The organism is Coprobacter fastidiosus (assembly GCF_982245605.1).
Genome location: NZ_CEVCIF010000021.1, coordinates 1 through 57671 on the forward strand (window position 1 = coordinate 1; position 57671 = coordinate 57671).

Sequence of the window (57671 nt, forward strand, 5' to 3'; positions counted from 1 at the left end):
AGACTGTAAATCTGCTGTCTTACGACTTCGGTGGTTCGAATCCATCTTCGCCCACCTTTTTTAGGTTGTATAAATGCGGGAATAGCTCAGTTGATAGAGCATTAGCCTTCCAAGCTGAGGGTCGCGGGTTTGAGTCCCGTTTCCCGCTCACAAGAAAGCCGGTCGGAATATTTCGACCGGCTTTCTTTATATTACATTTGTGCAAATCTGATTTGATAGAAGTATTTTCGGCTGATGGATATTAAGGTACAAAAAAAAGACGATTCGAAGAATCGTCTTTCGTTTTTTTTAATCTTGATTATATTGCTTATTCAGCAGGATGAATAGCTCCGGTCGGACAAGCGTCAGCACAAGTTCCGCAATCTGCGCAAATTGATGGGTCGATTTTGTAGATATCGCCTTCAGAGATAGCTTCTACCGGACATTCGCTGATGCAAGTTCCGCAAGCAATACAATCGTCACTAATAACGTAAGCCATTGTTTCTAAGTTTTAATTGATGAATTAGTACTAATTATGTTCTGCAAAAGTAGTAGTTTTATCGGTTCATTCAAATAAAAAAGGACTTTTTTGTTTTGGCGTTTACTGACAGGTATTGCCAAAATGTTATCTTTGCAGGCAATAAGAGGAACTTTTCACCGTTTAATGTATGTATTAAAGGAGACGCGATTGAGAAAGACGATACTTTTGTTTTTGATGTCATTAATGGCTGTTTCAGGTATTGCACAGAAACGTAAATTGGAAAGATTGCCTTATATTGACCAGCGGAGAATACATTTCGGATTCTCGGTGGGATTACATACGCAAGATTTAGGATTTACTCATACCGGATATACGACTGAAGCGGGAGAAACTTGGTATGCCGAAGTCCCCTCTTTCTCTCCCGGTTTTAATGTCGGGCTGGTTAGCGACCTTTATCTTTGTAAATATCTTAACCTTCGCTTCTGTCCCACCATGTATTTTGGAAATAAGACGGTCGAATTTCGGGAAGATCATACAGATGAACGTCGTACTGTAGATTTGAAGTCGAATTATATTATGATTCCGATAGATATAAAATATAGTGCGAAACGTCTGAATAATTATTGCCCTTATATTACTGCAGGAGTTGCTGGGGCTTTTGATATTTCAAAAAAGAAAAATGAACTGTTGAAGCTTAAGACTTATGATACTTATTTGCAAGTAGGATTGGGGTGTGATATTTATTTGCCTTTTTTTAAATTGATTCCGGAACTTAAATTTTGTTTCGGTCTTGGCGATATTTTGCAGCATAAGCGTCCTGATCTGCGCGATCCTTTGGATTATAAATATACACAAGCGATTAAGCGGGCATCTTCTAATATGGTCGTGCTTACATTCTATTTCGAATAAAGTCTGTTTTTGCTTGTTTTCAATCGGAAATAGCATTTTTCTATGCTTAGGACTCAACACTGTGTTAAATATGTAGATTTAACATTTCTCTTCTTGTATAATCGGACAATATGTTATAAATTTGCATCATAAATATCGCGGGGTGGAGCAGTGGTAGCTCGTTGGGCTCATAACCCAAAGGTCGTCAGTTCGAGTCTGGCTCCCGCAACTAAGTTTAAGAGCGCTAAGTGGTTGGCGTTCTTTTTTTGTTTTATTGGGGGCGGTTTGTCCTGATTTTTAAGGCAGAAAATATTGGGACTAAAAAAATATCCGGACTTTAAAGTCCGGATATTTTTTTAGTCGTATAATGGAAATACGAAAATTCAAGAGTTTAGAATCGAGGTCGGGCTTCTTTTACTACCATCGTGCGATTGTCATACTGTGCACCATTAAGTTCTTTAATTGTGTTTGCTGCTTGCATGTCATCTGGCATTTCTGCAAAAGCAAAACCTTTGGAACGACCGGTTTCGCGATCTTTAATTAATTTTACAGAGTTAACTGTACCATACTCTTCCAAAACTTGGATTAAATCTGACTCCTTAACATTATAGCTAAGGTTACCAATGTAAATATTCATAAGAATGAAATAAAAATAAATAATAAAAAATTGAAACAACGAGGTTTGGGGAAAGATCTTGACCGACGATAAAAAAATACTCAACGGTTTGCGTTTGAGAAAATCCTCATAGAAGAGTAAGAGCGATATAAACTCTCTTTGTTTGTATTGCAAATAACGATATAATAATCGATATATCTACTATGTTATCTTTATTTTCTTCGTAATTTAAATATTTAGCTTTTTATTTTACGCATTTTACCATTCCAATTTAGAGCCCTGTCTAAGAGAAAATGTTATCAGGCCATTGTTTTCTTCCAGTCTGTTTTCCGGTTTTCACTCGTTAGATAGCAGGCCATCATTCTCGTAAAATCGAAAAAATATCCTCAATCGAAATTCTCAAACGTAGACTGAGCAAAATTTAGACGACAGACCTGAATATAGTTTGTATATCGTCACTATTAATATTAAAAGACTTTGAAGCGGGTTGTATATATAGATATATTTTTATAGTAAAGAATACATTTATGGCTTTTGTGTTTCTTTTTTATATTAATAGTATAACAATATGTTGTTTTAATTGTAGAATTATTATCTCAGAATATGTTTAATAACATATTTTATACTTGATAATTTTTTATAAACATTTGATTTGTAATAAAATATGTGATTTTGTGTGTTTTGTGTGTGCGCACACATATTTGTTATTTAAAATTTATGCCATATATTTGTCCGTGAAATTGAGCCTAAGTCTGTTTTATGCCGATTGATTAGACTGTCCAAATAAACGTTCGTTTATTCGGACTTTTTTTTATTCACTAAATTTCTTCCTTAATTTTTACACAAATTTTTGTTATCAATACATTTATCGAATATCCAACACTACATATTTAAGACTTTTCATTCCGTTTAGTAAAACGAACATTTGTTTGGACAAAAGATGGAGTTTGTAAATAAAAGAAGATATCTATTACCATGTCTATCTGAGTGTTTAAATTTTTTTACTAAACTAATACATAACATGAAAAGTGGAACAGAGCGAATAGTCCGTATTGTCGGATGCCTAATGGCTTTTTTCAATTTCTTATTGCTGGTGCAGCCAATAAATGCGCAGACTTCCGGTAAAGTAAGTGTGAAAGGTGTTGTTCTGGACGAGGCAGGGGAAACATTGCCCGGTGCTACCGTCACAGAAAAAGGGACAAAAAATGTTGCAGCGACCGATTTGGATGGTAAGTTTACGATTAAAGTATCGAAAAGCGGTGCTACTTTGATCGTTTCGTATGTCGGGTATGTAACTAAAGAGGTTACATCAAAGCCGGATATGAAAGTTATTTTGTCCGAAAATTCTAAAAATCTCGATGAAGTAGTCGTTGTCGGATACGGAACGATGAAAAAACGAGATGTAACAGGTGCTATCAGTTCTATATCCAGTAAAGATATAGAGCAGAAGATGGCGACGAATGTGTTTGAGGCTTTACAAGGACAGACTGCCGGAATTCAGATTATTTCCGGTTCTGGCCAACCCGGGGAAACTTCTTCAATTAAAATACGTGGAACATCTACATTCTCTGCCGATGGAGTAAAACCCCTTTATATTGTGGATGGTATTCCTTTGGATGATATTGATGGAATCAACCCAACGGATATTGCATCTATGGAAATTTTGAAAGATGCAGCTTCGGCAGCTATTTACGGTTCTCGTTCTGCTAATGGTGTGATTATCATTACAACTAAGCAAGGAGAAGCGGGTAAGCCCCGTATTGATGTGAAGTACAATCATTCATGGGGAACATTGTCTCATAAGTTGGCTCAGGCAAACCGTGCTGATCGTCGTTATTATGATAATGCTCGTCGTCAGTATTTTTTAGATAATAATATCGGTAATGCAGATGAGAGTATCCAAATGATTCAAGACTCGTTGAATGTATTTTTTAATGTAGATAATGACTATCAGGATATGATTTTGCAAACTGCACAGAAGGATCAGGTTGATATTAGTGTGGGCGGTGGCAGCGACAAAATCAAATATTTTATCAATACCGGTTATTTTAATGAAAGAGGTATAGTTCCTAATACGGCATTTCAGCGGTTGACAACTCGTATTAATTCTGATTACAAACCGGTAAAATGGATGAATATGGGTAGCCGCATCGCTCTTACTTACTCTAAAAAAGAGGGTATAAACGAGAATGCATTATTAAATGCAATGTTGAGTCGTCGTCCTTATTTCTCGACATACTACCCTGATGGCTCGCTTGTGGGAGTGTTTAACGGACAGAAAAATCCGATTGCGCAAGTCGAGTATACAACAGATTTTACAGACGCATATAAAGGGAATTTTTATCAGTTCTTTGAATTTGACATTTATAAAGGTTTGAAGTTCCGTACGAATATCAATGCCAATTTCTCGCTTAGCAAACGGAAGAAATTATATCCCAGTATTATTACGGATGAGTGGCAAAAAAGTAATGAAGGCGGTTCTTATAACTATTTAGGCTGGAACTGGATGAATGAAGATTATTTCAGTTATAGCCACAAATGGGGAGACCATAATTTTTCTGCAATGGCGGGTTTTAGTGCTCAGCGTTGGTCAAATCAAAATGAAATTCTTGTAGGGACTAATTCTTCTACCGATTATATTTATACGATGAACGCTTTTGCGTCTAATTTGACACAAACTTCTACCGGTACATGGCAGACGAGCCATTCTTTAGCTTCTTTGTTTGCTCGTATAACTTATGATTATAAAGGACGTTATTTATTGACGGCAAATGTGCGCCGAGATGGATCTTCTCGTTTTGCTGAGAATAATAAATGGGGGAATTTCCCGTCTGCATCTGTCGGTTGGCGTATTTCTGATGAGAAGTTCATGCAATTTGCCAAACCTGCACTCGATGATGCGAAGATTCGTGTAAGTTATGGTGTAACCGGAAATGAGTCTATCGGAAATTACGATTACGTATATACTTATTCTCCGAGCACTATTTATGACGGTGTCGGAGGCGTTTCTGCAACTCGTATCGGTAAAGACAATCTGAAATGGGAAGAGACAAAACAGTTTGATATCGGTCTTGACCTTTCTTTCTGGAATAGCCGTCTTACCGCTACATTTGATTACTATGACAAATATACTTCAGGATTGTTGGCAGATTATGAACTTCCGAAGGAGTCGGGTTTTTCAACGATGAAAACCAATGTGGGCGAGGTCAGCAACCGAGGATTCGAAGTCGCTATTGCCGGAGATATTATCCGCACAAAAAATTTCCGATGGAATGCTTCGTTTAATATTTCACGAAACATAAATCAGATAGAGCGTCTTTCTGAAGGTAAAGCTTATTTGGAAGGAGATTTATGGTGGATGCAAGAAGGAGGACGTATCGGAGACTTCTATGGATATAAATATATCAATGTCTTCCAATATGATGAGTCTAATGCTTTTGCCGAAGGATCATGGCAACAGCTTACACCAGTTTTTGAAAATGGTGTATTTCAAAATAAATATTTATTGAATGGAACGGAATATACCGGTAAAGTCTTGCAGAAAACTTTACCGAACGGAAAACCTTTCCGCGGAGGAGATATTAACTGGGAAGAACCGGAAGGCAGTCGTGATGGAATTATCGATGATAATGACCGTATGATTATCGGCAATGCGCTTCCTGATGTTACAGGAGGTCTCAGCACTCAGTTTACGTATAAGGATTGGAGCTTATTTATTTCTTTTTATTACTCTTTGGGTGGAGAGATTTACAACTTCGGTGAGCATAACCGGAATATGTTTAAATATACCGGAACGACACCTTCTCCGGATGTAATTTATAATACATGGTTGAAACAGGGAGATATCGCCCTTTATCCGAGACCTTATAATGATGAATATGATAATGCCCGTTATGCTAACTCTTTCTATGTCGAAGATGGTTCTTTCATCCGATTACAGAATGTACGGTTAAGTTATAACCTACCGAAAAATTGGTGTCGGAAGTGTGGTGTAAAAGGTATAAATCTGTATGCTTTTGTAAATAACGCTCTTACTTGGACTAAATATTCGGGATTTGATCCGGAGTTTTCGACAAGCGATCCGTTACAAATCGGTCGGGATAATTATCGTTACCCGAAAAAAAGAGAATATGGTGTAGGTATGTCTGTTAATTTTTAATCGAAACTACTATGAATAGGATAAAGTTATTTTTTGGAGTTGCCGCACTTGCTTTTTCGTTGAGTTCTTGCGAGGCATTTCTTGAGGAAGAGCCGATAAGTGAAATACCGGTAGAAGAGATGTGGCAAACTTCACGGGATGTAAAAGCCGGAGTAAATGAAATTTACGGACTTTTCCGTACGACTATGCGGAAGAATTATTTTTACTGGGGAGAGTTCCGTTCAGACAATATGTCTCCCGGTTCTTCTTCTGCAGCAGATCAACAAAGGGTAATCGATAACTTAATAACGACGAGTCATGAATGTGCCAAGTGGACAGATTTATATAAAATGATCAATCAGGCGAATTTGGCGATTAAGTATATTCCGACAGTCGATATGCCTTCTATCGCTACCCGTAACGATTATTTAGGACAGGCCTATGCTATGAGAGCTCTCGGCTATTTTTACGCTATTCGCGTTTGGGGAGACGTACCTTTGTTTACTGAGCCGAACGAAAAGTATAGTACTGATCTGTATAAAGAGCGTACCGATAAAAATTATATCCTTAGGAATGTGATTCTTGAAGACCTTAAAAAGGCTGAAGAATTAATGGATAAAACGAATAATAAGGAACGGAAACGTATCTCTATTTATGGCGTTTGGGCTATTATGGCAGATGTGTATATGTGGCTTGAGGAGTATAATTTGGCAGATCAGACTATCGATAAGATGTCTGGAGACGCTACGTTTATGAAACTTGAAACAAGTATTGAGAATTGGCGGAAAATGTTTGTGGAAGAGCTGAACGGAAAACCTTCGGATGATACTCCTGAGAATGATGAATACACGACTAAAGAGCTCATCTTTGTTGTTCATTTTGATATGGACGAAGTGGGATCGAGCGGATATAGTTATATGTATCAATGGTTTACTGGATCGGGAAACCGTGCCGCCGTTTTATCGGATGCTATTCTTGAAAAATTTTCTGATGATGATTTAAGAAAAGCATATACAACTCAGTATTATCAAAATGGATGGGAGCTCAATAAATTTATCGGAGGGACAATCAGTACGACTTTAAATAAGACATGTGAAGTGGCTTATCCTATTTACCGCTATTCAGATATGATTTTGTTACAGGCCGAAGCGCGTGCCCGTATGGGAAAATGGGAAGAAGCGTTGGATTTGGTAAAACAGATTCGCGACCGTGCCGGGTTGACAACTGCTACGTCTATGGATTTTGCTTCGGAGGACGATATTATCAATTATATTTTGGATGAACGTCAAATAGAGTTGGTCGGAGAAGGACGCCGTTGGTTCGATTTGTTGCGTACGAAAAAGTGGAAAGAAGTCATGGAGCCTATTAATGGAATGAACCAAGATGGAAATGAACTTTTCCCGATACACTATTCCCATATCAATGAGAATCCGAAATTAACACAGAATCCGTATTACGGTAAGTAAAAATAACCACATCTAAAATATAGAATCATGTTGAAGAATTTATTAAATAAGATAGCGGTTCTACTGGTCATTATCGGTACGATGAATAGTTGTGACATGCCGTTGCAGAAAAATTACGACTATGAAAGTTCTGTTCTTGATCCGCATGTGAATATGACTGCATGGGAGTATATTAATTCTCGTCCGGATATATTTTCAACCTATATCGAAGCAATAGAATATACCGGAATGAAAGATTATTTTACTCAGACTGATACCGAATATACTTTTTTGGCATTGAACAACACTGCCATGAAAAATTTTATGGCAGATCGTTTTCCGGGAATATCATCTATTTCTGATTGTGATATGGAAAGCGTAAAAAAATTATTGCAGTATCATATTATTGAAGGAAGTTATAGCGCTTATGGAGATTTGCCCGTAGAAGCAATCCATGTTCTTACTTTGCTAAGAGGAGAAGAAGGTCTTATGACTATCCTGGTACGGAAAAATCCATGGCAAGCAGATGCGGGTAAAGTGATTATCAATGATACGGGGACAAATGGAAATTCTCCGATGAGAGCAGCTATCACCAGCAATATTATGCCTGTAAACGGTGTAATTCATGTCTTTGACTCATATTGCTATTATAAAAAATAGTTTATCATAAGTAGTAACGCTTAATATATAAACGTATGTTAAAAAAAATATTATCAATATTGTTTCTTACAGCTTGCATTTTACCGTTTTCGAGCTGTAAAGATGACGAAGAGACCTTAGATCCGTCATTGAGCCAACCGGTTATTAAGTTCGCTTATGATGATCTTCAGGCCGATATGAATGAAGTGGATAATTTGCCGGTAGTCGCTGTTATCCGTTCTGAGCTTGGACTGAAAAAAGTTATAATGCAAATCGAGACGGAAACAGGGATGATCGATTATAAAACGGTAACGACGTTCTTTAATGAGAAGGCATATAGCCTGTCTGAGAACCTGAACTATCAGGAAGATTATAAAGCTTTTGTCGTTACTGCGATCGATAAACTGAACCGGGAAGCCAAAGCGACTTTGGAGTTAGGAGTTACGGGAATAAAAGAAGGTCCGTCGATAGTCTTTGATCCTGAATCGATTACTTATGATGAGTTGGTTGGCGGGGATATGCCGAAAACGCATTTCACGGTAACCTCTGTCGCCGGATTGAAGAAGATCGAGATGTATCTTGTGTCGGAAAGCGGACAAATGCAATATGGTTTCCCGATCGAGTTTGATAATGCTGAGACCGAATATGTTTTTGATGAGCAGATTATGTATATGGAAGGGGACAAAGGTTTTAAAGTAAAAGCTACCGATGTTTACGGACAAGTGAAAATTGTTACGATGACGGTAAATTATCTGACACCAGCACCTCCGACTATTACGTTGAAAGAAGATACTGTATTTGCGGATAAGGATGAAACGAAAGCGATTACATTGCGTATGGAATCTCAACGCGGTATCCGCAATGTGAAAATTTATCGTATAGAAGATTCGCAAGAGGTGCTTGCCGCTACGAAAGATTTTGCAGACTCTCCTCTTTCGGTTACCGAATCTTTGGATGTATTATTGACGAATGCAACATCTAAGCTGAAAATTGTGGCTACCGATGTTGTGGATAAGACATCGGAGGCGACAATGACGGCGATTGTCAATATGGATTTTGTCGCTAATCTTTCTGTCGGCAGCCAGATATTGGCTAATGGAAATGCGAATTATCCGGATGTATATGCCTTGATCTCATTGAAAGATATGAAGACTTATTCGGTAGATTATGCACTTGAAAGTTCGGACAACGCTTCAAATGTAGATATCAAATTTTATGCTTATGGCGGACAAGGGGTATTGCGTATGTATGCAATAGATGGAGGTAATGATACGAAATGTTCTGAATTTAAGGGAAAGAACGGATCGGTAGCAGATATGGAGGTTCAAAACAAAACTCGTTTGTTGGCAGTTCCCGGATTTGATTTCGATAATGCCACGGCAGAGTCTATATCGAATGCTATTTCTGCGTCTAATATAACATCGAACAAAATCAATCCGTTTGTTGTCGGAGATATAATTGCATTTAAAACGGCAGATACCTCTACTGCAGGAGGCGGCCGTATCGGTGTAATGAAAATCTTGAGCGATACGCAGGTTGTGTCGAATAATCCGACGGCCCGTATCATAACTGTATCGATCAAGCTTCCGAAAAAATAAATCTTGAATGAAAATATGCGGTATGGCATTTTTATATGCTATACCGTGTATTCTCTTTTTTCGTAATCCTAATCAAGAATGTATAACTTCTGTTCAAATAGTGTTTTATGAAAAGATTGTTGACTTTATTTCTGCTGACGGTTTTACTTTTTCCCGTTTATTCGCAAAAAAAGGTATATGCCGATTATCACGGAATCCGCCGTACCCGTCTCTATGACGGTGAATTCGGAGAATGGAAGTATGCTTCGAAAATGACTTACAGCCCGGAAAAGTCAGGCGTTACTCAATTAACGTATAATCCTGATCTGATTTTGGCGAATGGACAGCATAATATCGCGGCCTATGAATATCCTTTGGTGGGTATGCAATCGCAATACGATCCGGATAATATCGAATATCAAGTATTAAGTGCTAAAACTGCCGGGATTGACGGATTTTTTGTGGAATGGGGTTATATAGACCATACATCGAACACTCTTTTGCAAAAAATTCAGGAGGTTGCGAAAAAGTATGATTTTGAAGTGGGCGTTAATATTTGTGATGGATGGTTGATGGAAAAGGGATGGCATGCCGGTACACGAGAAGAGAACGTAGAGTATTTTATTACCTGTATGCAATATCTTATAGATAATGTGTTTACCGGTTCGACAGCACCGATTGTCAATGGTAAACCTGTATTTTATTTGTTTCATGACGGATTTACCGCCGAAGAGTTTAAAACGATTCGTGAATATACTTATACGTATCCGGATGATTATCCGGTAAGCGGTACGGATAAATTTCCGAATGTAATTATGCGTACGACACTTAACCCGTCTTTGACGAACGATGTATATACTCCTAAAAGTCCGTTGACACAAGCCGGTTCTGAATGGGTGAATGAAAATAAAGTCGTGCCTACACCTTGGATGCCTGAACGCATACGTACCGGTTATCATCTGACTCCTAAATTTCACCGATATGCTTCTGCTGATGATTGTGAAATATTTTTGAATGCTTTTGCTACGACGGTATGGCGTTCGGGATATCCCGTCAAATCGGGATTTGTAGCTCCCGGAATGAATAACTACGGGTGTGGAGGATGGTCAACGACCGGAAAACTTTCTTATATTCCGAGAGATGATGGAGATACCTATGAGAGAATGTGGGAATTGAATCTGAAATATAAGAATATGTTAAACATGATTTATATCGGATCATGGAATGATTATACCGAAGGGCATGAAATCGAACCGACTGTCGAGAACGGAGATCGTGATTTGCGTATGACGCTTAAATATGCGACACAGTTTAAAGGTGAAACCTCCTATGATGAATCGGGTATAACCCTGCCGCTCGAACTATTTAAGTTACGTAAGAAAGCTGAGTTTTTTACTCTTTGCGGCATAGACGGTTCTGCTTATACTTCTGATCTTGATAAGATAGCCATGTCTATATCCGATGGAGATTACGCCGATGCAGAATCGGAGATTGAGGATATGAAAGACCGGTTTGCTCAGTTGGAAGCAGGGATAACTTCAGAGAGTTATCATATCGATGCAGCCGGTTTGACGATTACAGGCTCATTGAATGATGACGGTGAATATGTATTGTCTAATAGCCGTACCGGAGTAACGATAAAAGACAATGATCTTAAAGGTAAATTGGCTGCCCAGAATTATGAGGGATATATGAATTTCGAATATTGGGATGACACATGGGGTAAGAATATCAATATCGTATCCGGAACATATAAAGAACCCCGAGATATGTTCAAAACGATAGCACAACTTAAGCATGAAGGACTGGGTGCATGGAAAACTGCGAAAATACGCTTATATAAAGAGAATGTAAAATATGGAGCAGAATCGGGAAATAGCGATATTTCGTTTTATGGAGACGATTCGAAGGTTTCTAAGATCAGAAATCTGTCATTTGATTTTACCGTTTATTCGACAACATCGGGAGCTGTTTCAAAATCGGTATCCGAAACATCTGTACGGCTTTTTATGTCCGGGAAAAAACTGAATATTCTTAATGCAGGGGAAAATGCCCGTTTGCAGATATATAATGCTGCTGGGGGAAGTTCGGTTTGTGATATGCTTGTGACAAAAGTGGTTGAAACAGTAGATCTTACAAGTTTGTCTTCGGGAGTGTATATTGCGGTTATTGTTTCGGACAGCCAGTATTCCTCATGTAAGTTTATCCGTTAACCGATAAAATATCCGGATCATGAAAAAAAGGCTACTATATAGATTAATGCCGCTTCTGTCTTTGTTTCTATTAAGTTATCCGACGATAGCGAAGAATACGGGGAACGGCAAAAAAGTATATGCCGATTATCATGGAGTACGTTATACCCGAAATCATGACGGGATGTTAGGTCGTTGGACTATGTATGCCGATACCCGAAAATCTCATACGGGGATAAATTCCTTGTGTTATAATGCAGATAATTTATCGGGAGATAAAGAGCCGTATATGAATGAAATTGCATCGGTTCATTATCCGATTCTCGGCATACAGTCCGATTTGGATGAAGACTATATCGAGTATCAAATTCTGAGTGCAAAGACTGCCGGGATCGACGGCTTTTTTATCGAGTGGGGATTTATGGGGCATGAGAATGATGTCTTGTTAAAAGCCATGCAAAAAGTCGCGGCTCGATACGATTTTGAAATCGGGGTGAATTGGTGTGATGGTTGGCTGTATTATGATTGGATAACCAAACGTTATCCTGAAATTAATACTCGCAAAAAAAAGACCGAACATTATGTACGTTGTTACCAATACCTTATCGATAGTGTTTTTACTGGAGTTACAGCCCCGATAGTAAAAGGATATCCGGTATTTTATCTATTTGGTCCTGGTGCGACTGTTGAAGAGTATAAATGGGCTTATGAAAGAGTCAGAATTCCTGTAGGAATGAATGCTCCGGTAGTCTTACGTCGGTGGGCAGATTGGGGAAGATTGGAAAATAACCGTTATATTCCGGTTACTCATAGCGAAGAAATTGATGAATGGATCGGTTTGGGAGCAGTTCCTACAGCATGGTTGCCTGCCCGTGTTCGTATAATGGATGCGGCTCATCCTTATTGGGATAATTATGCGGAAACGGAAGATTTGATCGAATTTATGAAACCATTTCGTGATTCGATCTGGAACAATCCGAATCCTGTTTTCAGAATCAAGTCGGGATTCGTGATGCCCGGTATGGATAATCGGGGATGTGCAGGATGGGGACGAGGGCATTTCTTTTATATTCCGAGAGATCGAGGAGAGACATATCGTAAAATGTGGCGATTCAATATAGCGAACAAGGATAGTCTGGACATGGTTTTTATTGCGTCATGGAGCGATTTTACGGAAGGTCATGAAATTGCTCCGACACGTGAAAATGGAATACGTGAACTGGAAACTACATTGTATTATTCCTCTTTATTTAAAGAAAAGATTGTAGATAAAAGGGGATTGCTTTTGCCGGAACGGTTGTTTTATCTTCGAAAACAGTTTGCCTTATTGAAAGATTCAGGCATAGACATCGATAAAAAGCAAGTACGAATGTTAAATGATGCGGCTAAGTATATTTCCAAAGAAAAATATAAAAAGGCGGACGGACTATTGAGAGCTTGTACGGATTATGTCTTGAAAATGTCTTCTCGTTTGATGAAGGAAAATTTAAACCTTTCGGAAAAAGATCTTTTACGGGACTCACTCGATAAACAGGGATATGATGTCGGCAAAAGTTTGAAACTTTATTTGCCGAAGGATTTGCATCATAAGCTTTTAAAATATAATTATGAGGGATATATATGTTTTGAATATTTAGATGAAGGAGATGATTTCATTCGGATATATTCCGAAACAAATAGGATACCTAAGGATAAATATAGTGTTGTAGGAAGTATTCGCAAAAATAAGACCGGTCAATGGAAACCTGTTCGAATACGTCTTTATAAGGGAAATATCTTTTATAAAGAGAATAATCCGGCATTTTATATTAAAGGACGGGGGCATGTTCGAAATATTATGTTACAATATCAGATGATGCATTATGAAAATGATTGACCGAATTTGTATTCTTCTTGTTTTTCTGTTGTCCGGATGTTCTGTCTCGGAAACAGGTATAATATCTTTTCGGGAAGATAACGTTGATTATCGGGTCGAATTCTTTTCACCGCGGATAGTCCGGATATTATCATATCCGTCGGGAGATACTTTGGTTACGAAAAGACTTGTTGTAGATACCTCCTTACCTCGTTATACCGGTTATACTGTAAAAGATAATTCTTCTGAGTACCGTTTTGTTACTCCTGAACTTATCATTCTTTTTGATAAAAAAGAGAAAGCCTTTGAATTTAGAGAGGTCGGTACGGACAGACTTTTATTGCGTGAGAAGAATAATGGGGAGGCTCGAACGTTCCGCAGAGATACTGTTGCCGAAGAACCTTGCTTGCACGTAACGCAACGCTTTGTCCCGACAGAGAAAGAAGGTCTGTATGGTTTAGGTCAATATCAAACAGGTGTCATGAATTATCGCGGTGATACCGCTCTTTTGTTACAGGCAAATATGGACATAGTGAATCCATTTCTTATCTCTACTAATCGATACGGGATATTATGGGATAATTATTCTGAAACCCGTTTTAGAGATAATGAACAGGGATACAGTTTCGATTCGGAAGTCGGAGATGCCTCAGATTATTATTTTGTTTATGGGGAAAATATGGATGAGGTAATCGCCGGTTATCGAACTCTTACCGGGAGAGTCCCGATGTTCGGTAAATGGGTTTTCGGTTTTTGGCAATCTAAAGAACGTTATCGTTCGTTCTCAGAATTAGAAAATGTCGTGAAACGCTATCGGGAAGATAGTATCCCTCTTGATAATATTGTACAAGATTGGGAATATTGGGGTGATAAGACCCATTGGAACGGCCTGATGTTCGATACGTTGAATTTTAGCCGACCTAAAGAGACGATTGCCCGATTGCAGAATGATTATCACGTTCATTTTACGTTATCCGTATGGCCTGGTTTTGGAAAAGAAACATCTGTTTATAGAGACCTTGATTCTATACACGCTTTGTTTGATGAACCTACTTGGGCAGGTTATAAAGTATTTGATGCTTACAATCCTTATGCTCGGGAAATATTCTGGAATCATTTGAAACGAGGGCTATATGATCAAGGTGTTGACGGATGGTGGATGGATGCGACAGAACCTTCCTTCAGAGATGGGTTTACCCAGTTGAAGCAGGCCGAGAAAACAAAATCTGCCGGAAATACGTATATCGGTTCATTTCATAGGTATTTGAATGTATATTCGTTAGAATTGTTACGTTTTTTACACGATAAACTTCGTACCGAAAATGATGAAAAACGGGTGTTTATACTTACCCGGTCAGCGTTTGCTTCTCAGCAACGATATGCGACGGCGGTGTGGTCGGGAGACGTATCTGCATCATGGGAGAATTTTCGCAAGCAGATTGCTGCGGGAATAAATCTTTCTATGTCGGGTATTCCTTATTGGACATCGGATATTGGAGGTTTTTTTGTAACCGAAAGAGATGCTTGTTTCCCGAAAGGATTGGATGATCCGGCCTATAAAGAATTGTATCTTAGGTGGTTTCAGTTCGGGTGTTTTTCTCCGTTATTTCGGGCGCATGGTACGAATGTACCAAGAGAAATATGGCAATTCGGAGAACCCGGTTCTGTATATTATGATACACAGTTGAAATATATCCGTTTGCGATATAAATTGTTACCTTATATTTATTCCGTCTCTCGGCAGGTAACAGAGCGTCATGGCTCTGTTATGAAAGGGTTGTGTATGGACTTTGTTTCCGATACATCTACATACGATATTGCCGATGCGTATATGTTCGGTCCGTCGTTGCTGGTTAGCCCTGTCGTGACTCCCGGTGCACGGGAGAAGAGTACATATCTGCCCGGACATTCCGGAACGTATTGGTATGACTTTTATTCCGGTGAGGCATATCGTGGAGGATGTATGCAAAAAACTTCGTCACCATTAGATGTCATTCCTCTTTTTGTGCGGGGCGGGTCGATATTGCCTATGACCGATGTGAAACAATATGTTTCGGAATGTCCTGACCTGAAAGTAGAACTCCGTATATATACAGGGGCTGATGCCTCTTTCGAATGGTATGATGATGAGGGTGACTCATATCGATATGAAAACGGGGAGTTTGCTATATGTCCTGTCTTGTGGGATGAATCGGATAAAAGTGTAACATTGGGAGATCGTATAGGAAAGTATCGGAATATGACTGAAAATCAACGAGTAATTGTAAAAGTTTATTTCCCGGAACAATCTACCCCGATAGAAAGAGAAATTTTTTATACAGGAGAAAAAATAAAAATCGATTTTAAATAACGCGTAATTATGAGAAAGAACTTAGTATTTGTTTTTCTAATAGCATTGTTCGCAACAGCTTCAGCCGGAGTACGAACAGTCTATACGATAAATGACCGATGGAAGTTTTGTCCGGGATCTCCTTTTGATGCGCAAAATATCGGAGCTGATGATAGCTCGTGGGAAACCGTAAATATTCCTCATACTTGGAATAATCTTGACGGAGATGATGAGATCCCGGGATATTACAGAGGTCCGGCGTGGTATAGGAAATCTATATTTGTAGATGAGTCCCGGGAAAATCAGAGTGCGGTTATTGTTTTTGAGGGGGCGAATCAGGTCGTGGAACTTTATGTAAACGGACTTTATGTGGGTAAACATATAGGGGGATATACCCGATTTAATTTTGATATCAGCCGTTTCCTTAATTATGGAAAGAAAAATGTTTTTGCTATAAAAGTAGATAACGGGTATGATCCTAATATACCTCCGTTGTCGGCGGATTTTACCTTTTATGGAGGCATTTATAGAGATGTTTACCTGATGTTTGTCGATAAGGTACATTTGGCGACAAATGATTATGCGTCTTCGGGAGTATATATTCGTACACCTGAAGTGACAGAGAAAAAAGCGGTTGTGGAGATTACCTCTTTGGTCAGTAACGATACTGATTCTCCTGTGGAAATTATTCTTGAAAATAAAATATGCGATGCTACCGGAAAAGAGGTGAAATCTTTGCGGACAAATCTGAAAATTGCATCTCGGACTACGGAAACCGGTATACAAAAGAAAATCATAATCGATAATCCTTTGCTTTGGGATATTGATAACCCGCATCGCTATCAAGTTTATACACGTGTTTATGATAAAAAGGGCGATGTCCTTTATGACGAAGTTTCTAATCCGTTCGGACTTCGTTGGTTTGAGTTCGACCCGGAACGGGGGTTTTTCTTGAACGGTAAGCCGAGAAAGCTGGTCGGAAATAATCGGCATCAGGATTATCTGGCTAAGGGAAATGCTTTGCGGGATGAGATGCATGTCAGGGATATTTTGTTGATGAAACAGATGGGAAGCAACTTCTTGAGAGTATCTCATTATCCTCAAGACCCGGTTATTATGGAGATGTGCGATAAGTTGGGAATTGTAACTTCCGTTGAAATACCGGTTGTGAATGCGGTTACCGATACGCCGGAATTTCTTGAGAATTCGGTAAATATGGTGAAGGAGATGATCCGGCAGGATTTTAATCGCCCGTCGGTAATGATCTGGGGATATATGAATGAAATATTGCTTCGGCGTCCGCGTACGGATGAGGATTTTCTAAAATCTTATTATCCCGTTGTGGAAAAGACAGCGAGAACGTTGGAAAATACTATTCGAAAAGAAGATCCGTCCCGTTATACGATGATGGCATACCATAATGCTCCTGATCTTTATGAACGGGCTCATTTGACGGAGATACCGATGATTATGGGATGGAACTTGTATCAAGGATGGTATGAACCGGATATCGATGAATTTCAAAGACTTCTTGACAGGGCTCATGATAAGTATAAAGGAAAAGTATTGTTGGTGACTGAATATGGGCCGGGAGTTGATCCGAGACTACACTCTTATAAACCGGAGAGATTTGATTTTTCTCAAGAGTACGGAATTATTTATCATCGTCATTATTTGCGGGAAATGATGGCACGTCCGTTTATTGCCGGATTTACAATGTGGAATCTGAATGATTTTTATTCCGAATCCCGAATAGATGCCGTGCCTCATGTAAATAATAAGGGTGTAACGGGGCTCGATCGTGAGCGTAAAGATACCTATTTGTTTTATGAGGCCTCTTTAGGGAACAAAGATGTCTTGCGCATAGGTAACCGAGAATGGAAAAATCGAGGAGGAGTCGTAAATACGGTAGAAAATACATGTGTTCAATCTGTTCCTGTATTTTCTGACTATCCGGTGGTTGAGTTATATGTAAACGGCAAAAGTATCGGGTCGAAAAAATGCGAAGAGAATATCGCGTTTTTTGATGTTCCGTTTGTCAATGGAGAAAATGTTGTGGAAGCAGTTGCCCGTAAAAACGGGAAAGAGCTGCGTGATATGATTCGGATCGATTTCAAACTTATTCCCGATGATTTGAAAAATGGAGACGTTCCTTTTACCGAAATGAATGTTATGCTCGGTTCTCCCCGTTATTTTGAAGATCGGACGGCAGAAATGATCTGGATACCCGAACAGCCTTATAAACCGGGAAGTTGGGGATATATCGGAGGTGAGCCTTATCGCAGAAAAACAGGCTTCGGTTCGATGTTAGGTTCTGATATAGATATATTCGGAACAGACAATAATCCGATTTTCCAGACTCAACGTACCGGTTTGGAAGCTTTTAAAGCGGATGTCCCGGATGGAGAGTATTCGGTATATCTTTATTGGGCAGAATTGGACACTGATAAAAAGAAAGAATCTTTGGTATATAATCTTGGCGCGGATACGGAAAACGGGGGGTATAGCAAGCGTACTTTCGGATTGGAAATAAATGGTAATCCGGTAATGGATAAGGTCGATATTGCTGAAGATTACGGTTTTGGTTGTGCTGTTATCCAGAAGTTCATTGTGAATGTAAATGATGGGAAGGGCCTGACTGTTGGTTTTAAGCGTATAGAAGGAGAACCGATATTGAATGCTATTCGCATTTATAAAAATTATTAGGAGATAATCAGGTTATAAAATGAAAAGATTTTTTACATATCTGATATGTAGTTTGACGTTTACCATGATGATTGCCCGTTCCGAAGCGTCCGGGAAATTCGACATATATCTTTGTATCGGTCAGTCTAATATGGCAGGGCGGGCGACTTTAACACCGGCTGTTATGGATACTTTAGTGAATGTTTATCTTTTTAATGACCGAAATTTTTTTGAACCGGCTGTTAATCCGCTGAATCGTTATTCTACAATAAGAAAAGAGATAGGAATGCAGAAATTAGGGCCGGCTTATTCTTTTGCCCGTAAAGTTTCAGAAAAGAGTGATTGTAAAATCGGGCTTGTCGTAAATGCCAGAGGCGGCTCTTCTATTAAATCATGGGAAAAAGGAGCATCGGATAATTATTATGGAGAGATGTTGAGCCGAATTAGAGAAGCCTTGAAGTATGGTCGGTTAAAGGCGGTATTATGGCATCAGGGGGAAGCCGATTGCCGTTATCCCGAGTCGTATAAAATCTATATTTGTAAATTGGTTGAACAGTTGCGTGCAGATTTGAATATGCCTGATTTATTGTTTGTTGCGGGAGAAATTTCTCGATGGAACTGGACAGGGCATACCGAAGGAACAATCCCTTTCAATAAAATGCTCAGATCGTTAGAAGATAGCATTCCCCGATTTAAGGTGGTATCATCTGAGGGGTTGAAACCGTTAATTGATGAGAACGATCCTCATTTTGATACCGATAGCCAAATTATACTAGGAGAACGGTATGCAGAGAAAGTCCTCCGATATAACAGGGGGAAGTAATTAATTCTTTTATTTATAAAATGTTGTATTATGAAAAGATTTAGACTCTTTTTGGCAGGAATAGTCGTTATGGCCGCTGTTTCTGCAACACAAGCCGCTGTTGTGACAGATGGTTTTGATTTTGTTGAAAATTTGGTGGTCGGTAGCCAGAATTATGTACAGACTGCACCGGTCGATTATCCCGAATCGTTTGCGTTTATTTCGGTAAATGATTTGAAAACCTATGCTTTTGATGATGTTTTCGGTGTACAGGAGAATAATATAGATATGAAATTCTATATTATGGGAGGAAGTAATAATGCAACGGTACGTCTGTATAGTATGGATGGCGGTAATAACACGAAAGATTCGGAATATAAAAGCGGAGATAAAACTCAGGCCGATTTTACGGTAAAAAATGCAACTCGTTTTATGGCCGTTAAAGGTGTTGATTTTGATGCGGCTACTGTTGATCAGTTGAAGAGTCTGTCATTTACAGGGACGAATGCTGTGAATCCTGTGAATGAAGGGGACGTTATCGTATTTAAAACGGCAGAGACTTCAAAAGCTGCTGACCGTTTGGGATTGATGAAAGTTCATTCTATCGTAAAAGAGAATGAGACCAGCAGTAAAGGGGTGATTACCGTGTCTATTAAAGTGGTGAAACCGGCAAAAGTAGAAACTACGGGATTCCGTTATGGCGTTGTGAAAGTTGGTACTTATGGATTTTCTACAGGAACAGTTGAAGGGTATGAAGGTATAGGCTCTCTTCTTTCGATAAAAGATTTGAAATCATATACCGTAGATGAGGCTAAATCTAATTTTAGGAATGTGGATATAAAACTTCATTTGCAGGGAGCTGATTCCGAACCTCGTGTGTATAGTATGGAAAACGGAGATTCAAAAAACTCTCAATATAAAGATGCCGAAGGAAATACATTACAATCTTTATTGACTGCGGAAACGACGAATGCAACTCGTTTTTTGGCTGCCGACGATATTGATTTCGATAATGTAACAGCATCTGAAATAGCGGCTATCGATCCGGAGACGATCGGAAAAGGGACGATAAAACCTGCTGCCGAAGGAGATGTCATTCTTTTTAAAACCGATGAAAATTCAACTGCCGGAAGTAAGGTCGTAGGAGTAATGCGTATTGATCGGATAACTTTGGTTAATAACGTGAATAAAGAGCTGGGCTGCTATACTGTATCGATAAAGGTATTGGATAATACAGAAAGTGTATCTGTCCCGAAAGTCTCTAATAACGAATGGAGTTTGAAGGGCAAGAGTGTTTGTATTTTGGCCGATACCGGATCTAAACTGAATGTATATGCTGCCGGTAGCGGACAGTTAGTAAAGACAATTGATGTTGTAGCCGGAGATGTGATAGATTTTTCTAATTTTTCGGGTGCTTATATAGTTTCTTATGGAGGAAAGTCGGAGAAGGTGATTTTCTGATATGAGTTGTGAGAAAAGATTTGTCCGTTAAAAGTCCTGTGAGAATTTTTGACGGACAATCTTTTTGTTGTTGAAAGCCATTAAATTTCCTGATAAAGGAATGTTATCCGATCATTTTTGTGTTTTTCCTAGCCTGTTTTTTTGTTTCTACTCGTCAAATAACCCATTATCCTTTTCGTAAAAACAGGAAAATATTTTCAAAAGAGACTCTCGAACTTGACCAAGCAAAATTGAGATACTCTATACGGGTACGATTTTCCCTAATTCGACATACCAGATATAACCTTTTACTTGGGAGAATCCCATTTCTTTTATGAGGGATATATACCGGATCACTTGTTTATGATAGCTTTTTTTCTGAATATTCCCGAATTTATAGTCGATTACAGAAACTTCTTCTCCGGAAATGACTACCCGATCCGGACGGAGGAATGTCCCTTTTTGCTGTAAAATTTCCGTTTCGTTGATAATTTGTGTATCGGGAGAAAACCATGGGGCAACTTCAGGTTGATCTAACCATGTTTTTAATTTTTTTTCTAAGACGACTCCTTCTTCATGGCTGAGTTGCCCGTTAAATATATATGGTAAAACGGCGTTGTGAATATCTTCTGCATAGCGGACGTTGCTGAGAATTTCGTGCATGAGATTGCCGTGTTGCCGTTCGTGACTGTCTCCGAAATAGCCTTTCCCGTGTAGCCGTAGTTGAAGACGTTTGCCAGGATCGGCAGACCGATATTCGGGCATTGTTTTAATTTTCTGTTTTTCTTTTGCTGTTTGTAGATTTTCCCATGTCTCTCCGGCTTCATAACAGTTCTTTTCAGGATCATAATAGGCAGATAAATCGATTATCGGTTTGTCTTTTTCCTCCGGACAGTTTATTTCATTTTCGGGATTGACACAATAATATAGCAATCGGGAAAGAGAGCCGAAAGTCCCTTCTTTCTTAGGTTTCGGAGTAAAGAGCAACAGTTCGTCTTCCGCCCGGGTAAAAGCTACATATGCAATGTTGAGATTGTCGATGTAGGCGTGCATCTTTTCGTTGAAGTATGCATCGGCATAAAGGCTTTTTTTCAAGATCGATCCATAACGTATCGGGACAAGCGGAATGTCATCCAGAGGTTCTTTTTGGTTGCACCAAAGTATGTTTTCGTGATGCGGGTTGTGATCGATTTCCCAATCGCAGAACGGGATGATAACGGCTTTGAATTCCAATCCTTTCGATTTATGGATCGTCATGATACGAATTGCATTTTGGGAGTCGGGTGTTGTTATGGTTTTCTTTATCCCTTGTTCGTTCCACCATTGTAAAAAAGAGGCGGGATCGGCCGAATGATTTGTTGTATAGTCGAGTACGATATCCTGGAATGCCTGAATGAATATACTTTCATTTCGTTCTCCGGAGGGAGGAAACAAACTGATAATTTTTTCGCACATTTCGAATAATGGCGTGTTTCTCAATTGTTCGAGTTCCCTGACGATTTCAGGATCGAAATGATGCGATAATTCTTTCTCCTTTTCTGCAAAATAAGAGGCGAGAGCTGTTTCCGGAGGGAGATTCCGGTGCGTTGTCGAATATTCATATACGGCAAGTATCCGGTTTATTTCCGTCTCTGGATTTTGCAGGTAGTTTAAAATACCGATTACCAGTTTGACAATCGGGGCATTGTGGATGAAAAGAGCTTCGTCCGAAATAATATCGAAGCGATATGTAGAATCGTTATTCTCGGCTTTGGCTTTTAAAAGACAATCTGCAACAAGGCTGCCTTCAGCTTTGCTTCTGACCAGAATGGCAATGTCCTTTAACGAGATATTTTTATCTTGAAGTTCTTTTAAGGTTTGCGGAAGTAGTTCTGTCGCCCGATTTTTCCAATCTATTTTTTCTCCTTCTTCCGTCTCGGTTTCCAAGAACATTACTTTTACATGGCCTTTTTTTTCTTTATTTTTAGGGGATATATGTTGGTATATATCTCGGTATGCTTTCCCGATCTTCTCGGCATATTCGGAGTCGATGTGTACATTGGCAGGGGTATCGGCTATTTCTTTTTGTAAAGATTCTTGAAGTAAGAATGATGCTTTCCTGAAAAACGAATTGTTGAACTGTATGACATTTATACAACTTCGCCAGTTCGTCCCCAATACATGGTCGTTCAGTTCTTCCGGCTTCTTGAATTGGTTGCCCAGTTCGTCATTCAGCAGTTTCCAGTCTGAATTTCTCCATCGATAAATACTTTGTTTTACATCCCCCACGATGAGGTTACGGCCGCCTTTATCATTACTCTCCTTAATCAACGGAAAGAAATTATTCCACTGCATCCGCGAGGTGTCTTGAAACTCATCGATCATAAAATGGTCGATCCGGTTACCGGTTTTTTCATATACGAAAGGCGTATCGCTACCATCGATGATTCGGTTGAGCAATTCGGTGGTATCGGACAAAAGAAGGATATTGTGTTCTTTTTCGTATGTCTGAATGTGTTTGTCGATGTCGCTCAAAATCCCTAATGTGTAAATATAGCGGCGTGTTTCCATTACCGATATATAAAATGGATAAGCGTTATAGCAAGCGATAATCTGTTTGATATATTCGTTTAATTCCGGATATATTTCCCGAACTTTTGTAATAATGTCGGGAGAAGTTTTTTTTGTCGTCCAGTTTTCGATATTGTCGGATAGTTGTGTAAATGAAGCGTTCGGTTCTTTTATGTTACCGTCCGCCCATTTGGAAAACTCTTTAAACGGAGAACGGTTACCGCCTTTCAGGTCTTCAGGAGGTAGTCCCGCTTTTTTCATTATTTCGGTGGCTTTTCTTGCTATTTTCCGACTTTCGGACTCGAAGTCTTGTTTTATGATATTCAGTTTTTTGATATATGCTCTTAATAGATCTTTATCCGCCATGAAATGGCGTATTTCCGAACTGTGCGATTTATATTCTTCTTTAAATATTTCTTGTGCCAACTGGACGATATTTCGTTGTATTCCCCAGCTTTTTCCTCCTTCGACCTGCTCCTCGGAAAATCGGATCAGCCAGTTTAGCAGATCTTTATTTTCAGGATTTTCGAGATCGAAAAACATCCGGTCTATGGCTTCCGTAAGCACATGACTATTGTCTATTTCGGTATTGTATCCGCCTTGCAAACCGATTTCTCGAGTGAACGCCCGTGTCGTTTGTTGAAAAAACTTGTCGATAGTACTGATATTGAAACCCGAGAAATCGTGCAGAAGGGTAAATAAAATTTCTGAAGCTCTTTTTTGAAGTTTTTCGATGCTTGCCGGGATTCCGTCTTGCCCCAACAGGTCATTTAAATATTCCGATTCGGAAGTTCGATGAGCCAGAATATCGAGTTTTTCGATAATGCGCCGCTTCATCTCTTCTGTCGCTTTATTGGTGAAGGTTACGGCAAGGATATGTTGAAAAGCCTTGTTCCGTTCCGATGGCAATATCGGTTCGTTATTGGGACGAACAGGAGATAATAACAATTTGAGGTATTCTAATGTCAGCTTATAGGTTTTCCCCGACCCGGCTGAAGCTCTGTAAACATGGAGCATATCGATATTTATTTAGACTCTAAATAATCCGGGCTTTCGTATAGCCTTCTTTTTTCAGAATTTCCAATACCTTAGCACGAAAATCCCCTTGTATAAGGATTTCTCCGTCTTTACTTGATCCTCCGACTCCGCATTTTGTCTTTAATGTTTTTCCTAACTCTTTGAGGTCTTCTTCTTTCCCGGAGAATCCTGTGATCAACGTTACCGATTTTCCGTTTCGGTTACGTTTGTCGAGTTGTATTTTCAACGGTTGTTTTTCCGGAGCTTGAGTCTCCGGTTCTTCTGTTTCTCCGGTATCGTACGAAAAATCGGGATTTGTCGAATAAACGACATTCAGGCGATCTTTCCAGTCATTATTATTTTTTGCCATTGTTCGCTATTTTAAAGAATGAGATTATCGGGTTGTAGCCGATATACGGTATATTTGTTTTCAAATTTAATACAGATCGTGAACGTAGCCAAACAAAATATATAGTTTACGAAAAAATTTATTACTTTTGTATTATTCAGAAAACAACAGATGAATGGCTGGAGATAATTCAAAGATAACGATTAAGTTGCCTGAGCCGTCTTTGAGGCGGTTGCCTTGGTATTTAGCGTATGTAAAACTCCTTAAAGACAGAGGGGTCGAATATGTGTCTTCTACGCAAATATCGAAAGATATTAATGTCGATGCTTCACAGATAGCTAAGGATCTTTCGTTTATCAACATATCGGGTAAGACCCGTGTAGGATATGAGGTGGAGTCTTTAGTTTCGGTGTTGGAAGATTTTCTCGGATTCACAGATGTTCATAAGGCTGTCATTTTCGGAGTCGGCAGTCTGGGTGCTGCATTGCTTCAGGATTCGGGTCTGGCGCAGTACGGAATGAATGTGATTGCCGGATTTGATATAAAAGAAGAGTTGGCAGGAACTTTTATTAATGGTATACCGGTATATCATGTGTCGGAGTTTGAGGAACGGCAAAAAGAGTTGAATGCGCACATCGGTATTTTGACGGTCCCGGTAGAACGTGCACAGGAGACTGCTGAAAGTATGATCGCGGGAGGAGTTAAGGCTATCTGGAATTTTACTCCGTTCAGAATACGTGTGCCAAAACATATTGTCGTTCAGAATACTTCTATTTATGCACACCTTGCCGTTATGTTCAATAGACTGAATAATCTTAAAAAATAAAAAATACTTTCCGGTTTTTTATTCCGGAAGTCTTATAAATACTTCAGAATGAAAATTATTGCCGTAGGTTGGAATTATCTCGATCACAATAAAGAGATGAATCGTACGTTATTACCAAAAGAACCGGTTATATTTCTGAAACCCGAAACGGCTTTATTAAAGGATCACAAGCCGTTTTTTCTTCCGGATTTTTCGAACAAAATAGAATATGAAACAGAAATCGTGGTTCATATTTGTCGGTTGGGAAAGAATATAGCTCCGCGCTTTGCTCACCGTTATTATGATGCTGTTACTGTCGGCATCGATTTTACGGCACGGGATTTACAATCCCGGCTGCGAAGTGAAGGAGCTCCGTGGGAAATATCCAAGGGTTTTGATTCTTCGGCAGTTGTCGGAGATTTTGTCTCGCTTGATCAGGCTGGAGAAATACAAAATCTTGCCTTTTCATTGCAAATTAACGGAGAAACGGTACAGCAGGGAAATACAATAGATATGATTTTCCCGGTAGATGAAATTATTGCGTATGTAAGTCGTTTTTATACGCTTAAGATAGGAGATCTGATTTATACGGGAACACCGAAAGGTGTAGGACCGGTGGCGATAGACGATCATTTGCAGGGATTTCTGGGAGACCGTAAAGTATTGGATTTCCGTGTGAAATAGACCGGTAGAAATTTCTGTTGCTTAGAATTATAAAAATGAGAAAGAATACCGTTGTTTTATTTTTTTTGTTACTGTCTTTTGGCATTTTCTTTTTCCCGGAAATGTTGAATGCACAGTCTGACCGATATACCGGAATATCAAAATTAAATTCCGGTTATTGGGTAAAAATCAGAATATCGGAGAGCGGTATATATCAGATTTCTTATGCCGATTTGCGGGCATGGGGATTTGTCGATCCGGCAAAAGTGAAACTTTACGGATATGGCGGAGCAATGCTGCCGGAGGACTTTCAAAAGCCTTATATCGACGATTTGCCTGAAGTGCCGGTGATGCGTTACGGAGAGCGGATGATTTTCTATGCACAGGGAGTCGTGAAATGGACGGCCGGCAGTTCGACGTTTACACACGAAAGAAATCCTTATTCACAGTATGGATATTATTTTTTGTCCGAAAATGATGACCAGCCTCGAACGATGGAGACAGTCTCCGCAAACGAGTCTATGAGTGCGACAACTGTGAATGTCTTCAATGACTATGCTTTGCATGAACAGGAACTTATTAATTTAGGACGTACAGGCCGAAAATTTTATGGTGAAGATTTTATTTATGAACAAATCAGAACTTTTACATTCGATATTCCGGGAATTACGGAGACTCCGGTTTCGATGCAGATCGATTTTGTTGTTAAAGCTTTGGCCTCAAATTCCAATACTATTGCCGGACAGATAAAGATCAAGCACAACGATGTCTCTCTTTCTCAATCTTCTCAGGATAGGGTTTATGCGATTTTGAATAATAGCCAAGAAGCTACTTATGCAAGCGGACGTTCTACGTCTACTACCAAAACATGGGTGAGAGATCCCGATAATCCCGACCGTATTACGATACAATTCGAAGGGAGTCAGGCCTCTACGGCGCGACTCGATTTTATTCGATTGAATATGGAACGGGATCTGAAAATTTATGACGGGATCGTTGCATTCCGAAATTTGAAATCCCGCAATACATTATTAAAATATGCCGTTAATGTATCAGGATCTTCAGATCCTCGGATTTGGGATATAACCGATCTTCAAAATCCTGTATCTATCGAAAGTTCACAACATGACGGATGCTTGTGGTTTGTTCCTCAGTCGGTAGGATTAAAAGAGTATGTCGCATTCGATGCTGCACGGACATTCCCGTCTCCTGAGTATGTAGGAATTGTGTCGAACCAGAATTTGCATGGTTACAGCCGTGCCGATCTGGTTATTATAGTTCCGCCGGAATTTTACTCACAAGCCGAACGTTTGGGAAAATTCCATGAATCGGAAGACGATATGTCGTATTTAATTGTATATCCGGAACAGATTTACAATGAGTTTTCTTCCGGAACTCCTGATGCGACAGCGTACAGGCGCTTTATGAAGATGTTTTATGACCGGGCTGAAGGAAATGAAGATTTGAGACCGCGTTATTTGCTGCTTTTTGGAGACGGTACGTATGATAATCGTTTGATTACGAGTGAATGGCAAGGCTATAAGTATCCGTTTTTATTAACTTTTCAGTCAGAGTCGAGCTTAGATGAACGTACGTCTTATGTAACGGATGACTATTTCGGTTTTTTGAAAGACACGGATGGCGCGAATCTACTGGCTGATAAACAGGATATTAGTATCGGACGTTTCCCGGTACGAACGTTAGCCGAGGCGACCGTTGCCGTGGATAAGGTAATCGAATATGGACAAAACAAAAATTTCGGAGTATGGAAAAATAATCTTTGTTTTGTAGCCGATGACGGAAATAATTCGGATCATATGGAATTGGCTGATGAGTTGTGCGATAAAATAGAGTCGAAATATCCTGAATTTTTCCCGTATAAAGTTTATCTCGATGCTTATACCCGGGTAAGTTCTGCGAGCGGAGGTACTTACCCTGATGCAAAGAAACGTATGTTCGATTTGTTGGACGATGGGTTACTCTTTATCAATTTTTGCGGGCATGGGAGTTCTACAAGCTGGACGGCGGAGAAGATTTTGGAAATGTCGGATATTCGGAAACTTTATTTGAAGCGTCTTCCGTTATGGATTACGGCAACTTGCGATTTCAGCCGGTTCGATGACAAATCCAATTCTGGAGGAGAAGAGTTGTTCCTGAATTCAAAAGGCGGAGGAATCGCCCTTTTTACGACGACTCGAGTGGTATATATGGAAAAGAATGCCATTCTAAATAAAATGTTGATCGAAAATATCTTCGAACGGGATGCGGACGGCTCGAGATACCGCTTGGGAGATGTGATGCGTGTTGCGAAGAAGGCTGTTGCCGAATATGTCAATTCGGATGGAGTTCGTCCGTATGAAAGAGATCTGAACAAATTGAATTTTATTCTTTTGGGAGACCCTGCGCTTCGGTTGGCTTATCCTGAATATAAGATGGTAATTACCGAGATTAACGGAGATCCGATTGACGAAACTTCAGATTTACAGACTCTGAAAGCACGTTCTTGGGTAAAAATGAAAGGAGAAGTGCGGGATCATACTACAGGCGAAAAGAAAGAAGATTTTAACGGTTTGGTATATCCCCGGTTATATGATTCGAAGAAAGAGATAACGACGAATGGTTTTGAAAGCGATGTACCCTTTACGTTTTATGAACGTGCGAATATGTTATATTCCGGTAAAGATTCGGTTCGGAACGGAGAGTTTGAATTTGAGTTTAAAATGCCTGTAGAACTGAATTATTCCTCGGAGACCGGATTATTGAATTTGTACGGGTATGATGAGCAAGGACGTGAAGCACAAGGATCGAATGAGCAGTTTGTCGTAGGAGACATGGATAATGATGTCGAGGCGGATACGGAAGGTCCGATTATCCATTCTATGTATCTGAATAGCGAGACATTCAGTTATGGCGATAAGGTAAATGAAGAACCTGTGTTTATTGCCGATGTGGAAGATGAATCGGGAATAAATATTTCTGGAATCGGTATCGGGCACAATATGACGGTAACGATCGACCATTCTTCGGCTCAAGAATATATTGTTAATAACTACTTTGATCCGGTGGTAGGTGAATTCGGGCGAGGAACAGTAATGTATCAATTACCGTCTTTACCGGCAGGATCACATACTTTGACGTTTAAGGTTTGGGATACGGAAGGTAATTCTACGGAAAAGACAACTTCGTTTGTTGTCGTACCGGGTATGAAACCCCAGATATTCGATCTTTATCCTCAAAAAAATCCGGTGTCGGAATATGCAGAGTTTTATTTGAAGCATGATCGTCCGAATATGAATATACAATTAAGGCTGTCTATTTATAATTTGATGGGTACAGAACTATGGACTTATTCGGATGACGGACTTTCCGATATGTGGACTTCTCAACCGATCGTTTGGAATCTGACCGATAAAGCCGGAAGACGGGTTGCGCCCGGTGTATATCTTTATCGGGCGTATATCTCGACAGAAGGCAGTAAGGAGGCTACCAAGACTAAAAAAATCATAGTCGTTGCACAATAAAAGCCTTTGAATACAGTTTTTATTAAGGAGAAATAAAATAGAAAAGAGAGAAATATATTTATGAACCGGATACGAAGTTTTTTGGTAATTGCTTTTCTGGGAGCTTGTTTTACTTCGTTTGCTCAGAACGATGTTAAGAATAAATTTAATCCGATTAACACGGGAGTAACCTCTTTGGGTATTGCTCCGGATGCTCGAGGCGGATCTATGGGAGACTTGGGAGCTGCTACCGATCCTGACGTGAACTCTCAATATTGGAATCCTGCAAAATATGCTTTTGCATTCAGCCGTGCGGGAGTTTCTGTATCTTATACTCCATGGCTGCGTAAATTGGTCAATGATATTAATTTAGCGTATGTGGCCGGTTATTGGAAATTCGGCAGTAGCGATTTACAGGCATTGAGTGCTTCATTGCGTTATTTTTCTTTGGGATCGATCAATATTACAGATGATGGCGGAAATATAACGAATTCTATAAATCCGTATGAGATGGCCTTTGACCTCGGTTATTCCAGAAAATTGTCACAAAGTTTTTCAATGGGTGTCGTCTTCCGGTTTATCTATTCAGATTTAGCTTATGATGAGACCGAGGGAATGAAAGGGGCGGCGGCTTTCGCTGCGGATATATCCGGTTATCAGACTTTTTATCCTATTGTAGGACGGAGCGAGTGCCAGTGGTCATGGGGATTTAATATTTCCAATATCGGTTCTAAAGTTTCGTATGACGGCGGAAATAACAGCGCTTTTTTGCCGACGAACTTGCGTTTGGGGACGACTTTCCTTTTCCCTTTGGCTGATTATAATACGTTGTCGTTGAGTCTTGATTTGAATAAGCTGTTAGTACCTGCAGCTCCAAGACAAGAAGATTATCTGGATGTAGAGGGAAACGAAGATAGAGAAGCTTATGAAGCTGCAAAAGAGAAGTATCAAAGTACATCTCCCATCAGCGGAATTTTCAAATCGTTTTCAGATGCTCCCGGAGGATTTAAAGAAGAGCTTCAAGAGATAAATTTTTCGGTAGGTGCAGAGTATGCATATAACAATCAATTTTTTCTGAGGGCCGGATATTATAATGAAAACAAGTATAAGGGGAATCGTAAATATTTTACTTTCGGAGCAGGATTTGCACTTAAGGTCCTTCGGCTGGATGCCGCTTATGTAGTTGCTACTGCACAGAGTAGCCCGTTAGATCAAACTCTGCGTTTTTCCCTTTCGTTCGATATGGATGGGATAAAAGATTTAGTCGGACGTAGAAGACGTTGATAAAAGAGACAAATGAAGATAAGGGTAGGCTTCGGTTTTGATGTTCATCGGTTGGTCGAAGGCCGGGAACTTTGGTTAGGAGGCATTCGCATAGAACATTCGTGCGGTTTGCTCGGGCATTCGGATGCGGATGTTTTGATTCATGCCCTATGCGATGCTTTGTTGGGGGCAGCCAATATGCGGGACATCGGCTTTCATTTTCCGGATACGGCAGGAGAGTATAAAAATATAGATAGTAAAATTCTGTTGCGAGATACGGTTAAGATGATTAGAGATAAGGGATACCAAATAGGTAATGCAGATATTACGGTTTGTGCCGAGCGGCCCAAATTAAATCCTCATATTCCGGCAATGAAGAAGTGTCTGGCAGAAGTTATGGAAGTTGATGAAGAGGATATATCTATAAAAGCTACAACAACAGAGAAGCTTGGATTCACAGGGCGAGAAGAAGGTATTTCGGCCTATGCCACGGTGCTGTTGCAAAAATAATTTATTTGAATACTATTGTTTGTACACAAAAAAACAGCCGCTGTTTTTCAGGCGACTGTTTTTTGTATATGAGTTATCTATTTCACATATAACCGTGTTACGGCTTTCCACTCTTTTCCGGGTTCTATAAATTGAAAACCGGTGAGTTGTGCCGGCAGTTTCAAGTTCGGAGCGTTCGTTGCCCAGCTTTGCGGTTCAGGACATACATAGGGAACTTCGCCACCGTTGTTCCAGAGAGTCCAGTGTTTAAATTGCTCGTCGGTTTCATAGAATACGCTTATTCCTTTTTCTGTATCGGTCAGAATAGCTCCGTTATAGTTTTTCCCGTCTATCGATAGCGGTTCGTTAGTCAAAGCCCATTCTATTGCTTTGCCGAAAGGATAAAGACCCTCGGTGCGCAGTAGAGCTTCTTCTTCGTTCAAGTCGTTGAGTTTTCCGGTCGGGAGCGAACGTTCGCTCATTTCCAAGCGTTTTCCCACCGACAGTTTCAGTTTATAGTTGTTTCGCTTTCCGTTTGTTGTGAAGGGAACATTGATAGGAGTGTGGAATCCCATGCCTATAGGCATATTTTCTTTGCTTTGATTGATGAAAACGGTAGTTTGTTTTAAACCTTCTGCCGACAGTCGGAAAATCATGCGGCAAATGAATTCATGAGGAAAATGTTTATAAATGGGATCATTAAATAAGTTAGAGAAATAAGAAGCCTCTATTTCTACGTAGTCATTTCCGGTTTCTGTCCGGGTAATTATAAACGGCTGGGATTTAATGATCCCATGATGGTAATTGTTCTGAGCGGGAATGGTAATCGGATATTTGTATGTACGGTTCTCGAATGAATAAGTTCCGTCCTCGATACGGTTAGGAGGGAATAAAAGCGGAAGTCCGAATACTTGAGGTCGTCCTTTGAAAGTCTCTATTTCGTCTTCTGCCGGAGTTCGCAATATATTTGTGCCGGAAGCTTTATGGCTTAGTTTAACGACATTAGCCCCGATTTCGGGAATCATAATTGCTTCATATCCGCCTGCTTCGAAATGAATGGCTGACATTCCGTAAAAATCAATTTTTTCGATTTGCATATTTCTTTTGTATTAGTTGGTGACAATTGATCTTATTTTTCCAAAAGTACAAATATCCGTTAACCTTGATGTATGAAAAATGGTTATTTGTGTTTAAAATCTGGTTTTGAAACCTGCTAGATTTTACTCGGGTCAGGTTTGGGAGTTCCTTTCGGAAGAAGTTAAAGGCGGCAGTTGACTGTGTGGTGTACCGGAATGAGAAAATAGGTTGCAAAAGATTCGGATATATAATTTTATCGATTTAAACAGGCTATTAATGAAAAAGCCTGTTGCAACTTGCAAACAGGCTTTTTATTATCGAAAATACGGTAATTTTTAGAGAGCTTTGATCTCGTGAAGTACACTGTTTGTCTTGTGAACGGCAGCAGCACTTTTTTCGAACAACTCTTTTTCTGCATCATTAAGTTTGAAATCGACAACTTTTTCCCAACCGGTGCGACCCAAAACAACCGGAACGCCTATGCAGATGTCTGACTGTCCGTATTCGCCTTCCAGATATACACTGCAAGGAACGATTTTTTTCTGATCGTGAAGGATAGATTCAACAACGTATGCAGCAGCCGCACCCGGAGCATACCATGCAGAAGTTCCTAGTAATTTTGTCAATGTAGCACCTCCTACCATAGTGTCGGCAGCAACTTTTTCTAAAGTTTCGGCATCGAGAAGTTGAGATACCGGCAAACCTTTATAGGTAGCAAGACGAGTTAAAGGAATCATTGTCGTGTCGCCATGACCGCCGATTACAACGCCTTCCACTTCATTGGGGTTGGCATTCAAGGCCTTGCTTAAGTAGCATTTGAAACGAGAGCTGTCCAATGCTCCACCCATACCGATTACGCGGTTTTTAGGAAGTCCCGAAGTTTTCTGAATCAAATAAGTCATAGTGTCCATAGGATTGCTTACGCAGATAATGATTGCGTTAGGAGAGTGTGCTAATACACTTGCTGCAACCGATTTTACAATCCCTGCATTTACACCGATCAATTCTTCGCGAGTCATACCCGGTTTACGAGGAATACCGGATGTAATGACAACAACGTCAGATCCTGCGGTTTTTGTATAATCGTTGGTAACTCCTGTGATACGAGTATCAAAACCGAGCAAGGTTGCTGTCTGCATCATGTCCAATGCCTTACCTTCTGCTACGCCTTCTTTGATATCCAACAATACTACTTCGTCGGCCACTTCATTAAAAGCCAATACATTTGCGCATGTAGCACCTACGTTACCTGCACCTACGACTGTTACTTTTGACATAATAATTCTTTATTTATTAGTTGATAATTAAACTCTTTTTTACGATTGCAAATGTACAAACGATATTTAATTGTGGAAAATTTTCCGTATTTAATTTTTGATAAATCATATCTATTCGGGTTAATTTTATTCGGTTTGCATCAGAATATTCGACATTAAGTAATGAACAGGGGATATGAACGGTTGTTGATAATTTTAATTGTCAGATATATAGGTGATTATAAATTAATTTTGAGAAGGATATGAACAAGTGTTGTGCATAAGTTAGGTATTTTTGTGAATAACTCCGATTGTGTTCCGTTAATAACTCGGTCTTTGCGGAAAAGAGGCTAAAACACAGGTCGAAAAATCGGTTACTCGTTGGACTTCTGTTTTTGTTATTAACAACAGTTGATAATGTTAATGTCTTTATTTTTATTAAGTTATATTTTTTATCAGAAGAGTTATAAACATGAATTGTTGATAACATTGTTAATAGTCCGATGTAATTTGTAAGTTATAAACTATTCGTTGATAATCGGTTGGATAATCAAACTTTTATTTATTGGGGGATTGAGTTTACTCAAAATAAAAGTATTATTGTAACTTTTAGAGCCTGTCGTAAATTTTGCTCGGGTCAGTTTTGAGAGTTTCTTTCGAGGATGTTTTTCTGTTTTTAGGAGGATGATAGCGGGCTATCTGACGAGTGAAAACGGGAAAACAGACCGGAAGAAAGCGCAAAAATGACCTGATAATATTTTTCTGTTGGAAAATTTAGACAAGCTCTTACATAGGATCGACATCGTAATATACGGTAACAGATTTGAATCGTTCGTCTTTTAACATATCGTCTTGAGCCTGATATAAGAGTTCTCTCACTTTTGCCATAGATGCATTATTTTCTACTTTTAGAACGATTTTGCGGATATATAGAGATTGTATCCGGGCAACGGGAGGAAGATCCGGGCCTAATATGCGATGAGCGAAAACTTGTCGTAAACGTGTTGCATAAGAACATGCAACCGAATTGAGAATTGTTTCATCCCTATGTTTCAGATAAATATATATCAACCGAAAGAAAGGGGGATAGGAGAATTGCTGACGCTCTTTCAATTGCGTATGAAACATTCCTGCGTAGTCGTGGTTGATGACTTGTTGTATGAGCGGATGTTCGGGCTGTGCCGTTTGCAGAATTACAGTACCCTGACGCTTCTTTCGTCCGGCGCGTCCTGCAACTTGAGCCATAAGCTGAAATGCCCGTTCGTGAGCTCTGAAATCAGGGAAATTCATCATTGTATCGGCACTTAAAATACCGACTACGCTTACATTATCGAAGTCCAGTCCTTTGGTGATCATTTGAGTCCCGACCAGAATTTGAGTTTTGTGCTGTTCGAAGTCTTCGATCAGTTGTTCATAAGCCTTCCGTGTACGAGTGGTGTCCAGATCCATACGGGCGATTTGGTAATCCGGAAAATATTGGGCTATATCTTCTTCGATGCGCTCTGTCCCGAATCCTCGAATATCGATTTCGGTATGTCCGCAGGCCGGGCATTGTCTGGGAATTTCGCATGTATATCCGCAATAATGACAAGTAAGCTGATGATATCGTTTATGATAGGTTAACGTTACGTCGCAATATTTGCATTTGGGAACCCATGCGCAAAGTTTGCATTCTATTACCGGGGCGAAACCTCTACGGTTTTGAAATAAAATGACTTGTTCTCCTCTTTTTAGGGCCTGATTGGCTTCATCGAGAAGCAGAGGAGATATATTGCCGGTCATCTGTTTTTTACGACGAAGTTCTTGAGTGTTGGCTACTAATATTCGGGGCAATTGTATATCTTCGAATCGGGAGGTAAGTTCTACGAATCCATATTTCCCTTGTTGTGCATTATAATAGCTTTCTAAAGCCGGAGTTGCACTTCCTAATAATGTTTTTGCGCCGTGCATCGATGCCAATACGATGGCTGCGTTACGGGCATGATAGCGTGGAGCAGGATCTTGTTGTTTATACGTATTTTCGTGTTCTTCATCTACAATAACCAGTCCTAAGTCTCTGAAAGGCAAAAATATCGAGGATCGCACTCCGAGAATGACTCGTATTCCCTTGTCTTTTAGGAGATTGTTCCATATCTCTACGCGTTCGTTATCCGTAAATTTGGAATGGTAAATAGCAAGACTGTCTCCGAAAACCCGTTGTAGTCGGGTTGTAAGTTGAGTGGTCAAAGCTATTTCGGGAACGAGATAAAGCACCTGTCTCCCTTTTTGAATGACTTCTTGAATCAGGTGGATATATATCTCAGTCTTACCGCTGGAAGTTACACCGTGCAGCAAAGTAACCTCTTTATTCTTGAAAGAATGAAGTATTTGGTCAAGAGCTTTTTGCTGTACTGTATTGAGAGCGTGAGCAGGCTCGGCAGACCGTCCGGAAGTGTCTAACCGGCTTATCTCCCGTTTATAAGAGATCAGTATTCCTTTGTCGATCAGCCCTGAAAGAACAGATGAGGATACATCGGCTCTTTCGAGCAGAGTGTTTCGGGATACCTCTTTAAATTGCCCTCTTTGCATGAATGATGACAATTCGAGATAGGCCATCAATAATTTGAGCTGTTTCTTGGCAGGAGCTAATTGTTCGAAAATGGGCCGTAATTTCTCTTGTTCTTCTGGTCCGAAAGTCAGTTTTATATATGTCTCGGTTTTAGGACGATATTTCCGTTTTATCTGTTCTGTAATGAATAAGGCCTCTTTGTCGAGCAGAGTACGAATAACGGGTAAAATATTGCGTAACCCGCTCTCTTTTTCCAGATCTTGTACTGAGATTTTGGGATACTTGCTTAGTGTGTCTAATAATATTGACTCCCTTTCTGTCAGTCGATTGTCCGGATTTTCTTCATAATCAGGGTTAGGAGAAACCAAGGTTTCGCTTTCTAATTTTAACCCCGACGGTAATGCCGCTTTATACACATCGCCGACAGAACAGAAATAATATCCGGCAATCCATTCCCAAAATTTGAGTTGAGGACGCCGTAAAATAGGTTCATTGTCTAATAAAGAGATGATCTCTTTTGTCTCATAATCGGCAGGTGCATGATTGTGAGTAAAAATGACAATAGCCGTATAATATTTTTTTCGTCCGAAAGGGACGATAACCCGGCTTCCGGTAGATAAATTTTCTTTTAATTCCGCAGGAATACGGTATGTATAATATTTATGTAACGGAAGAGGTAATATGACATCGGCAAATTGGGACACGACTGATACGGATTTAGAATTGTCAGACAAAAATAGTAAAATGCCCCGGATTTATAGTGCTCATCTCATTTATAATTTGCAAATTGAGAAGCGTCAGTTTAAAACTTTGCTAAACTATTTTGTTGGAAAATTTAGATACTTTATAGATGTCTGTTATCTTTTAAAATGTGGGTTATAACGTTACACGAAATATGTTGTTTCATTTGATATTACGGAATAGAAATATTTTTATTATCACAAGAATTTCCCGATACTATCTTAGAATATACTGTTGGGGGGAAGGTATGTCCTTCTGCTTGTTCGAATTCTAAAATATGCTCCCCTGCGGATAAAGTAATGGTCCGAGTCTCGTTTGGAGAGATATTTGATATTAGAGAGCCTCTTTCAGTGCAAATTTTATACGTATATTGTTCGTTATTTTTTACAGATACGTAAAATACTTTCTTTTTTTCGCATTCGGGGAAGTCCGGATCTTTTATGTTGATAATGTATTTTTCGCCTTGATTCCCAGGAACTTTTTCATCGTATGAATAAGTGTAAGGATAGTTTTTATAAGATATTTGAAATGATTTGTTCTTTGTAGAGATTTTTATGTTATTTGCTGTTTTGTTGGGATTTAAAGATATTATAACTCTGCCATCGCATTCAACATAGCAAGTGTAAGGTGTATAGTTATTTACAATAAGATAATATATGTCTTTTTCTTTAGAATTTTCTTCCTCGTATTGATAATTTATATCAAGCTCATGATCATCTTTTTGGTCGCATGATAAGATTAGAAAAAAGCAGATTATGTATAGTAATTTGTTCATATTATTGTTATTTGTTGTTTAATGAATAACAGTATAAATTGTTTTTTGGGGATAAAACTTTGTTTCTCAAATTTTTTATGTATTTATTCTGTTTTTTTTATTTTACGCAAATATAGTAAAAAAGAAAATAAATATGAATGCCTAACTTGATAAAAAAATGAGGTGACTCGATTCTCTTTGTTGATCATTTAGTTAAATAATTATAATGAATTTATCCTTAAAACAATGGAAAAATATTAGATTACACTACTGACCCGTAAAAGAGGATAAATAGTTCTTTGAAATTATTGAAATATAGTCAATTACACGGTTTTTTGAAATGAAACGGACTTGATTTTACAACTTTGCAATCTAATACAAATGGCTGCTATGTTCCAAGACAAATACGTATTCTCTCAACTAACCGCTTTTCTGAACAGGACTCAGTTCAACAACTATGTTCGCAAGTATGATGGCAACCGATATGTGAAACATTTCACTTGTTGGAATCAGATGCTCGCAATGATGTTTGGACAACTGAGTAACCGTGAGAGCCTGCGAGACTTAATCGTTGCTTTCGAGGCGCATAGGGCCAAGCAATATCATCTTGGGTTAGGTCGTGAACCGATAGCCAAGACAACTCTTGCGACAGCCAACCAGAACCGTGATTACAGAATTTTTGAAGAATTTGCATTCTATATGATGAAAGAAGCCTGCGAGAAGCGGACGACCAACATCCTTGACATTTCCGGAAAGAAATATGCGTTTGATTCAACAACGATTCCGTTATGCCTTGCAACATTCCCTTGGGCAAAATTCCGAAGCAAGAAAGGAGGAGTGAAGGCTCATGTCTTATATGACATTGAAGCACAAGTTCCTGCCTTCTATACTGTAACCACTGCATCAAAGCATGATTCTACAGCAATGTCTTCAATCCATTATGAACCGAACGCTTATTATATATTCGACAGGGCTTATGATTCTTTTAAAGAGCTCTATAGGATACATCTTACAGACTCTTTCTTTGTTGTCAGAGCCAAAACGAATTTAAAGTATAAGACAGTCAAATGGAAACGAAGGATGCCAAAGAATATAATGACTGATGCGGAAGTGAAACTGACCGGTTATCTCTCCGGGAAGAAATATCCTGAGTCATTCAGACTCGTCCGATATTACGATGAAGAAGATGACCGTGAGTTCACTTTTCTGACGAATGCGAAACAACTTTCTGCACTGGATGTTGCCAATCTTTACACGAAAAGATGGTTGATTGAACTGTTCTTCAAATGGCTCAAGCAGCACCTCAAGATAAAGAAATTCTGGGGCACAACAGAGAACGCCGTCCGCATACAAATCAGTGTGGCTATTATCACATACTGTCTTGTGGCTATTGTCCAACATGACATGAAGTTGAAACGCTCAACTTATGAAGTTTTGCAAATTCTCAGCATATCATTGACTGACAAAACCCACTTGCGTGACCTGTTCGACAAGACTAATTTCAATGATGTCAAAGATCTAAATGACCCCCTGATTCCGGGACTATTTGATTAATTATTTAACTCGTCCCATTTTAACGGGACACTAATGATTTGATTTATTTATCTATAAATATTTTATAATATAATAATCTGTGAATTGCAATTATTCTTATATTGAAGTGATAGCAAAATTATCCAAAGATTTCTATTAAGAGAATGACGTTTATTGTAGCATAAAAACCTATATACCAGTCTTTCCCGTTTTTCCCTGTGTATAATTTCGGAGGAGTATATCCGATAATACTCTCTAATTGTTGGTTTTTCTTTCGTATAGACATTTTTTTTTCGACCGGCTTAAAAAAGTCGACCAAATGTTTAACAACCCTCTCCCGTATTTCTCCCGGCACAAAATAGCGACATGGCCATAACTTATTGATATTCAATAAGTTATGGCCATGTGTGTCGGGGTGACTGGATTCGAACCAGCGACCACACGCCCCCCAGACGTGTACTCTAACCGGACTGAGCTACGCCCCGATTAATTGTGAGGCAAAAGTAGTATATTTATTTTTACCAACAAAATTTTTCTATAAAATTTAGGGAAATACGGCTTATTCTGTGCGGAAAGCTATTTCTTTATAGATGAAAAAGATCTCGGTACAGATCAAAAGCGGTACATATTTCCTCTTTTGTTGCTGTTTGGTTGATTTCCACTATGCCGACATCTTTCAGCAATGTGAAATTGACACTATCCGATTCATTTTTTTTGTCGTGGGTCATCTTTTCATATAAAGAGTCGTAATCTTCACACGTAATTGGAAAAGCACCGTAATTATCAGCAATGAAAGTCGATAATTGACGAATACGCTCTACCGGAAATCCTAAATGCATGTGTGATAATAGCAGTTCGCAAATCAGTCCCCAAGCTACGGCATATCCGTGTTGTATCGGAGATTTGCGTTCGTGCGATAAACTTTCGAATGCATGCCCTACCGTATGGCCGAGATTTAAAGATTTTCGGATATTCTTTTCAAAAGGATCAACTTCCACTATGTGTTCTTTTACTTTTACCGATTCTTCCAGTAGTCCCAGCAATTTGTCTAAATCGAGATCGGAGAAATCCAATGTCAATAATTTGTTATATGTGTCGGGAGTGCTAATCAGTCCGTGTTTAAGCATTTCTGCGTAGCCCGAAAGGAGATGTTCTCGAGATAATGTTTTAAAAAAAACAGTAGAAATCAATACCGATTCGGCCGGATTAAATACTCCGATTTCATTTTTTAGTCCGTTGAAGTTGATTCCGGTTTTCCCGCCTACAGCAGCATCTACCGCACCTAATAATGTTGTGGGAATATTGATATAACGAATACCTCGTTTGAATGTGGATGCTGCAAATCCTCCCAGATCAGTTACCATGCCACCTCCCAGATTGATCATAAAAGAACGGCGGGTAGCATGTTTATCACTTAAAATTTTCCATACGGAGGTTAAAGCCTCCAAGTTTTTATGCGTGTCGTCCGCTTCGATGATGATCTGTTCGGCGTTACTGCATAACTTACTGTTTTCAAGTAAAGGGAATGCAAATTTGAAAGTGTTCCGGTCTGTTAATACAAACAACTTATCATAGGAATAACGAGATAGTATCTCATCGATACTTTCAGATATATTTTGTGTGAAAATAACGGGTTGTTTCGACATGGACTTATTGTTTTAGTGCAGTATATATTTCTTCGAACCGATCAGCTAAGGTCTGCATATCCGAAACAAGCATGTTTGCTCCGGCAGATAGAAGAACTTCGTCATCTAATGGTCCGGTATTTACTCCGATCGTAAAGATCCCTGCGGCAACTCCGGCTTCTACACCTAATGGGGCGTTTTCGATGACAATTGCCTGATTCGGCTTTGCTTTGGCTTTTTGCAATCCTATTAAATATGGTTCGGGATGAGGTTTTCCATATTTGACGTCAAAAGCGGTTACCATTGTTTCCGGGGTAAAGATTCCGGGGTATTCGTGGTCTAATTTATCAAGAAGTGATGTTTGTCCTGATCCGGTTACCAAAACCGGAGTTAATCCGGCTGCTTTTATCTTTTTTAGAAATTCGGCCGCTCCCGGCATGGCTTCGGCTTTTGGTTGGCGGTTAAAACTTTCGGTTTTCTTTGCATAGATTTCGTGGATCTCTTTTTCGGTAGCCGGCCGGTTGAATGCTCGTTGGAATAGTAGGTTGATTGTCGAAGCACCGGTTCTACCTTCATATAAATAAAATTCATGGGGTGTAGAATCTATGCCTAAAGCCGAAATCGTTTCATACCACGCATTCGCGTGATTTTTCATCGAATCATACAAAACACCGTCCATATCGATAAGTACGGCTTTCAGATCGATTTTGTCATATCCATGCTTATCTAAAAAAGTCTGTATTTCCGGATTCGTCATCTTGTCTTTTTTTTAGTTTTGCAAAAATACAAAGTATTTGTTACTTATAGTTGCAAAATTTACTTTTGAATGAAAAACTTTATTTGAGTAGGGAAAATTTGAAGATATGAGTCACCGTAACTCGGAATATAGATTTTTAGTGGCATAACTTTTTGAGGATATCGGTCGAATTGGTGTGATATTTTTAGGCATTAATAAGACTTGTTATGAATGTGTATGTAAAGTAAAGGCATACGATAAATTTTAATGCAGTTCCCAGTAAGAATCCGACTAAAGACCCCAACCCTGATTTTATAGCATGAGAAAGTTCTTTTTGCCCTAATAATTCGCCGATAACAGCCCCAAAGAAAGGACCGGCTATTATTCCCCAAGGTAAAAAGAAGAGCCCGACGATCGTTCCGATTAGGCAACCTCGGTTTCCCCATTTACTTCCACCGCTATATTTGCTGCCCAGCATCGGGATGAAATAATCTAAGACCAATGTGATGATGACGATAAGCAACCAAATCAGCAATTGTGTGCCGGAATATTGTACTTTGTCGGTGAAGTGTAAGAAAAGAATGCCTAAATAGGCAACTGGCGGTCCCGGAAGAACCGGAAGAAAACATCCGGCTATTCCTGTAATGAGGCAAATTATTCCTAAAATAATCAATATGGTATCCATATTTTATTTTTTGACTTATAAGGTTGTAAATATATTCTTTTTTGTACAAAATAAGTGTGTTTTCGGTAAATAAAATTGAATATAAGTAATAGGTGAAAGGCGTAAATATCGGTGTGTTTTTTATAGAGTATTGTAAAAAAAACGAAAAGGCGACAAACTTTGATTTGTCGCCTTTCGTACCCGGAGCGGGACTTGAACCCGCACAGCTGCAATAGCCAAAGGATTTTAAGTCCTTCGTGTCTACCATTCCACCATCCGGGCGGCCTGGAGCGAAAAACGGGACTCGAACCCGCGACCCTAACCTTGGCAAGGTTATGCTCTACCAACTGAGCTATTTTCGCATTTGCGACTGCAAATATAGAATTGTTTTTTGTTTTTACAAAAGATTTATAGTCGAAAAGCAGGATAAACTTAAAAAAATATGATTTTATAAGTTTATAGAGATGTGATTTTATATTAATATTTAGCCTGTTAATGTTTGATTTTTAGTTTGTTATATAGTATAACCCGTTTGCTATGCCGACTTGATAACTTCGTAACATATATTTATGTTCTCGAGCTGTTCCGCTTAAAGGCGAACCTGTCCCTTCAAAAACATCGAATGTCGATTTGCATTGTGGGCAATAAGCGTGATATGTCTCTTCATCTATATCGATTCTGACAGAGGGGTCTCGTTCTACTGGACATGTCAGGTCGTATGCATATAATTGATTAGAATACCCGCAAACCAGTAATACTCCTCCATAGCCTGTTGCAGAAGATACATTATAAAACTCTTTATTGGGAATTTTGTTAAGAATGAATTTCTGATAGTCGGGAAACGCATGTACACCGTATTGACTCCATAAAGCAGAGCTCCTGAACTCGATTCTTACAGTCGTTACCGGAATACGGTATTCATCATTTTTATCGCATCCGGAGAAAAGAATAATTAGAAATAGATATAATATGAATGGATATTTGAACATTGCAGGCATTTAATATATAAAACGCAGAGATATTCTTTTTTGGTATATCTCTGCGTGTGAAGAATTTATTTTTTTCTTTAAAAATCTTTGATCTTTTGTCAAGATTTCCCTAAAAGAGCAGCTTCAGCCGTTTCGATTTTATTAAAATCAAATCCGTCTATAACTTGCTGTTTTAGTAAAGATATGCGGTCGTTGCAGAGATTACCGATACTGCCTTCATGTGTATGTTGCACATGTTTGTCGGGTTCAAATGTTCCGGCTTCGATGCTCAATCCGACCTGTTTGTAAGCATCCCGGAACGGAACTCCTGAAAGGGTCAGACGATTGACTTCTTCGACACTGAATATCAATTTGTATTTATCATCGTCCAGAATATGGGTGTTTACGGTCATATGGCTCATCATTTCCGTTACCATACGCAGGCACTCCTTTAATTCATCAAAGGCCGGTAAAAATACTTCTTTAATGATTTGCAGGTCTCTGAAATATCCTGATGGAAGATTGTTGGAGATTAATGTAATTTGATACGGCAGAGCTTGTATTTTATTACATTTGGCACGAGTCAATTCAAATACGTCCGGATTTTTCTTGTGTGGCATGATGCTTGATCCTGTAGTATATTCATCCGGAAGTTTGATAAATCCGAAATTTTGGGAGTTAAATAAACAGGCATCGAAGGCCAATTTAGATAATGTTGCAGCGATTGATCCCATTGCCGATGCAACGATTCGTTCGGTTTTTCCTCGTCCCATTTGAGCATATACAACGTTATAATCCATAGAATCAAACCCTAAAAGTCGGGTAGTCATTGTTCTATTCAAAGGGAATGATGAACCGTATCCGGCAGCAGATCCTAACGGGTTTCTGTTGCAGATGCGATAAGCCGCCTGCATAACAGTCAGGTCATCGACGAGACTTTCTGCATAGGCTCCGAACCAAAGTCCGAAAGAAGAAGGCATGGCGACTTGCAAATGCGTGTATCCGGGCATTAGGATATTTTTATATGTATCGCTTTGTCGGATTAGTGCATTTATTAAGTTGTCGGAAAGCTCGACAAGAGTTTTTATCTCACTCCGAATAAATAGTTTTAGATCTACCAGCACTTGATCATTTCGAGAGCGCCCGCTGTGTATCTTCTTCCCTATGTCCCCTAATTTGCGGGTGAGCATCAGTTCTACTTGCGAATGAACATCTTCAATACCGTCTTCGATAATAAACTCGCCCTTTTCAGCTATGGTGTAGATGTTCCGAAGTTCTCCGGTCAGAATATCCAGCTCGTTTTTTGTCAATAATCCGATACTTTCGAGCATAGTAATGTGGGCAATAGAGCCCAATATGTCGTACGGGGCCAGATAGAGATCCATTTCTCTGTCTTTCCCTACTGTAAATCGGTCTATATCCGCATTTACCTGAACATTCTTTTCCCAGAGTTTCTGTGCCATGAAAAATTTTTTTATTCGTAAGTAATTGTCGTCAACATATCCGCCAGTTTTTCGATCCCGTCTTGTAACGGTTTCGAAACCATTCCTTTGATAAGCATATTCAGTTCAGCCCGGCATGTGATTTTGATTTTTGTCTCTTGATCGGTTACGGGTAATAATTGTATCCATAAAAAGAGTGACACCGGAGATTTTTCCGTTTCAAACTTGATCGTTTTGTAAGGTTCTCGTTCGATAATTCTTAATCCGAGAGAGCCGACCGGATTTATCGAGAATGAACAACTGTCCGTGTCACAGGAGAAGTCCTGTATTTTATCTACAGGCAGGCGGTCTTTAATTTTTTCCAGATTTTTTAGATCGGATATCGTGTTAAAGATGATCTCTATATTTGCAGGAATAATTTTTATACTACTTTCGAATTGTGTCATTTGCCGTTTATTTATCTTGATTCCATTTAGCGGGGTCACGTCTCCATTCTTGTAAAGTAGCAAGATCTTCTTCTTCGATATATTTGGTTTCCAAAGCTACTTCCAATACTGCATCGTAATTGCTGAGGGTGGTCAGTTTTACATTTGCCGCTTTAAATCGTTCTTCTGCAATTGGGAAACGATAGGTGAAAATTGCAGCCATACCTATAACCTCGCAACCTGCATTACGTATGGCTTCTACAGCTTTGAGGCTGCTTCCGCCGGTAGAGATCAAATCTTCGATGACCACGACCCGTTGTCCCGGAATCAAATTTCCTTCGATCAGATTTTCAAGTCCGTGATCCTTGGGCGTAGAACGCACATATACATAGGGTAGTCCTAATTCGTCAGCAACCAAAGCTCCTTGAGCGATTGCCCCTGTTGCTACACCAGCAATAGCATCGACATTTTCATATTTTTCCATAATCAGGCGACACAATTCAATTTTGATAAAAGAACGGAGTGCCGGATAAGATAAGGTCTTGCGATTATCTGTATAAATCGGTGATTTCCATCCGGAGGCCCATGTGAAAGAGTTGGATGGCTGGAGTTTTACTGCGCTGATTTTTAGCAATTTCTCAGCGACTAATCTCTCTAAACTTTTCATATTGTTATTGGTTCTATGTTGTAACTCTTTTATTGTAAATGCAAAGGTACAAAAAACAGAACGAAAGAAAATTTTCTGCAATGATTTTTTCAGGGTCTTATTTGTTGTTTTGTTGAGTGATGGCTAAGGTTAAAAGAGAAATTTTACAATTTCCGGATTTCAATAATGCTTCAGCGCATGCCAATAGAGTAGCTCCGGTAGTTACGACATCATCAACCAGTAGAATATGCTTGTCTTTTATTTTTGACGTTTCTTGAACATAGAATGCCGAATGAGTGTTTAGCCAACGTTCATAGAGCGATTTATGGGTTTGGCTTTCGTTTTTTTTTCTTCGACATAATAAATGAGGATACACCTCTTTCCCGATAACATCGGCAATGCCTTTGGCGACCCATTCGCTTTGATTATATCCTCTGGCACGCTCTCTGCTGTGATGTAACGGAACGGGAGCGATAATGTCTATATCTTGAAGCTTCCCTTCTTTAAGCAATTCCGAAGCGAAAAGACTCCCCAGATATTTCCCGCAGCGTTTTTCTCCTTTATATTTTATGTTATGTATTAGTCGTCTGTAGTCTCCGTGTTGGGTAAAATAGAAGAATGCGTATGCATCCTGTATGTCGATTTTCCCTCTGAACAATTGTTCCATTGGATGGGATTCTTTTTTGTGAAAATCGGTTCGGGGTATATTGTGAATGCAATGAAGACATAGAAATTCTTCGTGAGTTAGCAGCATTCTTCCACATACCCGACAGGTGCGAGGATAAAATAGATCTATTATATTCCCGATCTGTTTTTTCATAGTTTCATGGATTGAATGACCGATTGTATAATATCCGGTTCGAATCCTTTAGAAGCGGCAAATCGGAATAGTTTTGCGTGCAGGTCGTATTTATCGGCCGCTTTTGTGTTTTTTTGTTTGTTTTCCAGAATTTGCAAAAGAGTATCCCGATACTGCTCTTCATTTATGTTATAAAGAGCTTCATCGATTAATGTCTCCGGGATTTTTTTTTGACGTAAAGCGTATGCGATTTTAGTTTTTCCCCATTTATTGAATCTGAATTTGTCGTTTGTAAATCCTTTTGCATAACGGGCTTCATCGATAAAGCGCTGCTTTATCAGATATTCTATGATTTTAGAGGCTTCGGAGTCTTCGATTCCCCATTTTTTTAGTTTCTCGGATATATCGTAACAGCATTGTTCTCCTGAAGAACAATATGCTGCAGCCTTGTGCAGAGCTTCTTGAGGTGATAAGGACTTAGGCATAGCGTATATAATGAAAGTTATTCGGTCAATTGGTGTTATACAAAGAAAAAAGAAAGATCGACAGATGAGAAAGAAAAATGGAAACTTTTACTGATTGAGGCTATCCGTCGTTTTTTGCAGAAATAAACCGGTTTTTCCCTGAAATATCTTTATAGATATGAACATCTGTGTAGCCATACTCTTCTACCATTTTTTGCGTTTCTTTGCCGAATAAAGCATTGATTTCGAAATAAAGTCTCTTCCCGGGTTTAAGGATGCTTTTTCCTGCTTCTGCTATTTTTCGGTAAAAAAGTAACGGATCGGAATCTTCTACAAATAAGGCGAGGTGCGGTTCATAATCCAAAACATTTCTATCCATTTCTTTCTTCTCTCTTTCGCAGATGTACGGGGGATTACTTACGATCAGATCATATTGCCGGGAGATTTCCGAGGTGTTAAGATTTAAAATGTCTTTTTGTAAAAAAAATGCTTCAATACTGTTTTGTCGGGCATTCTGAGTTGCTATGTTCAGTGCTTCGACAGAAATATCCCAGCCTTCTACTCGGGATTCAGGTAAGAATTTTGCCAGAGCTAATGCTATGCATCCGCTTCCTGTACCGATGTCGAGAATGTTTCCTTTCAGCTTTTCATTTTCTTTTAAGATAAGTTCGACCAATTCTTCCGTTTCGGGGCGAGGAATCAGTACTCCGGGAGCTACGTTGATATTTATTCCGTAAAATTTTGTATGTCCGAGAATATATTGGATCGGCTCGTTTTGTTTCAACCGTTGTAATATAGTTTCGATCTCCTGGTGTTTACTTGCCGATAAAATGCTATTTTTGTGCAAGAGTATATCTGTAAGAGAATATTGGCATACTTCTTCGAGAATGATGCGGGTCAATGCCTTGATTTCTCCGGTAGGATATATATCCTGTAAACAATTTTGGATACGTCGAATACTTTGTTTCATGTGCGGCTTGCTGCTTTGTGTACAAAGATAGGAAAAAATAGTATGAAATATTCGCATGAGGATCATTGCCGCTATATGCGCCGTTGTTTACAATTGGCGGCATTAGGTCGCGGTCACGTATCGCCTAACCCTATGGTGGGGGCTGTGGTCGTGCATAAAGGGAAGATTATCGGAGAAGGGTATCATCGCAGGTGCGGAGAAGCACATGCCGAAGTCAATGCCATTCGTTCGGTCAAAAATGAAGAGTTGCTTAGAGAATCTACGATCTATGTTTCGCTCGAACCTTGTTCTCATTATGGGAAAACACCCCCGTGCTGCAAACTGATTATCGAAAAGCAAATACCTCGGGTCGTCATGGCCTGTTTCGATCCTTTTCCTGAAGTTTCCGGGCGAGGAGTCCGAATGCTGCGTGAGGCCGGAGTTGAGGTAATTACGGGGATACTGGAAGAGGAGGCTATCCGTTTGAATAGCCATTTTATGACAGTTCAAAAATTTCATCGTCCGTATATCCTTTTAAAGTGGGCGCAGAGTTCCGATGGATTTATCGATCGGATGCGATCTTGTAGTGAGTCGCCCGTTTTATTTTCCAATGCTGTCACTTTAACATCTGTGCATCGGTTAAGAGCTGAATATGATGCAATTTTGGTCGGGACGCGTACGGCATTATATGATGATCCTTCTTTAACGGTACGTTATTGGAGCGGTAAGAATCCGTTACGTTTGGTTATAGACCGGAGGTTAGAGCTTCCTGAAAATTTAAGATTGTTTTCTGATGGAAATCCGACATTAGTCATTACGGAAAAAATACATGAACCGAGCGGTAATATCGAGTATCTGACAGTCGATTTTACAAAGCCGATAATTCCGACACTGTTGCAGGAACTATTTCGTCGGAAAATAAGCAGCTTGCTTGTAGAAGGAGGTGCGGTTCTGTTACAAAGTTTTATCGATTCGGATTGTTGGGATGAGATCCGGATAGAAGAGACTCCGTTTGAATTGAAAAACGGAGTCTGTGCACCGGTCGTAACTCGTGTTCCCGATCGATTTTTTTATTCCGGAGGACATTTGATTTCAAAAATACATCGTCGATAGAAATGTCGGATAAATAGAGTTATTTGGCATGTATATCGAAAAACAGGATAGTTTTTCATCGGTTTTATTAATTTTGAAACTTGGCAAAATTAGAAATGTTTTTGCAACTATAATTTATGGTAATTTATAGATTGCTATTTTGTTGAAAAAAATCGTGGTTTACTATAAATTGTTATAATTATATGCAATACTGTGGCTAAAGCGAAAAATGTTTCTAATTTTGCAGCTTTAATAGCTATTAATGTAAAATATTTCAGCATGAAAGTGTCTAAAATACTTTTTTCTCTTTTATCCGTATTTTTTATATTGTTTATTAGTTGCAATGATGCGGAAGATGAAGATGTGCCGTTGTATTCCTCTTATTCGAACACTATGGTAAAATCTTTTTATCTGTCCGATGATACGACTTCTATTGTCGATAATTTATCTAAGCGCTTTTTTACGATCGATCTTGTATCCGGAAATATTTACAATGCAGATTCTTTACCTTACGGGACGGACATTTCCCATTTGGTCGCAAATATGGAATTTTCATCTCCTTCAAAAGTTGAAATATATATAAAAGGTAAAGATGATTCGGGAAATGACAAGACTACGACGATTAACTATTTAGAATCGCCTTCCGATTCCATTGATTTCTCAGGAGGAAGAGGTTCGGTGACCATGACCGTTGTTGCAGCGGACGGGACGACTCAGCGGGATTATGTGATCGATGTGCGGGTACATCAGGTAAAAGCCGACTCTTTAATTTGGGAGAATTTGTCGGGTAGCGGGCTGCCTGCATCGGATGCTGTTGCTCAGAAGACCTTGATGAAAGACGGAAGTGTTTATTGTTTTACTGAAAATGAGTCGGGAGAATATTCTTTGTTTAAAACGGCTACTCCGGGACAAGGAAACTGGCAAAAAGGTACGATTTCAGGAATATCCGATTTAGATATAAATTCTATTATCGTTTCTCCCGAAGGCTTTTTTGCACTGGTCGGGACATCGGACTCAAAGACATTAGTCTCTTCTTCTGATGGTGTTAGTTGGAGTCCAGTAGCAGGTTCTTCTGCATTTTACAGTTTGATAGGAATGTACGAGAGTACCTTATTGGGAATAGTTAAAGACGGAAGCGCATATAAGTATGCTTCTTATCCTCAACAAGGTGAATTGACTGCTGTTCCGGCAGACTTTCCGGTTTCTGGTTTTAGCAATACGGTCTCTTATAAAAGTGATTGGGGAACGTCCCAGATCGTTTTTGTCGGCGGGCGATTAAGTGACGGGCATTCTTTTTCCAATTCGGTATGGGGATTTGACGGAGAAAATTGGGTTTCGTTGAATAATGTAAACGGAGGGGCTGGTGGAGCTCCGATCACGCCGAGAGAAGGAGCTATGTTTTTTACATATTATACATATAAATATCATTCGTCTCTTGACTATTATACAGAATTATTGACATACTTTATTATAGGAGGATCGGACGGAACAAAGGTGTTGAATGATATTTATACTACGACAGATTTGGGAGGTTTTTGGACGAAAGCAGAAGACGGATCTTCCTTGTCTTTACCGAAAGATATTAAAGGCAGAGCCTTTGCATCGGCTGTCGTGTGTGAAGAAAGTCTTGATATCCGATCATCTCAAATGTCTTGGAATCTTTTGGAGAGTCCTGTTATTCCTACAGGTATGCGGCGATATACAAAAGCTTTGACGACCGAGCCTGTGCCTTTTATATATATGTTTGGTGGAGTGGATGAAAACGGAGATTTGTATGATGAGGTGTGGCGGGGAGTAATCACACGGCTTACTTTTGAGCCTATACCTTAAATAAATAAAGGTGAAAAATGAATTCTTGAAATAATTTTAATCAAATTGTAGCGTTTTTATTATTAGGTTGCATTTTTAAATGACATCACATGAAGAAGCTCTTTTTGATTATCATTATATCGATAGCTTCTATATCGGTAGTCCGAAGTCAGGATTTTAAGTATGAGATCGGTGCGGGCGCAGGTATAGGGTTTTATATGGGGGATATTAATCCTTCAAAAATATTTCGAAAGCCGGGAGCGGTTTTCGGAGCGGTATTTCGAAGAAACCTGAATTATCGCTGGGCTATAAAATGTGATTTGGCAACGTCTGGTATCAAAGGTGATACAAGAGGAATGTCCAATGTTTTTCCCGGAAGAGCTGATTATATATTTAAGCGACAGTTAATCGATATGGGAGCTCAAGCCGAATTTAATTTTTTCCATTATGGATGGGGTTATTCTTATTTAGGAACGAAGCGATTTTCCCCGTATTTGTTAGTCGGGGTTGGAATTACGGCAGTTCCTAAGAAAGGTGACGGATATTTTAGTTTGAATATCCCTATCGGGGTAGGACTGAAGTATAAATTAGCTGAGCGATGGAATATCGGTTTTGAGTTTTCTATGAGGAAATCTTTAGGGGATAAGCTTGACGGAAAAGTGTTGGACGATCCTTATAAAATTCAAAGTTCCGCGTTTAAGAATACCGATTGGTATTCTTTTACATGGTTTACAATAACTTATGATTTCGGACGTAAAAAGACTATTTGCAATAACTTATAATAAAAATAATGAGATCGACTTATGTCGTATTTAGAGAAAATAGATAAAACACGTTTGCCTCAACATATTGCTATCATAATGGATGGTAATGGTCGTTGGGCGAAAGAGCGGAATATGGAACGTACTTACGGTCATAAATATGGTGTAGATGCCGTGCGTACCGTTACAGAAGCTGCTGTTGAAATAGGTGTCAAGTATCTTACATTATATACTTTTTCAACGGAAAACTGGTCACGTCCGGATGAGGAAATAACGGCTTTAATGGCTCTTATGGTAATGGCTATTGAGAGAGAAACTCCGGATTTGATGAAGAATAACGTTCGTTTGAATGCTATCGGGGATTTGTCGCGTATGCCGGATGAAGTTAAGGCGCGATTAAATAAATGTATAGCGCAAACCTCTGTTAATACCGGGCTTACATTGATATTGGCATTAAGTTATTCTTCCCGGTGGGAAATTACGGATGCTACAAAACGCATTGCTGCAGATGTCGCTTCGGGACAGCTTGCAATAAATGATATTGACGAATTTTTGATCAGTTCTCGTTTGACGACTGCTGCTTTTCCTGATCCGGATTTATTGATTCGTACCGGAGGTGAATTGCGGATCAGTAATTTTTTAATGTGGCAGCTTTCCTATGCCGAACTTTATTTTACAGAAGAATATTGGCCTGATTTCGGCAAAGAGAGCCTGTATAAAGCTATCTGCGATTATCAGTCGCGCGAACGGCGGTTCGGAAAAATAAGTGAACAGTTATGAGAACGATATTAGAAATTTTACAACGCAATATGCTCAAACACCCATTATTACTGCTCGTATTCCTTTTATTTGCAACCGGATCTATGTTTGCACAGGATGGGGCAACAGTTAAAAACGATACGATTTATAATCCCGAAGTTTTATATTCGGCGACTCCTAAAAAATATGAAATTGCAGGAATATCGGTTTCTGGAGTAAAGAATAATTATGAAGATTATGTTTTGATCGGTTTCTCAGGATTGTCGGTAGGGGAAACGATCGAAATACCCGGAGACGCTATTACGACTGCCGTAAAACGTTTTTGGAGGCAAGGGCTGTTTTCTGATGTCGCTATTTCTGTAACTAAGATATATGGTTCTCAGGTATGGTTGAATATCGATTTGAAACAACGTCCCCGTATTTCTCAAATCAATTATAATGGAATAAAAAAGTCGGAGCGGGAAGATTTGGAGTTGAAGCTTGGATTGGTAAAAGGTAATCAAATCACTCCGAACATCGTAGACCGGGCTAAGATGTTGATAAAAAAGCATTTTGAAGAAAAAGGCTTTAAAAATGCAGAGGTACAGATTTTGCAAAAAGATGACCTTTCTCATGAAAATCAAGTTATCGTCGATATTAATATCGATAAAAAAGAAAAGGTTAAGGTTCATAAAATATATATAGACGGAAATACTGTCCTTTCAGATAATAAGTTACAACGTGTAATGAAGAAAACCAATGAGAAAGGGAAATTGATTAATCTGTTCCGTACCAAAAAATTTGTAAAAGAAAAATTTGCGGAAGACCTTAATTTGATTATTGATAAATATAATGAATTGGGTTATAGGGACGCTGTTATCGTAAGTGATAGTGTTGCCCCTTATAATGATAAGACTGTAGATGTATTCATTAAGGTAGATGAAGGCCGAAAATATTATTTGAGGGATATCCGTTGGGTGGGGAATACCCTTTATCCTTCTGAATACTTGAGTGCATTGCTTCGAATGAAACCGGGAGATGTATATAATCAAAAGCTCTTGAGGCAACGGACTATGGAAGATGAAGATGCAGTTGCCAATCTGTATATGAATAACGGTTATCTTTTCTTCCAACTCGATCCTATCGAAGTAAATGTCGAAAATGATTCCATAGACTTGGAATTGCGTATGTACGAAGGACAGCAAGCTCGTATCAACAAAATCATCATTCAAGGTAATGACCGGCTGTATGAGCATGTCGTTCGTCGGGAATTAAGAACCAAACCCGGAGAGCTTTTCAATAAATCCGATCTGATGCGTTCTGCTCGTGAAATTGCCCAGATGGGGCACTTCGATCCGGAAACAATGGATATTCGTCCCGAACCTGATCCTGAGAACGGAACTGTAGACTTGGTGTACGCTTTGCAGTCGAAAGCTAATGACCAAATAGAATTTTCTGCCGGTTGGGGACAGACCGGAATAATCGGTAAATTGAGTTTGAAGTTTAATAATTTCTCTGTAAAGAATTTCTTGAAGCCGAAGTCTTATAAAGGAATTATTCCTCAAGGAGAGGGACAAACCTTGACAATCAGTGCTCAGACTAATGCCCGTTACTATCAATCTTACAGTTTGTCATTTATGGATCCTTGGTTTGGTGGAAAACGGCCTAACTCATTCAGTTTTTCGGTTTATTATAGCCGTCAAACTGATCTAAGTACCAGTTATTGGAATAAAAACTATATCGATCCGTATGGTTATGGGTATAACGGCTATTATGGTTATAATGATTATTACGGCAATAATTATGATTACAGTTATGCACTCGATCCCAGTAAATCTTTACAGATGTTCGGTGTTGCTGTAGGGTTCGGGAAACGATTGAATTGGCCGGATGACTATTTTACGCTTTCTGCAGAATTGGGGTATCAGTTGTATAAACTGAAAGATTGGGAATATCTTTATTTTATGCAGAACGGTACGTCCCACAGTATTACCTTGAATTTGACATTGGCTCGAAATTCTATCGATAATCCGATATATACTCGTCGGGGATCTCAATTCTCACTGTCATTGCAGCTTACGCCTCCGTATTCACTTTTCAATAACGTCGATTATAGTAAACTCGATCCTTCCAATAATAAAAAAGACCGGGAAACGATGTATAAGTGGATCGAATATCATAAATGGAAATTTAAAGCAAAAACATTTACTCCGCTTACTTCGGCGGAGAGCCAGCATACTCTTGTATTGATGACTCGTGCCGAAGTGGGAATCTTAGGCTCTTATAATAGACATAAGCGTTCGCCGTTCGAGACTTTCTATGTGGGAGGAGACGGAATGTCGGGATATAGCTATAATTATGCGACCGAGACTATTGCGCTTCGCGGATATGAAAACGGATCATTGACTCCCTATGGGTATGAGGGGTATGCATATACACGTTTGGGAGTGGAACTTCATTTCCCGGTTATATTGCAACCATCGTCTACTATTTATGCTTTGGCATTTGCCGAAGCCGGGAATGCTTGGACTGAAGTGAGGGATTTCAATCCATTTAAATTGAAACGTTCTGCAGGTGTGGGAGTCCGTATATTTTTACCGATGATCGGAATGATGGGGCTCGATTGGGCATACGGATTCGATAAACCTTTTACCGGAGTACAAAAAGTCGGAGGCAGTCAATTACACTTTATCCTCGGGCAAGAATTCTAAGGAATGTTATTTGCTGTGGGTAAAGCGGAACAAAGAGAATGAAAGAAATGTTTTTAGGAGAAGGAGGCTCTTTCTGCCGATTCTGTTTTTAACCTTTAAAATAATTGAGTATGAAACGGATTATTTTTATTTTAGCATTAGTTGCCGCTTTTGCATTCGAGAGCAAGGCTCAGAAGTTTGCATTGATAGATATGGAATATATCTTGAAGAATATACCTTCGTATGAAATGGCGAACGAACAACTGAAACAAGTATCTCAACGGTGGGAAAAAGAGATAACGACTCAAGCGCAAAAAGTAGAGAGTATGTATAAAGAGTATCAGTCTAACTCCGTCTTTTTGTCAGATGATCAAAAGAAAAAGAAAGAAGAAGAAATTGTTGCTGAGGACAAAAAAACTCAAGATCTTCGTCGCAAATATTTCGGGCCGGAAGGGGAGTTGTTTAAGAAGAGAGAAAGTCTTATGAAACCGATACAGGATGATATTTATAATGCCGTAAAGCAAATTTCGGAGACAAAAGGATATCAGATGGTAATGGATCGGGCATCTTCTGCGAATATTATATTTGCCTCTCCTCGCATTGATATAAGCAATGAAGTCCTTGCAAAATTAGGATATTCGAAATAAATATGTATTTTTGTGTCCTGTTAATAGTTCTCGATTATTAAAAAATAAAAAATTGAATTATATGTTTAAGAAACTTTTGATTATTGTATTGTTTGCATTGCCTTTTTGTGCATTTGCTCAGACTCCGCAATTTAAATTCGGAACTGTAAATACTATGGAAATTTTTTCTGCTATGCCCGAACGGGAAGCTGCACAGAAAGAATATGACGCTCTTGCTAAAAAGTATGAAGATGAATTCCTTAAAATGCAGGAAGAATTCGGCAAAAAGTATAAAGAATTGATGGCGACACAAGATTCGATCTCTATTCCGGAAAATATCAAAGCTCGTCGTCAACAAGAATTGGCTGAATTGAACCAAAGAATTCAGAATTTCCAAGAGGTAGTTCAAAATGATTTAGCCAAGCAGCAACAGCAATTGCTCGCTCCGGTAGAGAAAAAAATGAGAGATGCCATTAAAGCGGTGGGAGACGAATATAAGTTTACCTATTTGTTCGACCTTAACGCTGTGTTGTTTGCCGGAGCTAGTAGTGAAGATGCTACTCCGCTGGTAAAGGCAAAATTGGGATTAAAATAATAATTTTCAATACATAATCAGAGAAGGATGATCGCCTGTATCATCCTTTTTCTGTTTTCTTGTGAAAATGAATTTATATAGCGAACAACCCGGTCCGATAGGAGTATTTGATTCAGGTTACGGCGGATTGACTATTTTGGAAGATATTCGTCGGCAAATGCCCGAATATGATTATATTTATTTGGGAGATAATGCCCGTGCTCCCTATGGAACGCGCTCTTTTGAGATAGTGTATGAGTTTACTAGGGAGGCTGTATTGACCTTATTTGAGCGTGGTTGTCAGTTAGTTATTCTGGCTTGTAATACTGCTTCTGCGAAAGCACTTCGTTCTATTCAACAGAAAGATCTTCCTCAAATTGCTCCTAATAGGAGAGTTTTAGGAGTTATTCGCCCGACAGTCGAAGCGTTGGGGAATATAACCCGGACAGGAAAAATCGGGATATTGGGAACGACGGGGACTATACAATCTTGTTCATACCCGTTAGAGATAAAAAAACTATATCCGGAGTATGAGGTATTCGGAGAGGCATGTCCAATGTGGGTACCATTAGTCGAAAATAATGAGCATCGTTCTCCCGGTGCAGATTATTTTGTACGTCAATATATAGACCGTCTTATGATGCAATGTCCCGATATAGATACGGTTATTTTGGGATGTACTCATTATCCTCTGTTATTGGATAAAATCAAGACATTTTTGCCGGAGGGAGTATTGCCTCTTCCTCAAGGTGATTTGGTTGCCGTAAGTCTTAAGAATTATCTTTATCGGCATCCTGAAATGGAGAGGCGATGTACTAAAAGCAGTACATGCCGTTTCCTTACGACCGAATCCCCTCAAAGGTTTTCTATGGCGGCATCTTTGTTTTTGAAAGAAAATGTAAATGTTTCACGCATTGTTTTGGAATGATGATATGGAAAAGATAAGGATCAATAAATATATAAGTGACGCAGGTTTTTGTTCTCGTCGAGAAGCCGATCAGTTGATCGTAGACGAGCGAGTAACGATAAATGGTGTTCTTGCAGCTATGGGA

The 57671-nt window shown here is 39.3% G+C and carries 45 protein-coding genes and 5 tRNA genes (1 of these 50 running past the window's edge); 28 read left to right on the forward strand and 22 right to left on the reverse strand.

The annotated features are described in order from the left end of the window. The first annotated feature begins 75 nt into the window (after positions 1–75). Positions 76–148, forward strand: a tRNA-Gly gene (locus AC0UMU_RS07005). 159 nt (positions 149–307) lie between these two features. Here AC0UMU_RS07005 and AC0UMU_RS07010 read toward each other — a convergent pair. Continuing rightward, the gene (locus AC0UMU_RS07010; RefSeq protein ID WP_009318100.1) at positions 308–478 is read right to left on the reverse strand and encodes a 4Fe-4S ferredoxin; all 171 of its coding nucleotides are present in this window, start codon (positions 476–478) and stop codon (positions 308–310) included. Positions 479–568: 90 nt separating this feature from the next. Here AC0UMU_RS07010 and porT point away from each other — a divergent pair, with 90 nt between their 5' ends. After that, entirely contained in the window at positions 569–1369 is an 801-nt protein-coding gene (gene porT / locus AC0UMU_RS07015; RefSeq protein ID WP_022390250.1) for a type IX secretion/gliding motility protein PorT/SprT, read from the forward strand. A 136-nt stretch (positions 1370–1505) separates the two neighbouring features. After that, positions 1506–1577: transfer RNA gene (locus tag AC0UMU_RS07020), tRNA-Met, on the forward strand. 162 nt (positions 1578–1739) lie between these two features. Here the strand turns inward: AC0UMU_RS07020 and AC0UMU_RS07025 are convergent. Further along, entirely contained in the window at positions 1740–1985 is a 246-nt protein-coding gene (locus tag AC0UMU_RS07025; protein WP_009318098.1) for an RNA-binding regulator, read from the reverse strand. A gap of 1045 nt (positions 1986–3030) precedes the next feature. On the opposite strand from AC0UMU_RS07025, the gene AC0UMU_RS07030 reads away from it, so the two are divergent. The 10 genes from AC0UMU_RS07030 (at position 3031) to AC0UMU_RS07075 (ending at position 21087) form a co-directional block, all read left to right on the forward strand. Further along, on the forward strand, positions 3031–6123 hold the full coding sequence (locus tag AC0UMU_RS07030; protein ID WP_044261926.1) for a SusC/RagA family TonB-linked outer membrane protein: 3093 nt from the start codon (positions 3031–3033) through the stop codon (positions 6121–6123). Positions 6124–6134: 11 nt separating this feature from the next. After that, complete coding sequence (locus AC0UMU_RS07035; RefSeq protein WP_022391240.1) at positions 6135–7568, forward strand: RagB/SusD family nutrient uptake outer membrane protein; 1434 nt, start codon at positions 6135–6137, stop codon at positions 7566–7568. A 27-nt stretch (positions 7569–7595) separates the two neighbouring features. Then, positions 7596–8207 (forward strand): fasciclin domain-containing protein, encoded by a 612-nt coding sequence (locus AC0UMU_RS07040; RefSeq protein WP_009318095.1) that lies wholly within the window; start codon positions 7596–7598, stop codon positions 8205–8207. 35 nt (positions 8208–8242) lie between these two features. Next, complete coding sequence (locus AC0UMU_RS07045; RefSeq protein ID WP_009318094.1) at positions 8243–9784, forward strand: hypothetical protein; 1542 nt, start codon at positions 8243–8245, stop codon at positions 9782–9784. A gap of 107 nt (positions 9785–9891) precedes the next feature. After that, a complete protein-coding gene (locus AC0UMU_RS07050) occupies positions 9892–11976 on the forward strand; it encodes a T9SS type A sorting domain-containing protein (RefSeq protein ID WP_278714864.1) in 2085 nt (694 codons plus the stop codon). Between the two features lie 19 nt (positions 11977–11995). Further along, positions 11996–13831 (forward strand): glycoside hydrolase family 71/99 protein, encoded by a 1836-nt coding sequence (locus tag AC0UMU_RS07055; RefSeq protein ID WP_288640461.1) that lies wholly within the window; start codon positions 11996–11998, stop codon positions 13829–13831. Next, on the forward strand, positions 13818–16160 hold the full coding sequence (locus AC0UMU_RS07060; protein ID WP_009318090.1) for a glycoside hydrolase family 31 protein: 2343 nt from the start codon (positions 13818–13820) through the stop codon (positions 16158–16160). Before AC0UMU_RS07055 ends, AC0UMU_RS07060 begins: the two co-directional genes overlap by 14 nt. A gap of 9 nt (positions 16161–16169) precedes the next feature. After that, positions 16170–18845: a glycoside hydrolase family 2 TIM barrel-domain containing protein gene (locus tag AC0UMU_RS07065; RefSeq protein ID WP_009318089.1), complete on the forward strand. Its 2676-nt coding sequence runs from the start codon at positions 16170–16172 to the stop codon at positions 18843–18845. Positions 18846–18864: 19 nt separating this feature from the next. Beyond that, positions 18865–19647: a sialate O-acetylesterase gene (locus tag AC0UMU_RS07070; protein WP_009318088.1), complete on the forward strand. Its 783-nt coding sequence runs from the start codon at positions 18865–18867 to the stop codon at positions 19645–19647. Between the two features lie 30 nt (positions 19648–19677). After that, on the forward strand, positions 19678–21087 hold the full coding sequence (locus AC0UMU_RS07075) for a hypothetical protein (RefSeq protein ID WP_288640466.1): 1410 nt from the start codon (positions 19678–19680) through the stop codon (positions 21085–21087). A 240-nt stretch (positions 21088–21327) separates the two neighbouring features. Here AC0UMU_RS07075 and AC0UMU_RS07080 read toward each other — a convergent pair whose 3' ends face one another. Then, positions 21328–24633: a UvrD-helicase domain-containing protein gene (locus AC0UMU_RS07080; RefSeq protein WP_278716778.1), complete on the reverse strand. Its 3306-nt coding sequence runs from the start codon at positions 24631–24633 to the stop codon at positions 21328–21330. A gap of 19 nt (positions 24634–24652) precedes the next feature. Then, positions 24653–25003: a translation initiation factor gene (locus AC0UMU_RS07085; protein WP_009318085.1), complete on the reverse strand. Its 351-nt coding sequence runs from the start codon at positions 25001–25003 to the stop codon at positions 24653–24655. A gap of 154 nt (positions 25004–25157) precedes the next feature. On the opposite strand from AC0UMU_RS07085, the gene AC0UMU_RS07090 reads away from it, so the two are divergent. Genes AC0UMU_RS07090 through ispF form a run of 5 tightly spaced genes read left to right on the forward strand, consistent with a single transcriptional unit; the run spans position 25158 to position 31723 of the window. Next, positions 25158–25808 (forward strand): redox-sensing transcriptional repressor Rex, encoded by a 651-nt coding sequence (locus AC0UMU_RS07090; protein WP_009318084.1) that lies wholly within the window; start codon positions 25158–25160, stop codon positions 25806–25808. Between the two features lie 48 nt (positions 25809–25856). Then, positions 25857–26471 carry a fumarylacetoacetate hydrolase family protein gene (locus AC0UMU_RS07095; RefSeq protein ID WP_009318083.1) on the forward strand — a complete coding sequence of 205 codons (615 nt, stop codon included), beginning with the start codon at positions 25857–25859 and terminating at the stop codon, positions 26469–26471. 35 nt (positions 26472–26506) lie between these two features. Then, the gene (gene porU, locus AC0UMU_RS07100) at positions 26507–29971 is read left to right on the forward strand and encodes a type IX secretion system sortase PorU (protein ID WP_270213796.1); all 3465 of its coding nucleotides are present in this window, start codon (positions 26507–26509) and stop codon (positions 29969–29971) included. Between the two features lie 60 nt (positions 29972–30031). After that, positions 30032–31234: a type IX secretion system outer membrane channel protein PorV gene (gene porV, locus AC0UMU_RS07105; RefSeq protein ID WP_009318081.1), complete on the forward strand. Its 1203-nt coding sequence runs from the start codon at positions 30032–30034 to the stop codon at positions 31232–31234. 12 nt (positions 31235–31246) lie between these two features. After that, a complete protein-coding gene (gene ispF / locus AC0UMU_RS07110) occupies positions 31247–31723 on the forward strand; it encodes a 2-C-methyl-D-erythritol 2,4-cyclodiphosphate synthase (RefSeq protein WP_122337927.1) in 477 nt (158 codons plus the stop codon). 77 nt (positions 31724–31800) lie between these two features. Here ispF and AC0UMU_RS07115 read toward each other — a convergent pair whose 3' ends face one another. The 4 genes from AC0UMU_RS07115 to AC0UMU_RS07130 form a co-directional block, all read right to left on the reverse strand. After that, positions 31801–32799 carry an aldose 1-epimerase gene (locus AC0UMU_RS07115; RefSeq protein ID WP_278716781.1) on the reverse strand — a complete coding sequence of 333 codons (999 nt, stop codon included), beginning with the start codon at positions 32797–32799 and terminating at the stop codon, positions 31801–31803. 315 nt (positions 32800–33114) lie between these two features. Continuing rightward, positions 33115–34056: a malate dehydrogenase gene (gene mdh / locus AC0UMU_RS07120; RefSeq protein WP_009318078.1), complete on the reverse strand. Its 942-nt coding sequence runs from the start codon at positions 34054–34056 to the stop codon at positions 33115–33117. Positions 34057–34821: 765 nt separating this feature from the next. Continuing rightward, a complete protein-coding gene (gene priA, locus AC0UMU_RS07125; RefSeq protein ID WP_278716783.1) occupies positions 34822–37287 on the reverse strand; it encodes a replication restart helicase PriA in 2466 nt (821 codons plus the stop codon). 209 nt (positions 37288–37496) lie between these two features. Then, complete coding sequence (locus tag AC0UMU_RS07130; RefSeq protein ID WP_278716785.1) at positions 37497–38099, reverse strand: hypothetical protein; 603 nt, start codon at positions 38097–38099, stop codon at positions 37497–37499. A gap of 369 nt (positions 38100–38468) precedes the next feature. On the opposite strand from AC0UMU_RS07130, the gene AC0UMU_RS07135 reads away from it, so the two are divergent. Further along, positions 38469–39632: an IS4 family transposase gene (locus tag AC0UMU_RS07135; protein ID WP_473979903.1), complete on the forward strand. Its 1164-nt coding sequence runs from the start codon at positions 38469–38471 to the stop codon at positions 39630–39632. Between the two features lie 118 nt (positions 39633–39750). Here the strand turns inward: AC0UMU_RS07135 and AC0UMU_RS07140 are convergent, their stop codons facing one another. The 14 genes from AC0UMU_RS07140 to prmC all read right to left on the reverse strand — a co-directional run bounded on the left by AC0UMU_RS07140 (position 39751) and on the right by prmC (position 48350). Beyond that, complete coding sequence (locus tag AC0UMU_RS07140) at positions 39751–39897, reverse strand: hypothetical protein (RefSeq protein ID WP_288640478.1); 147 nt, start codon at positions 39895–39897, stop codon at positions 39751–39753. Between the two features lie 124 nt (positions 39898–40021). After that, a tRNA-Pro gene (locus tag AC0UMU_RS07145) sits at positions 40022–40096 on the reverse strand. A 99-nt stretch (positions 40097–40195) separates the two neighbouring features. Then, positions 40196–41257, reverse strand: a complete 1062-nt coding sequence (gene aroB / locus AC0UMU_RS07150) for a 3-dehydroquinate synthase (protein WP_022391258.1) — start codon at positions 41255–41257, stop codon at positions 40196–40198. Positions 41258–41261: 4 nt separating this feature from the next. After that, positions 41262–41993 carry an inorganic diphosphatase gene (locus tag AC0UMU_RS07155; RefSeq protein ID WP_022391259.1) on the reverse strand — a complete coding sequence of 244 codons (732 nt, stop codon included), beginning with the start codon at positions 41991–41993 and terminating at the stop codon, positions 41262–41264. A gap of 184 nt (positions 41994–42177) precedes the next feature. Further along, positions 42178–42657, reverse strand: coding sequence for a DUF456 domain-containing protein (locus AC0UMU_RS07160; protein ID WP_009318068.1), 480 nt, complete (start codon positions 42655–42657; stop codon positions 42178–42180). A gap of 177 nt (positions 42658–42834) precedes the next feature. Continuing rightward, positions 42835–42918, reverse strand: a tRNA-Leu gene (locus AC0UMU_RS07165). Between the two features lie 4 nt (positions 42919–42922). Then, positions 42923–42998 (reverse strand) — tRNA-Gly (locus AC0UMU_RS07170). A gap of 144 nt (positions 42999–43142) precedes the next feature. Continuing rightward, positions 43143–43625 carry a Rieske (2Fe-2S) protein gene (locus tag AC0UMU_RS07175; RefSeq protein ID WP_009318067.1) on the reverse strand — a complete coding sequence of 161 codons (483 nt, stop codon included), beginning with the start codon at positions 43623–43625 and terminating at the stop codon, positions 43143–43145. Between the two features lie 98 nt (positions 43626–43723). Then, positions 43724–45067, reverse strand: a complete 1344-nt coding sequence (argH, locus tag AC0UMU_RS07180; RefSeq protein ID WP_009318066.1) for an argininosuccinate lyase — start codon at positions 45065–45067, stop codon at positions 43724–43726. An 11-nt stretch (positions 45068–45078) separates the two neighbouring features. Next, positions 45079–45492: a hypothetical protein gene (locus AC0UMU_RS07185; RefSeq protein ID WP_022391261.1), complete on the reverse strand. Its 414-nt coding sequence runs from the start codon at positions 45490–45492 to the stop codon at positions 45079–45081. A 7-nt stretch (positions 45493–45499) separates the two neighbouring features. Next, positions 45500–46138 carry an orotate phosphoribosyltransferase gene (gene pyrE / locus AC0UMU_RS07190; RefSeq protein WP_022391262.1) on the reverse strand — a complete coding sequence of 213 codons (639 nt, stop codon included), beginning with the start codon at positions 46136–46138 and terminating at the stop codon, positions 45500–45502. Between the two features lie 97 nt (positions 46139–46235). Next, entirely contained in the window at positions 46236–46784 is a 549-nt protein-coding gene (locus AC0UMU_RS07195; RefSeq protein ID WP_009318063.1) for a ComF family protein, read from the reverse strand. 149 nt (positions 46785–46933) lie between these two features. Further along, on the reverse strand, positions 46934–47401 hold the full coding sequence (locus tag AC0UMU_RS07200; RefSeq protein ID WP_022391263.1) for a regulatory protein RecX: 468 nt from the start codon (positions 47399–47401) through the stop codon (positions 46934–46936). A 100-nt stretch (positions 47402–47501) separates the two neighbouring features. Further along, positions 47502–48350 carry a peptide chain release factor N(5)-glutamine methyltransferase gene (gene prmC / locus AC0UMU_RS07205; RefSeq protein ID WP_022391264.1) on the reverse strand — a complete coding sequence of 283 codons (849 nt, stop codon included), beginning with the start codon at positions 48348–48350 and terminating at the stop codon, positions 47502–47504. Between the two features lie 42 nt (positions 48351–48392). On the opposite strand from prmC, the gene ribD reads away from it, so the two are divergent. From ribD to AC0UMU_RS07250, 9 genes are all read left to right on the forward strand, one after another. Then, the gene (gene ribD / locus AC0UMU_RS07210) at positions 48393–49442 is read left to right on the forward strand and encodes a bifunctional diaminohydroxyphosphoribosylaminopyrimidine deaminase/5-amino-6-(5-phosphoribosylamino)uracil reductase RibD (protein WP_022391265.1); all 1050 of its coding nucleotides are present in this window, start codon (positions 48393–48395) and stop codon (positions 49440–49442) included. A gap of 192 nt (positions 49443–49634) precedes the next feature. Further along, positions 49635–51251 carry a DUF6242 domain-containing protein gene (locus tag AC0UMU_RS07215; RefSeq protein WP_022391266.1) on the forward strand — a complete coding sequence of 539 codons (1617 nt, stop codon included), beginning with the start codon at positions 49635–49637 and terminating at the stop codon, positions 51249–51251. 89 nt (positions 51252–51340) lie between these two features. Further along, positions 51341–52012 (forward strand): type IX secretion system protein PorG, encoded by a 672-nt coding sequence (porG, locus tag AC0UMU_RS07220; RefSeq protein WP_022391267.1) that lies wholly within the window; start codon positions 51341–51343, stop codon positions 52010–52012. 21 nt (positions 52013–52033) lie between these two features. After that, positions 52034–52771 (forward strand): undecaprenyl pyrophosphate synthase, encoded by a 738-nt coding sequence (locus AC0UMU_RS07225; protein ID WP_009318057.1) that lies wholly within the window; start codon positions 52034–52036, stop codon positions 52769–52771. Beyond that, positions 52768–55440, forward strand: a complete 2673-nt coding sequence (locus AC0UMU_RS07230) for a BamA/OMP85 family outer membrane protein (protein ID WP_022391268.1) — start codon at positions 52768–52770, stop codon at positions 55438–55440. The genes AC0UMU_RS07225 and AC0UMU_RS07230 overlap by 4 nt, the downstream gene beginning before the upstream one ends. 110 nt (positions 55441–55550) lie before the next feature. After that, on the forward strand, positions 55551–56066 hold the full coding sequence (locus tag AC0UMU_RS07235) for an OmpH/Skp family outer membrane protein (RefSeq protein WP_022391269.1): 516 nt from the start codon (positions 55551–55553) through the stop codon (positions 56064–56066). A 61-nt stretch (positions 56067–56127) separates the two neighbouring features. Beyond that, complete coding sequence (locus AC0UMU_RS07240) at positions 56128–56640, forward strand: OmpH/Skp family outer membrane protein (protein ID WP_022391270.1); 513 nt, start codon at positions 56128–56130, stop codon at positions 56638–56640. Between the two features lie 67 nt (positions 56641–56707). Continuing rightward, positions 56708–57547 carry a glutamate racemase gene (gene murI / locus AC0UMU_RS07245; RefSeq protein ID WP_022391271.1) on the forward strand — a complete coding sequence of 280 codons (840 nt, stop codon included), beginning with the start codon at positions 56708–56710 and terminating at the stop codon, positions 57545–57547. A 4-nt stretch (positions 57548–57551) separates the two neighbouring features. Then, positions 57552–57671, forward strand: partial view of a S4 domain-containing protein gene (locus AC0UMU_RS07250; protein ID WP_081705771.1) — the 5' portion only. The gene runs 267 nt beyond the window's last position; 120 of the gene's 387 nt are visible here — the first part of the coding sequence; it begins with the start codon at positions 57552–57554; its stop codon lies off the right edge, out of view.

Bases quoted from the DNA above. Each gene is read 5' to 3' on its own strand.
- AC0UMU_RS07065 (WP_009318089.1), top strand. From the start codon at position 16,170: ATGAGAAAGAACTTAGTATTTGTTTTTCTAATAGCATTGTTCGCAACA.
- AC0UMU_RS07155 (WP_022391259.1), bottom strand. From the start codon at position 41,993: ATGACGAATCCGGAAATACAGACTTTTTTAGATAAGCATGGATATGAC.
- AC0UMU_RS07080 (WP_278716778.1), bottom strand. From the start codon at position 24,633: ATGCTCCATGTTTACAGAGCTTCAGCCGGGTCGGGGAAAACCTATAAG.
- argH (WP_009318066.1), bottom strand. From the start codon at position 45,067: ATGGCACAGAAACTCTGGGAAAAGAATGTTCAGGTAAATGCGGATATA.
- AC0UMU_RS07235 (WP_022391269.1), top strand. From the start codon at position 55,551: ATGAAACGGATTATTTTTATTTTAGCATTAGTTGCCGCTTTTGCATTC.
- AC0UMU_RS07225 (WP_009318057.1), top strand. From the start codon at position 52,034: ATGTCGTATTTAGAGAAAATAGATAAAACACGTTTGCCTCAACATATT.
- AC0UMU_RS07045 (WP_009318094.1), top strand. From the start codon at position 8,243: ATGTTAAAAAAAATATTATCAATATTGTTTCTTACAGCTTGCATTTTA.
- ribD (WP_022391265.1), top strand. From the start codon at position 48,393: ATGAAATATTCGCATGAGGATCATTGCCGCTATATGCGCCGTTGTTTA.
- AC0UMU_RS07040 (WP_009318095.1), top strand. From the start codon at position 7,596: ATGTTGAAGAATTTATTAAATAAGATAGCGGTTCTACTGGTCATTATC.
- AC0UMU_RS07055 (WP_288640461.1), top strand. From the start codon at position 11,996: ATGAAAAAAAGGCTACTATATAGATTAATGCCGCTTCTGTCTTTGTTT.
- AC0UMU_RS07090 (WP_009318084.1), top strand. From the start codon at position 25,158: ATGGCTGGAGATAATTCAAAGATAACGATTAAGTTGCCTGAGCCGTCT.
- murI (WP_022391271.1), top strand. From the start codon at position 56,708: ATGAATTTATATAGCGAACAACCCGGTCCGATAGGAGTATTTGATTCA.
- porV (WP_009318081.1), top strand. From the start codon at position 30,032: ATGAACCGGATACGAAGTTTTTTGGTAATTGCTTTTCTGGGAGCTTGT.
- AC0UMU_RS07095 (WP_009318083.1), top strand. From the start codon at position 25,857: ATGAAAATTATTGCCGTAGGTTGGAATTATCTCGATCACAATAAAGAG.
- AC0UMU_RS07050 (WP_278714864.1), top strand. From the start codon at position 9,892: ATGAAAAGATTGTTGACTTTATTTCTGCTGACGGTTTTACTTTTTCCC.
- AC0UMU_RS07160 (WP_009318068.1), bottom strand. From the start codon at position 42,657: ATGGATACCATATTGATTATTTTAGGAATAATTTGCCTCATTACAGGA.
- AC0UMU_RS07010 (WP_009318100.1), bottom strand. From the start codon at position 478: ATGGCTTACGTTATTAGTGACGATTGTATTGCTTGCGGAACTTGCATC.
- AC0UMU_RS07135 (WP_473979903.1), top strand. From the start codon at position 38,469: ATGTTCCAAGACAAATACGTATTCTCTCAACTAACCGCTTTTCTGAAC.
- AC0UMU_RS07070 (WP_009318088.1), top strand. From the start codon at position 18,865: ATGAAAAGATTTTTTACATATCTGATATGTAGTTTGACGTTTACCATG.
- AC0UMU_RS07140 (WP_288640478.1), bottom strand. From the start codon at position 39,897: ATGTCTATACGAAAGAAAAACCAACAATTAGAGAGTATTATCGGATAT.
- aroB (WP_022391258.1), bottom strand. From the start codon at position 41,257: ATGTCGAAACAACCCGTTATTTTCACACAAAATATATCTGAAAGTATC.
- pyrE (WP_022391262.1), bottom strand. From the start codon at position 46,138: ATGAAAAGTTTAGAGAGATTAGTCGCTGAGAAATTGCTAAAAATCAGC.
- porU (WP_270213796.1), top strand. From the start codon at position 26,507: ATGAGAAAGAATACCGTTGTTTTATTTTTTTTGTTACTGTCTTTTGGC.
- AC0UMU_RS07195 (WP_009318063.1), bottom strand. From the start codon at position 46,784: ATGGAACAATTGTTCAGAGGGAAAATCGACATACAGGATGCATACGCA.
- AC0UMU_RS07200 (WP_022391263.1), bottom strand. From the start codon at position 47,401: ATGCCTAAGTCCTTATCACCTCAAGAAGCTCTGCACAAGGCTGCAGCA.
- AC0UMU_RS07075 (WP_288640466.1), top strand. From the start codon at position 19,678: ATGAAAAGATTTAGACTCTTTTTGGCAGGAATAGTCGTTATGGCCGCT.
- prmC (WP_022391264.1), bottom strand. From the start codon at position 48,350: ATGAAACAAAGTATTCGACGTATCCAAAATTGTTTACAGGATATATAT.
- AC0UMU_RS07030 (WP_044261926.1), top strand. From the start codon at position 3,031: ATGGCTTTTTTCAATTTCTTATTGCTGGTGCAGCCAATAAATGCGCAG.
- ispF (WP_122337927.1), top strand. From the start codon at position 31,247: ATGAAGATAAGGGTAGGCTTCGGTTTTGATGTTCATCGGTTGGTCGAA.
- AC0UMU_RS07035 (WP_022391240.1), top strand. From the start codon at position 6,135: ATGAATAGGATAAAGTTATTTTTTGGAGTTGCCGCACTTGCTTTTTCG.
- AC0UMU_RS07025 (WP_009318098.1), bottom strand. From the start codon at position 1,985: ATGAATATTTACATTGGTAACCTTAGCTATAATGTTAAGGAGTCAGAT.
- AC0UMU_RS07115 (WP_278716781.1), bottom strand. From the start codon at position 32,799: ATGCAAATCGAAAAAATTGATTTTTACGGAATGTCAGCCATTCATTTC.
- AC0UMU_RS07175 (WP_009318067.1), bottom strand. From the start codon at position 43,625: ATGTTCAAATATCCATTCATATTATATCTATTTCTAATTATTCTTTTC.
- AC0UMU_RS07130 (WP_278716785.1), bottom strand. From the start codon at position 38,099: ATGAACAAATTACTATACATAATCTGCTTTTTTCTAATCTTATCATGC.
- AC0UMU_RS07085 (WP_009318085.1), bottom strand. From the start codon at position 25,003: ATGGCAAAAAATAATAATGACTGGAAAGATCGCCTGAATGTCGTTTAT.
- mdh (WP_009318078.1), bottom strand. From the start codon at position 34,056: ATGTCAAAAGTAACAGTCGTAGGTGCAGGTAACGTAGGTGCTACATGC.
- AC0UMU_RS07230 (WP_022391268.1), top strand. From the start codon at position 52,768: ATGAGAACGATATTAGAAATTTTACAACGCAATATGCTCAAACACCCA.
- AC0UMU_RS07185 (WP_022391261.1), bottom strand. From the start codon at position 45,492: ATGACACAATTCGAAAGTAGTATAAAAATTATTCCTGCAAATATAGAG.
- AC0UMU_RS07060 (WP_009318090.1), top strand. From the start codon at position 13,818: ATGAAAATGATTGACCGAATTTGTATTCTTCTTGTTTTTCTGTTGTCC.
- porG (WP_022391267.1), top strand. From the start codon at position 51,341: ATGAAGAAGCTCTTTTTGATTATCATTATATCGATAGCTTCTATATCG.
- AC0UMU_RS07240 (WP_022391270.1), top strand. From the start codon at position 56,128: ATGTTTAAGAAACTTTTGATTATTGTATTGTTTGCATTGCCTTTTTGT.